Annotated in this window: 52 protein-coding genes (1 of these 52 running past the window's edge); 21 read left to right on the plus strand and 31 right to left on the minus strand. The window is 39.4% G+C overall.

Annotation, left to right across the window (positions count from 1 at the left end):
- The 4 genes from MKL51_RS14045 to MKL51_RS14060 all read right to left on the minus strand — a co-directional run.
- Positions 1-3,586, minus strand: a 3,586-nt coding sequence (locus MKL51_RS14045; RefSeq protein WP_270904340.1) for an Ig-like domain-containing protein, incomplete at its 3' end; no start/stop codon positions are given.
- Between the two features lie 457 nt (positions 3,587-4,043).
- On the minus strand, positions 4,044-5,546 hold the full coding sequence (locus tag MKL51_RS14050) for a cation:proton antiporter (protein ID WP_017482084.1): 1,503 nt from the start codon (positions 5,544-5,546) through the stop codon (positions 4,044-4,046).
- Between the two features lie 240 nt (positions 5,547-5,786).
- Positions 5,787-6,686 (minus strand): KPN_02809 family neutral zinc metallopeptidase, encoded by a 900-nt coding sequence (ypfJ, locus tag MKL51_RS14055; protein WP_014207472.1) that lies wholly within the window; start codon positions 6,684-6,686, stop codon positions 5,787-5,789.
- Between the two features lie 27 nt (positions 6,687-6,713).
- Entirely contained in the window at positions 6,714-7,643 is a 930-nt protein-coding gene (locus tag MKL51_RS14060; protein ID WP_017482085.1) for a DUF808 domain-containing protein, read from the minus strand.
- Positions 7,644-7,851: 208 nt separating this feature from the next.
- On the opposite strand from MKL51_RS14060, the gene trpS reads away from it, so the two are divergent.
- A complete protein-coding gene (gene trpS / locus MKL51_RS14065; RefSeq protein ID WP_017482086.1) occupies positions 7,852-8,865 on the plus strand; it encodes a tryptophan--tRNA ligase in 1,014 nt (337 codons plus the stop codon).
- A 410-nt stretch (positions 8,866-9,275) separates the two neighbouring features.
- On the opposite strand, the gene sucD is transcribed toward trpS, so the two are convergent.
- The 10 genes from sucD to sdhC form a co-directional block, all read right to left on the minus strand.
- The gene (gene sucD / locus MKL51_RS14070) at positions 9,276-10,166 is read right to left on the minus strand and encodes a succinate--CoA ligase subunit alpha (RefSeq protein ID WP_000114637.1); all 891 of its coding nucleotides are present in this window, start codon (positions 10,164-10,166) and stop codon (positions 9,276-9,278) included.
- A gap of 14 nt (positions 10,167-10,180) precedes the next feature.
- Positions 10,181-11,347 (minus strand): ADP-forming succinate--CoA ligase subunit beta, encoded by a 1,167-nt coding sequence (gene sucC / locus MKL51_RS14075; protein ID WP_001048573.1) that lies wholly within the window; start codon positions 11,345-11,347, stop codon positions 10,181-10,183.
- 148 nt (positions 11,348-11,495) lie between these two features.
- Entirely contained in the window at positions 11,496-12,929 is a 1,434-nt protein-coding gene (gene lpdA / locus MKL51_RS14080; RefSeq protein ID WP_002116053.1) for a dihydrolipoyl dehydrogenase, read from the minus strand.
- Between the two features lie 61 nt (positions 12,930-12,990).
- Positions 12,991-14,187, minus strand: coding sequence for a 2-oxoglutarate dehydrogenase complex dihydrolipoyllysine-residue succinyltransferase (gene odhB, locus MKL51_RS14085; RefSeq protein WP_032006544.1), 1,197 nt, complete (start codon positions 14,185-14,187; stop codon positions 12,991-12,993).
- Positions 14,187-17,027 (minus strand): 2-oxoglutarate dehydrogenase E1 component, encoded by a 2,841-nt coding sequence (locus tag MKL51_RS14090; RefSeq protein ID WP_025466613.1) that lies wholly within the window; start codon positions 17,025-17,027, stop codon positions 14,187-14,189. Before MKL51_RS14090 ends, odhB begins: the two co-directional genes overlap by 1 nt.
- 157 nt (positions 17,028-17,184) lie before the next feature.
- The gene (locus tag MKL51_RS14100; protein WP_002116082.1) at positions 17,185-17,313 is read right to left on the minus strand and encodes a hypothetical protein; all 129 of its coding nucleotides are present in this window, start codon (positions 17,311-17,313) and stop codon (positions 17,185-17,187) included.
- 283 nt (positions 17,314-17,596) lie between these two features.
- Complete coding sequence (locus MKL51_RS14105; protein ID WP_002116292.1) at positions 17,597-18,307, minus strand: succinate dehydrogenase iron-sulfur subunit; 711 nt, start codon at positions 18,305-18,307, stop codon at positions 17,597-17,599.
- Between the two features lie 14 nt (positions 18,308-18,321).
- Positions 18,322-20,157: a succinate dehydrogenase flavoprotein subunit gene (gene sdhA, locus MKL51_RS14110; protein ID WP_002116225.1), complete on the minus strand. Its 1,836-nt coding sequence runs from the start codon at positions 20,155-20,157 to the stop codon at positions 18,322-18,324.
- Between the two features lie 12 nt (positions 20,158-20,169).
- Positions 20,170-20,535 carry a succinate dehydrogenase, hydrophobic membrane anchor protein gene (gene sdhD, locus MKL51_RS14115; protein WP_000833672.1) on the minus strand — a complete coding sequence of 122 codons (366 nt, stop codon included), beginning with the start codon at positions 20,533-20,535 and terminating at the stop codon, positions 20,170-20,172.
- Positions 20,535-20,936, minus strand: coding sequence for a succinate dehydrogenase, cytochrome b556 subunit (gene sdhC, locus MKL51_RS14120; protein WP_075384165.1), 402 nt, complete (start codon positions 20,934-20,936; stop codon positions 20,535-20,537). Before sdhC ends, sdhD begins: the two co-directional genes overlap by 1 nt.
- A 474-nt stretch (positions 20,937-21,410) precedes the next feature.
- Between sdhC and MKL51_RS14125 the strand changes: the two genes are divergently transcribed.
- A complete protein-coding gene (locus MKL51_RS14125) occupies positions 21,411-21,536 on the plus strand; it encodes a hypothetical protein (RefSeq protein WP_017400187.1) in 126 nt (41 codons plus the stop codon).
- Between the two features lie 343 nt (positions 21,537-21,879).
- Positions 21,880-23,154 carry a citrate synthase gene (gltA, locus tag MKL51_RS14130; protein ID WP_002116327.1) on the plus strand — a complete coding sequence of 425 codons (1,275 nt, stop codon included), beginning with the start codon at positions 21,880-21,882 and terminating at the stop codon, positions 23,152-23,154.
- Positions 23,155-23,227: 73 nt separating this feature from the next.
- Here the strand turns inward: gltA and MKL51_RS14135 are convergent, their stop codons facing one another.
- Positions 23,228-23,713 (minus strand): DUF1289 domain-containing protein, encoded by a 486-nt coding sequence (locus tag MKL51_RS14135; RefSeq protein WP_005064555.1) that lies wholly within the window; start codon positions 23,711-23,713, stop codon positions 23,228-23,230.
- Positions 23,714-23,824: 111 nt separating this feature from the next.
- Between MKL51_RS14135 and trhO the strand changes: the two genes are divergently transcribed.
- Entirely contained in the window at positions 23,825-24,757 is a 933-nt protein-coding gene (trhO, locus tag MKL51_RS14140; protein WP_216967839.1) for an oxygen-dependent tRNA uridine(34) hydroxylase TrhO, read from the plus strand.
- A 123-nt stretch (positions 24,758-24,880) separates the two neighbouring features.
- Here the strand turns inward: trhO and MKL51_RS14145 are convergent, their stop codons facing one another.
- Together MKL51_RS14145 and MKL51_RS14150 are read right to left on the minus strand one after the other, a co-directional pair.
- A complete protein-coding gene (locus MKL51_RS14145; RefSeq protein WP_002116105.1) occupies positions 24,881-25,405 on the minus strand; it encodes a YecA/YgfB family protein in 525 nt (174 codons plus the stop codon).
- A gap of 74 nt (positions 25,406-25,479) precedes the next feature.
- Positions 25,480-25,686: a PA3496 family putative envelope integrity protein gene (locus MKL51_RS14150; protein ID WP_002116495.1), complete on the minus strand. Its 207-nt coding sequence runs from the start codon at positions 25,684-25,686 to the stop codon at positions 25,480-25,482.
- A gap of 358 nt (positions 25,687-26,044) precedes the next feature.
- Between MKL51_RS14150 and rpoD the strand changes: the two genes are divergently transcribed.
- From rpoD to MKL51_RS14180, 6 genes are all read left to right on the plus strand, one after another.
- Positions 26,045-27,931, plus strand: coding sequence for an RNA polymerase sigma factor RpoD (gene rpoD, locus MKL51_RS14155; RefSeq protein ID WP_002116414.1), 1,887 nt, complete (start codon positions 26,045-26,047; stop codon positions 27,929-27,931).
- Positions 27,932-28,028: 97 nt separating this feature from the next.
- Entirely contained in the window at positions 28,029-28,316 is a 288-nt protein-coding gene (locus MKL51_RS14160; RefSeq protein WP_002116017.1) for a YbeD family protein, read from the plus strand.
- A gap of 203 nt (positions 28,317-28,519) precedes the next feature.
- A complete protein-coding gene (gene lipB / locus MKL51_RS14165) occupies positions 28,520-29,173 on the plus strand; it encodes a lipoyl(octanoyl) transferase LipB (RefSeq protein WP_005064548.1) in 654 nt (217 codons plus the stop codon).
- A gap of 81 nt (positions 29,174-29,254) precedes the next feature.
- Complete coding sequence (locus tag MKL51_RS14170) at positions 29,255-29,788, plus strand: hypothetical protein (protein WP_005072911.1); 534 nt, start codon at positions 29,255-29,257, stop codon at positions 29,786-29,788.
- A gap of 1 nt (position 29,789) precedes the next feature.
- Positions 29,790-30,974 (plus strand): iron-containing alcohol dehydrogenase, encoded by a 1,185-nt coding sequence (locus MKL51_RS14175; protein WP_002116403.1) that lies wholly within the window; start codon positions 29,790-29,792, stop codon positions 30,972-30,974.
- Positions 30,975-31,224: 250 nt separating this feature from the next.
- The gene (locus tag MKL51_RS14180; protein WP_005064540.1) at positions 31,225-32,628 is read left to right on the plus strand and encodes an APC family permease; all 1,404 of its coding nucleotides are present in this window, start codon (positions 31,225-31,227) and stop codon (positions 32,626-32,628) included.
- 47 nt (positions 32,629-32,675) lie between these two features.
- Here MKL51_RS14180 and MKL51_RS14185 read toward each other — a convergent pair whose 3' ends face one another.
- Positions 32,676-33,236, minus strand: a complete 561-nt coding sequence (locus MKL51_RS14185) for a flavodoxin family protein (RefSeq protein WP_005064539.1) — start codon at positions 33,234-33,236, stop codon at positions 32,676-32,678.
- Between the two features lie 117 nt (positions 33,237-33,353).
- Here MKL51_RS14185 and MKL51_RS14190 point away from each other — a divergent pair, with 117 nt between their 5' ends.
- A complete protein-coding gene (locus tag MKL51_RS14190) occupies positions 33,354-33,734 on the plus strand; it encodes a winged helix-turn-helix transcriptional regulator (protein WP_002116344.1) in 381 nt (126 codons plus the stop codon).
- Between the two features lie 43 nt (positions 33,735-33,777).
- Here the strand turns inward: MKL51_RS14190 and MKL51_RS14195 are convergent, their stop codons facing one another.
- The 3 genes from MKL51_RS14195 to MKL51_RS14205 all read right to left on the minus strand — a co-directional run bounded on the left by MKL51_RS14195 (position 33,778) and on the right by MKL51_RS14205 (position 36,512).
- Complete coding sequence (locus tag MKL51_RS14195; protein WP_078224265.1) at positions 33,778-34,410, minus strand: hypothetical protein; 633 nt, start codon at positions 34,408-34,410, stop codon at positions 33,778-33,780.
- Between the two features lie 16 nt (positions 34,411-34,426).
- Complete coding sequence (locus tag MKL51_RS14200; protein WP_017400190.1) at positions 34,427-35,236, minus strand: DUF6502 family protein; 810 nt, start codon at positions 35,234-35,236, stop codon at positions 34,427-34,429.
- 85 nt (positions 35,237-35,321) lie between these two features.
- On the minus strand, positions 35,322-36,512 hold the full coding sequence (locus tag MKL51_RS14205) for a cupin-like domain-containing protein (RefSeq protein ID WP_017400191.1): 1,191 nt from the start codon (positions 36,510-36,512) through the stop codon (positions 35,322-35,324).
- Between the two features lie 101 nt (positions 36,513-36,613).
- Between MKL51_RS14205 and MKL51_RS14210 the strand changes: the two genes are divergently transcribed.
- Positions 36,614-38,203, plus strand: a complete 1,590-nt coding sequence (locus MKL51_RS14210; protein ID WP_032006543.1) for a PT dipeptide repeat lipoprotein — start codon at positions 36,614-36,616, stop codon at positions 38,201-38,203.
- Between the two features lie 60 nt (positions 38,204-38,263).
- Here the strand turns inward: MKL51_RS14210 and MKL51_RS14215 are convergent, their stop codons facing one another.
- The 7 genes from MKL51_RS14215 to rplU all read right to left on the minus strand — a co-directional run bounded on the left by MKL51_RS14215 (position 38,264) and on the right by rplU (position 44,051).
- Positions 38,264-38,737 carry a tRNA (cytidine(34)-2'-O)-methyltransferase gene (locus MKL51_RS14215; protein WP_002116042.1) on the minus strand — a complete coding sequence of 158 codons (474 nt, stop codon included), beginning with the start codon at positions 38,735-38,737 and terminating at the stop codon, positions 38,264-38,266.
- 43 nt (positions 38,738-38,780) lie between these two features.
- Entirely contained in the window at positions 38,781-40,154 is a 1,374-nt protein-coding gene (cysG, locus tag MKL51_RS14220; RefSeq protein ID WP_032042404.1) for a siroheme synthase CysG, read from the minus strand.
- Positions 40,155-40,221: 67 nt separating this feature from the next.
- Positions 40,222-41,493: a serine--tRNA ligase gene (serS, locus tag MKL51_RS14225; protein ID WP_032006541.1), complete on the minus strand. Its 1,272-nt coding sequence runs from the start codon at positions 41,491-41,493 to the stop codon at positions 40,222-40,224.
- 118 nt (positions 41,494-41,611) lie between these two features.
- Positions 41,612-42,412: an RsiV family protein gene (locus tag MKL51_RS14230; RefSeq protein ID WP_032006540.1), complete on the minus strand. Its 801-nt coding sequence runs from the start codon at positions 42,410-42,412 to the stop codon at positions 41,612-41,614.
- Positions 42,413-42,528: 116 nt separating this feature from the next.
- On the minus strand, positions 42,529-43,224 hold the full coding sequence (gene lolA / locus MKL51_RS14235) for an outer membrane lipoprotein chaperone LolA (RefSeq protein ID WP_004789378.1): 696 nt from the start codon (positions 43,222-43,224) through the stop codon (positions 42,529-42,531).
- A gap of 239 nt (positions 43,225-43,463) precedes the next feature.
- Positions 43,464-43,721 carry a 50S ribosomal protein L27 gene (rpmA, locus tag MKL51_RS14240; RefSeq protein ID WP_002116037.1) on the minus strand — a complete coding sequence of 86 codons (258 nt, stop codon included), beginning with the start codon at positions 43,719-43,721 and terminating at the stop codon, positions 43,464-43,466.
- Positions 43,722-43,739: 18 nt separating this feature from the next.
- The gene (gene rplU / locus MKL51_RS14245; RefSeq protein WP_000271409.1) at positions 43,740-44,051 is read right to left on the minus strand and encodes a 50S ribosomal protein L21; all 312 of its coding nucleotides are present in this window, start codon (positions 44,049-44,051) and stop codon (positions 43,740-43,742) included.
- Between the two features lie 441 nt (positions 44,052-44,492).
- Here rplU and sdsA point away from each other — a divergent pair, with 441 nt between their 5' ends.
- The 8 genes from sdsA (at position 44,493) to MKL51_RS14285 (ending at position 55,168) form a co-directional block, all read left to right on the plus strand.
- Entirely contained in the window at positions 44,493-45,470 is a 978-nt protein-coding gene (sdsA, locus tag MKL51_RS14250) for an All-trans-nonaprenyl-diphosphate synthase (protein ID WP_032006539.1), read from the plus strand.
- 14 nt (positions 45,471-45,484) lie between these two features.
- The gene (locus MKL51_RS14255; protein WP_032006537.1) at positions 45,485-47,545 is read left to right on the plus strand and encodes a site-specific recombinase; all 2,061 of its coding nucleotides are present in this window, start codon (positions 45,485-45,487) and stop codon (positions 47,543-47,545) included.
- Positions 47,546-47,728: 183 nt separating this feature from the next.
- The gene (locus MKL51_RS14260; RefSeq protein WP_032006536.1) at positions 47,729-48,355 is read left to right on the plus strand and encodes a phosphatase PAP2 family protein; all 627 of its coding nucleotides are present in this window, start codon (positions 47,729-47,731) and stop codon (positions 48,353-48,355) included.
- 24 nt (positions 48,356-48,379) lie between these two features.
- A complete protein-coding gene (gene adeI, locus MKL51_RS14265) occupies positions 48,380-49,627 on the plus strand; it encodes a multidrug efflux RND transporter periplasmic adaptor subunit AdeI (protein WP_002116482.1) in 1,248 nt (415 codons plus the stop codon).
- Between the two features lie 12 nt (positions 49,628-49,639).
- Positions 49,640-52,816: a multidrug efflux RND transporter permease subunit AdeJ gene (gene adeJ / locus MKL51_RS14270; protein WP_032006535.1), complete on the plus strand. Its 3,177-nt coding sequence runs from the start codon at positions 49,640-49,642 to the stop codon at positions 52,814-52,816.
- Positions 52,816-54,267, plus strand: coding sequence for a multidrug efflux RND transporter outer membrane channel subunit AdeK (gene adeK, locus MKL51_RS14275; RefSeq protein WP_002116015.1), 1,452 nt, complete (start codon positions 52,816-52,818; stop codon positions 54,265-54,267). Before adeJ ends, adeK begins: the two co-directional genes overlap by 1 nt.
- Positions 54,268-54,375: 108 nt before the next feature.
- Positions 54,376-54,726, plus strand: a complete 351-nt coding sequence (locus MKL51_RS14280) for a YbjQ family protein (protein WP_032006534.1) — start codon at positions 54,376-54,378, stop codon at positions 54,724-54,726.
- 7 nt (positions 54,727-54,733) lie between these two features.
- Positions 54,734-55,168: a YbjQ family protein gene (locus MKL51_RS14285; RefSeq protein WP_002116525.1), complete on the plus strand. Its 435-nt coding sequence runs from the start codon at positions 54,734-54,736 to the stop codon at positions 55,166-55,168.
- Here MKL51_RS14285 and MKL51_RS14290 read toward each other — a convergent pair.
- The 3 genes from MKL51_RS14290 to MKL51_RS14300 are packed head-to-tail and all read right to left on the minus strand — an operon-like array spanning position 55,165 to position 57,156.
- Positions 55,165-55,599: a nuclear transport factor 2 family protein gene (locus MKL51_RS14290; RefSeq protein WP_017400200.1), complete on the minus strand. Its 435-nt coding sequence runs from the start codon at positions 55,597-55,599 to the stop codon at positions 55,165-55,167. The two genes, MKL51_RS14285 and MKL51_RS14290, sit on opposite strands and share 4 nt — an antisense overlap.
- A gap of 53 nt (positions 55,600-55,652) precedes the next feature.
- Positions 55,653-56,459 carry an SDR family NAD(P)-dependent oxidoreductase gene (locus tag MKL51_RS14295; RefSeq protein ID WP_005064503.1) on the minus strand — a complete coding sequence of 269 codons (807 nt, stop codon included), beginning with the start codon at positions 56,457-56,459 and terminating at the stop codon, positions 55,653-55,655.
- Between the two features lie 25 nt (positions 56,460-56,484).
- Positions 56,485-57,156, minus strand: coding sequence for a hypothetical protein (locus tag MKL51_RS14300; RefSeq protein ID WP_032006533.1), 672 nt, complete (start codon positions 57,154-57,156; stop codon positions 56,485-56,487).
- A gap of 196 nt (positions 57,157-57,352) precedes the next feature.
- Here MKL51_RS14300 and MKL51_RS14305 point away from each other — a divergent pair, with 196 nt between their 5' ends.
- On the plus strand, positions 57,353-57,671 hold the start of the coding sequence (locus MKL51_RS14305) for a valine--tRNA ligase (protein WP_032006531.1). 2,579 nt of this gene lie beyond the right edge of the window; 319 of the gene's 2,898 nt are visible here — the first part of the coding sequence; the start codon lies at positions 57,353-57,355; its stop codon lies beyond the right edge, outside the window.

Genomic DNA, 57,671 nt, shown 5'->3' on the forward strand with positions numbered 1-57,671 from the left:
CCAGATTGCCCGGGTTTGGTACTGACCAGCTGCCATCTGTGCCTGCCACGACTGTTGCAGTGGTGCCATCAGGATATGTCACAGTCACTGTAGAATCAGGTTCTGCTGTACCGCTCACTGGGTCAGTTGCATTGATTGGATCAAGTACAGGTGCATTTGGTGCTGTGGTATCGACTGTATAAGTTTGTGTATCATTAACAGTGCTGCTATTACCTACTGCATCAGTGAAGGTTACTTTGGCATCAATTGTTTTATCTGCATCCGCTGTTAAACCACTACCAGGCACACTTACTGTCCATGTACCTGCGGCACTGTCTACAGTTGCAGTATAAGTTACCCCATTAATAACAACTGTAACGGCTGTAGTAGCCGCATCTGAAGGAACGTTTGTCAGAACACCAGTAATCGTGACATTACCCGCTGCTTCTGATGCATTAATCACATTGTCAGCTGTTACTGAATCAACTGTGAAGTTAACACCATCGGTATTTGGGCCTACCGCATCAACCACAGCTGTTGCTGGGCCTGATGTATTGCCAGCAGGATCTTCTGTTACTGCTGTTACCGTATCGCCATCATTTAAGCCTGGGTTTGGCACAGTCCAAGTACCATCCGGTCCTGCTACAACACTTGCTGTACTACCGTCTGGATAAGTTACTGTTACTGTTGAACCAGGTTCTGCTGTACCTGTAATTGGGTCTGTCCCGTTAACCGGGTCGATCACTGGTGCTGCTGGAGCAGCTGTATCAACTGTCACAACACCTGTATCTGTACCTGCATTGCCTGCTGCATCTGTTGCAGTCACGGTAATGGTGTGTGGGCCATCAGTTAACACAGGAAGTGTATTGTCGGCAAGCGTCCAGGTGCCGTCTCCATTGTTCACTGCCGGATAGTCAGTACCATCTACATTCACCACCACGGTTGCAGTCGGATCGTTCACTGTACCGGTTAACTCAGGTGTACTGTCATTGGTCAATACATCGTTAAGCGCTACTGTCGGCGCAACCGCATCAACCACAGCTGTTGCTGGGCCTGATGTATTGCCAGCAGGATCTTCTGTTACTGCCGTTACTGTATCGCCATCATTTAAGCCTGGGTTTGGCACAGTCCAACTACCGTCCGGTCCTGCAACAACACTTGCTGTACTACCATCCGGATAAGTCACAGTTACTGTTGAACCAGGTTCTGCTGTACCTGTAATTGGGTCTGTCCCGTTAACCGGGTCAATCGCTGGTGCTGCTGGAGCTGCTGTATCAACTGTCACAACACCTGTATCTGTACCTACGTTACCTGCTGCATCTGTTGCAGTCACGGTAATGGTGTGTGGGCCATCGGTTAATGCAGGAAGTGTATTGTCTGCAAGCGTCCAGGTGCCGTCACCATTGTTCACTGCCGGATAGTCAGTGCCATCTACATTCACCACCACGGTTGCAGTCGGATCGTTCACTGTACCGATTAACGCAGGGGTGCTGTCATTCGTTAATAGATCATTTAGAATAACTACTGGTGCAACTGCATCAACAGTAGCTGTACCTGGTAAAGATGGGTTGCCTGCTGGATCAGTAGCAATTGCCTCAACTTTATCACCATCATTTAAGCCTGGGTTTTGTACAGTCCAAGTACCATCCGGTCCGGCTACAACTGTTGCTGTGTTACCATTAGGATAGGTTACTGTTACTGTTGAACCAGGTTCTGCTGTACCTGTAATTGGGTCTGTCCCGTTAACCGGGTCAATCACTGGCGCTGAAGGAGCAGCTGTATCCAGTGTATAAGTTTGTGTATCGTTAACTGTGCTGCTATTACCTGCTGCATCAGTGAAGGTCACTTTAGCATCAATCGTTTTATCTGTATCAGCAACCAAACCGCTGCCAGGTACACTTACTGTCCATGTACCTGCTGCACTGTCTACAGTTGCAGTATACGTCTGGCCATTGATCACAACAGTGACCACTGTATTTGCTGCATCTGCCGGAACATTTTTCAATACACCTGTAACAGTGACATTGCCTGACGCTTCTGATGCATTAATTACATTATCAGAAGTAACAGAATCAACTGCAAAGTTAACACCAGCTGTATTTGGTGCAGCTGTGTCAACAGTCACAACACCTGTATCAGTACCTTTATTACCTGCTGCATCAGTTGCAGTCACGGTAACAGTGTGTGGACCATCAGTTAACGCAGGAAGTGTATTGTCTGCAAGCGTCCAGGTGCCGTCACCGTTATTTACTGCAGGATAATCAACACCATCAATAGTAACCACAACAGTCGCTGTTGGGTCACTTACAGTACCTGTTAATGCAGGAGTATTATCATTAGTAGAAACATCTTCAAGTACAACCGTTGGTGCAGTTGTATCAAGTGTATAAGTTTGTGTATCGCTAACCGTACTGCTGTTACCTGCTGCATCTGTAAACGTTACAGTAGCATCAATGGTTTTATCTGCATCAGCCTCTAAGCCACTGCCTGGAACATTTACTGTCCATGTTCCTGCTGCACTATCTACAGTTGCAGTATAAGTCACCCCATTCACAACAACTGTTACTACAGTATTGGTTGCATCTGACGGAATATTTTTCAAAACACCTGTAATAGTGACATCACCAGCCGCTTCTGATGCATTAATCACATTGTCAGCTGTTACAGAATCAACCGAAAAATCAACCTCATCCGTATTAGGAGCAGCAGTATCAATCGTATAAGTTTGTGTATCTTTAACAGTACTGCTATTACCTGCCGCATCTGTAAACGTTACAGTCGCATCAATGGTTTTATCTGCATCAGCTGTTAAACCACTACCAGGCACACTTACTGTCCATGTACCCGCTGTTTTGTCTACAGTTGCATTATAAGTTACCCCATTAATAACAACTGTAACGGCCGTATTGGCCGCATCTGCTGGAATGTTTTTCAAAACACCAGTAATCGTGACATTACCTGCTGCTTCTGATGCATTAATTACGTTATCTGAAGTAACAGGGTCAACAGAGAAAGTAACTCCATCTGTATTTGGTGGAGTAGTGTCAGCAGGTGTTGAGTCATCATCATTATCACTATTCGATGCTGCAGCGATAATACCGCCCGCAACTAAAGGAATAGCTGCCCACAACCATGGGTTTACACCTGCATCGTGATAAAGTAATGGTTCAATTGAAGAAATAGGCTGGTAAATAACGTCAGATACCAACTCTTGTGGTGCTTCTGCCGGTAAAGCAGCAGGTAAATCCTCAGCTACCAGAGCTTGTGGTTCAACATCACTGTCTGCGTCAGCGTCCGCATCGGCATCGGCGTCCGCATCATTTTCAGCATCTTTGAATTTTGCCCAAATCAACTGTCCATTTTCATCTTGAAAAACAAGACTGTTATCTTTAGGCTCAGCTGTTCCACTAAAGAAGCCTTCAATAACAATAGTCTCGCCATTTTTCAGGCGAATGACTGCATTGGTACCCTCCCTATTCACTACCAATACATCACTGGCAGCCACTTTTACCAATACGACCGACGCTTCTGAAAGCTTTGCAGAAGTTCCCTTGATTGTTGACAAGGTATCGTGACTATCCTTGGCAATAATTTGTATTTCAGGCATATCTGTATTCCTTTTATATTATTGATTTAAATGATTTTATATATAATTCTTTTTACTTAATCTTTCTAAGTTTTTGACCTACAACTTAAAAACATTAAGTAATGTGATCATTTTTACATTAAACACTTTAAAATAAAAAAAACAAATACTAAAGTACCTAAAGAAAAAATTTTAATTAATAGAAATTATATATAAGTCTTAGTTAAGTTTTTCTTAAGTTAATTTAATGAAAAATCACGTTAAACGTTTTATATATAAAACAAATTTATTATTTTTCTATTTACCATTTGTTGAAAAATCATTTAATTAAAATATTCATATAACAATTATTAATATCTTAATAAAATAAAATATATTATTAATGATATATATAGAAAAAAAAGGCTTTAGGTAATATTTTACTATTACACTAAAACCTCATTTTTAAATATCTTATAAATTTTAAAAATATTTATATTTAGAAATTATCTGGACTCTCAAATCTTTTTACTTCTTGTAACTTATTCGGATCATGCATTGTCGCAATTCCATCCTCAGTTTTTTGGTCTACAAGAATATCTGGATTATAAACGGTGATTGTTTCTCTACCCAGCGCATCCTCCCCCACAATATACTGAAAACCTCTTCGGTTCATCTTATGGCACAACCTTTGATAGAAGCCTTTTAAGCCTTCAGTTTCTTCGTTGGGGTTGTAATAAAAAGCATTCATCACAGCTGGTAAGCCTAAACCGCACACAATACCTGATAACAATACACTAATAAATGTATATCCAATCAGAATACTACTATAGGGACTTAAGGCAGGGATATTGGCTACTGCCAAAATCAATGCAAGTGAAATTCCTCCTCGTACCCCACCCCAAGATAAAATAGTCAAACTACCATTGTAGCTTTTGGTTCTACGCATTGTGGGGAAAAAAGCGAAAGCCATAAAGTTGGCAGCAAAACGAGAAATATGAAGAATAAAGAACGCAATAATACCGCCTAAAATCAGGCTAAAGTTTAGATCAAGAATAAATAACTCTAAGCCAATTAAAGTAAATAAGAATGAGTTAATAATTCCTTCCACTGTATGCCAAAAATGGTTAACCTCATGAATCTCCCGTTCTTCTCGTATTTCTTTCCATTTGTTTCCAACAATTAAGCCACCAATTACACAAGCAATCGGAGCTGATGCATGAGCAAACAAAGCGACTAAATATGTTCCACTTGCGAGTAAAGCTGTTGTTAAAATCAGGGACTCCATTTCGTGTTTACCACGTAATAAACGCAACACTCCTACCCCAAATGCCCAACCAATCCCGACGGCGACAACAATTTCATAAAGTAGAGCTTCTAATGTCGCTACCAATGAAAAATGTTCACCCTGTAAAACATTAAGCAAAGTCATAAACAATGCAATACACATTGCATCATTAAATAATGATTCACCTTCTAGCTTAACAATTAAATGATGTGGTGCTCGAATCGAACTAAGCACACCTTTAATACCAATTGGGTCTGTTGCCCCTAAAGCTGCACCTAAAAGTAACAGCACCAGAATTGGCACATGATATCCAACCAGTAATTGGAATCCGTAGAGTAAACTACCAAACAATACAGCACAAAGTACTAAGGCAATCGTTGCCAAAATACTGATTTGCTTCCAATAACTTTTTAGATCTGAGATTTTAAATTTGAGTGCAGAAGAAGTTAGAATAAAACAAATAACACCATTAATTAAAAAATCATAAAAATCGATATGGCGTACTGCTTCTTCAATATTATGAATGTTAATGGTAATAAACTGGTTACCATTTAGTAGGCTGGCACCCCACTGTAGAATAAAGACAAAAATTGCTGAGACTAGAGGAACACCAATCGCCTGTGGAAAGCCTAAAATACGCTTATTAAAGATCGTGGTTGCAATTGATAGTGCAAAAACCACTGTAAAAGCTTGTAATAGAAAAAAATTACCCATGAATACCCTTCTTCTGGGTCAACGACCAAATAAACAACTTTGCTAGATCGACCAAACTTAATAAAAAGCTGACATAAACAATGCCATAATCATAAAAAACAGAAATTAGGATGCAAGTTTAACGAATTGATTGAACAATCTATCAATCTGTTAAATTTCTTAACATTATTTATAGTCATGATCGAAACAAAAAAGATGAGCTTATTAAATTATGTTTAACAAGACTCATCCTATAGAATTTTAAACTGGATTATTAAAAGTATCGCATTGGTTAATATCACCAGTTTTTAAACCAACCTGAAACCAATGCATGCGCTGTTCACTACTACCATGAGTAAAGCTATCCGGAACGACCTGACCTGTGGAACGCTTTTGTAAATAATCATCTCCAATTTTTTGAGCAGCATCCATCGCCTCTTCAATGTCACCTTGCTCTAAAAATTGAGTTCGCTGTTGATTATGACTCGCCCAAATCCCCGCTAAACAGTCAGCTTGTAATTCTTGACGAACAGATAATTGGTTACCTTCTCTTTGGCTGACTTGTGCACGGGCTTGCTGTACTTGTGACGAAATACCCAGCAAGGTTTGAACATGGTGCCCTACTTCATGTGCAACCACATAAGCTTGTGCGAAATCGCCAGCCTGATCTTCCCTAGAAAGTTCAGTTTGGTTCTGCTCACCAGAAATTCCCATTTGCTGACGCATATCTTTAAAGAATTCTGTATCGATATAAACCTTTTGGTCTGCAGGACAATAAAATGGCCCCATCGCAGATTGGGCAGTACCACATCCTGATTGAGCTATTCCACTAAACAAAACTAATTTAGGTGGCGTATAGCTTTTACCTAACTGTTTAAATATAGGAGTCCAGACGTCCTCTGTATCAGCCAAAACCGTTCCAACAAAATCCGAGGCTTCTTTTTGCTCGGCCGTTAAACTTTCTGGCGCAGTTGCATTTGATTGTTGTGAAGCAGTAACTTGCTGCGTTGCTTGATAAGCCTGTTGTGGATCAACACCAAAGAACTTCCACGCAACAAATGCAACAACTAAACCAATAATACTGATACCGCCAGCTCTAACACCGCCACCACCTCGACGGTCCTCAACATTGCTACTAATTCGTCGACCTTTCCAGCGCATAATTTCCCTCTTCTTTTTAGAATGGCATCATGAACCCGATGCTTTTTTAGGCCACATTTTTTGTATTAAGCTCACAATTAATAGAACAATTGCACCTGCAACAAGTCCTATTCCAAAGTTAATCAATGTTGGTGTTAAAGCACCAATGATGTTACCCACTGCTGGTATTGTTTCCACATGATCCACTGTGTCTTCAGTTAAGTGATGAAGCAATGGAATCGTATGATTAATAATCCCGCCACCCACTAAAAACATTGCAATAGTGCCCACGATTGAAAGTAATTTCATCAAAATAGGAGCAAAAGCTAATAGGCCTCGACCTATAGTTTGTTTAAATGAGGTCGACTGCTCTGTTAAAAATAATCCCAAATCATCAATCTTAACAATCATACCGACCAGGCCATAAACGCCAATCGTCATCACAACTGCAATAACACTTAAAACGCTTACTTTGGTCATTAAAGTAGCCGTAGCAACTGTACCGAGCGTAATCACCACGATCTCAGCCGATAAAATAAAATCAGTTCTTACTGCTCCTTTTATTTTTTCTTTTTCAAAAGTTGCTAAGTCTAATTCTTCAGTTTCAAGCTCTGCTTTTGCTTCCTCTGATGTAGAAGCTTTTTTATGCATAATGGTATGAAGAACTTTCTCTACTCCCTCATAACATAAAAATAAGCCTCCGAGCATTAATAGCGGATTAATAAGCCAAGGTGCAATCACACTAATTAACAATGCTAAAGGAACTAAAATAAGCTTATTAACAAATGAACCTTTGGCCACCTTCCAAACAATAGGTAGTTCACGATCTGCACGCACACCTGTTACTTGCTGAGCATTTAAGGCCAAATCGTCACCTAAAACTCCAGCAGTTTTCTTGGCTGCCATTTTGCTCATTAAAGCAACATCATCTAAAATTGTTGCTATATCATCTAGTAATAAAAGTAAGCCACTCGCCATTTCTTATCCAAGTTTGTATTTATTAAAGCTATTGTAAGGTGATTTTTTTGAATTTCTGTAATTTTACTGAATAAATTCACAATATTATTTTAAGAAAAGTTTCCCCAATCGCTGACGAAAAAAATTTATTTCCCGTACAATAATGCCAATCTTTTATATTACAGGGCTTACTACCCCTGATTAAGCCAATACGATAGTGGAATAAATAATGAGTAATGTTGATCAGCGTCCAATTATTTTGACAGGCGACCGCCCAACCGGACAACTTCATCTTGGGCATTTTGTCGGTTCTTTGCGTTCTCGTGTAGGTTTACAGGATAGCCATCATCAACATCTCTTATTAGCAGATGCACAAGCATTAACAGATAATGCAGATAATCCAGATAAAGTTCGTCGTAATATTCTAGAAGTTGCTCTAGATTATTTAGCTGTAGGTATTGATCCAACAAAAACTACCATTTGTGTTCAATCTTGCCTACCAGCACTCAATGAACTCACAATGCTTTATCTCAACTTCGTGACTGTTGCGCGCTTAGAACGTAACCCGACCATTAAATCTGAAATTCAAATGCGTGGTTTTGAGCGTGACATTCCAGCTGGTTTCCTCTGCTACCCTGTTGCACAAGCGGCTGACATTACTGCTTTCAAAGCATCTGTGGTTCCAGTGGGTGAAGATCAGATTCCAATGATTGAACAAACCAATGAAATTGTACGTCGAGTAAATCGCCAAATCGGTCAAGATCTTTTGCCTGAATGTAAAGCTTTGCTTTCTAATATGGCACGTCTACCTGGTTTTGATGGTAAAGCGAAAATGTCTAAATCATTAGGCAATACCATCGTTTTAAATGCTTCTGATAAAGACATTAAAAAAGCTGTTAATGCGATGTACACCGATCCAAATCACCTTCGTATTGAAGATCCAGGTCAAGTTGAAGGCAATATTGTATTTACTTATTTAGATGCATTTGATCCAAATAAAGAAGAAGTTGAAGAATTAAAAGCTCACTATCGTCGCGGTGGTCTTGGTGACGGTACGGTTAAAAAACGTCTTGAAGGTGTCTTAAAAGAGTTAATTACACCTATTCGTGAACGTCGCGAAGAACTTGCTAAAGATCCTGACTATATTATGGATGTTTTACGTCAAGGTACAGATAAGTGCCGTCTTATTACTCAACAGACTTTAGACGAAGTTAAAGATGGTTTAGGTTTATTTAAATTTTAATCCTTTTTGAAAACTAAAAGCCCTTCGGGGCTTTTTTTATTTATTAGATTCAATAATATTCATTTTTTAGAATTACTAATGTATTGATAGCCATTCACAGGCTTTTACCCTATTAACGTGAAGTAACACTTATTAACGCTAATAGCGATGAAGAATATCTTAACTTTATCTATTATCCTCTATGTAGGTTACATCATATGAGCCTCACGACATTTCTCCTTAAACCGAAACTGTTTTTACAGATTCGTTGTTCTACGCAATGATCACCCCAATCATTGCGTATTTTTTTGCCTAAAAATTTTATTTATGAATTAGCTATACTTATAAAAATTCTGATTTTTCTTTAATAAATAAAAAAACACCGCATCATTTTTCAGATACGGTGCTTTTTAAGATTCAGCGTAAAGCGATTAAGCTAAACCTTTCTCTTTTAAAACTTGCAACATAGTTGAACCAAGCTCAGCTGGGCTACGAGTGTAAGCCATACCTGCTTTTTCAAATGCAGCGAATTTCTCTTCAGCAGTACCTTGACCACCAGAAATGATCGCACCAGCGTGACCCATACGCTTACCTTTAGGAGCAGTTACACCAGCAATGTAACCTACTACAGGCTTAGTCACGTTAGATTTGATGAATTCAGCAGCTTCTTCTTCCGCTGTACCACCGATCTCACCGATCATGATGATTGCATCAGTATCTGGATCGTCTTGGAACAATTGAAGCGCTTCGATTTGGTTCATACCTGGGATTGGGTCACCACCGATACCGATACAAGTAGATTGACCTAAACCAAGCTTAGTTGTTTGAGCAACAGCTTCATAAGTCAATGTACCTGAACGCGAGATGATACCAATACGGCCTGGTTGGTGAATATGACCAGGCATAATACCAATCTTACATTCACCCGGAGTGATCACTCCTGGACAGTTAGGACCAACTAAACGAGTACCGTTACCGTTAGTTTCTAAGTAGCGTTTTGCTTTAAGCATGTCGATTGTTGGAACACCTTCAGTGATCACAACGATTAGGCCAACACCTGAATCAACCGCTTCAACGATTGAGTCTAAAACAAATGGAGCTGGTACATAGATTACAGATGCATCTGCATTTGTTTCACGTACAGCTTCTTTCATTGTGTTGAATACTGGTAGGTCAAGGTGAGTAGTACCGCCTTTACCCGGAGTAACACCACCAACAACTTTTGTACCGTAGTCTAAAGCTTGTGCAGAGTGGAAAGTACCGTTTTTACCAGTAAAACCTTGTACCAATACTTTAGTGTCTTTATTAATTAATACGCTCATGATTGATACTCCCCTTACGCTTTAACTGCAGCTACAACTTTTTCTGCGGCATCAGACAAGCCGTTTGCAGAAATTAATTTCAAACCAGATTCATCAAGTAATTTAGCACCTAACTCAGCGTTGTTACCTTCTAAACGAACAACAACTGGAACAGTTACGTTTACTTCTTGAACCGCTGCAATAATCGCTTCAGCAATCATGTCACAACGTACGATACCACCAAAGATGTTGATTAAAACACCTTGTACAGATGTATCAGCAAGGATGATTTTAAACGCTTCGATTACGCGCTCTTTAGTTGCGCCGCCACCAACGTCAAGGAAGTTTGCAGGCTGACCACCATAAAGTTTAATGATGTCCATAGTTGCCATTGCAAGACCAGCACCGTTAACCATACAACCGATGTTACCTTCTAAAGCAACATAGTTAAGATCAAATTCAGATGCTTTTAATTCACGCTCATTCTCTTGAGATTTGTCACGTAAAGCAGCAACTTTAGGTAAACGGTAAAGCGCGTTAGAGTCGATACCTACTTTCGCGTCTACACATAAAATTTCGCCATTTTCACGAACTGAAAGTGGGTTAATTTCAAATAAAGCAAAATCATTTTCAACAAATGCTTGGTAAGCAGCTGTCATGATTTTTACGAATTGACCGATTTGTTTGTCTTTCAAACCTAAAGCAAACGCAACTTCACGTGCTTGGAATGGTTGTAAGCCAACTAATGGATCAACTTCAACTTTGATAATTTTTTCTGGAGTTTCTTCAGCAACTTTCTCGATTTCTACACCACCTTCTGTAGAAGCCATGAAAGTAATACGACGGCTAGAACGGTCTACAACCGCACCTAAGTAAAGCTCACGCTCAACTGGGTATACGTCTTCAGCAACAATAATGCTGTTTACTGGTTGACCATTTGCATCTGTTTGATACGTTACAAGACGAGTACCAATGATATTGTTTGCAAATTCGATAACGTCTTCTTTAGATTTTGCAACTTTAACGCCACCAGCCTTACCACGACCACCAGCATGAACTTGCGCTTTCATTACCGCGAATTTACCACCAAGCTGTTCAAATGCAGCAACTGCTTCGTCTGCATTGGTAGCCAAGATACCTTCTTGTACTGGCATACCATATTCTTTCAATAACGCTTTAGCTTGATACTCATGTAAGTTCATTTAGTTACCTACTTAACTTTGTTTGTTGTCTTCAATTTGCGCAACATTCTCATGTTACATATGCAAATTGCTGTCTACGTCTTTCATCTTGATGCTTTTTTAATCACACCATCGAATGTGAAAAAGAGCGGAGAACCCGCTCTTTATTTTATTTACGCTTACGTTGAATCGCGTGAATTGCACGACCATCTACAGCAAGTGCAGCTTCATGAACAACTTCAGAGAATGTTGGGTGACCAAAAGTCATCAACTGAAGATCTTCAACTGAAGATACAAATTCAAGAGCGATCATACCTTGGTGTACGATATCAGATGCTGCAGGTCCAATAACATGCATACCTAATAAACGGTCAGTTTTTGCATCAGCAACAAACTTAACAAAACCAGCACCTTCACCCGCCGCTAAAGCACGACCATTTACAGCAAAACCGAATTGACCAGTTTTAACTTCATGACCTTTTTCTTTAGCTTGTTCTTCAGTTAAACCAACCCATGCCGCTTCCGGATGTGTATAGATAACAGAAATGATTGTGTCATAGTTCACTTGAGCTGCATGACCATGAATACGTTCAACAGCCATTACACCTTCTTCCATTGCTTTATGAGCAAGCATTGGACCACGAACTAAGTCACCAATCGCGTATACACCTTCTACAGAAGTTGCACAGTGATCATTTACTTCAACTAGACCGCGTTCAGTCAATTTAATGCCTGAATCATCTGCCAATAAACCTTCTGCATAAGCTTTACGGCCTACACAAACGATTAATTTGTCAAAAGTCTGAGTTTTTTCTTCGCCGCCTTGAGTGTATTTAACAGTCACTTCACGACCATTAATTTCAGTACCAGAAACTTTAGCACCGATACGAATATCAAGACCTTGCTTAGTTAAAAGTTTTTGGTAGTCTTTTGCCAAAGCTTTATCAGCCATTGGTAAGAATGCATCCATTGCTTCAAAAACAACAACTTCAGCACCAAGACGACGCCAAACAGAACCAAGCTCTAAACCGATTACACCTGCACCAATTACACCTAAACGCTTAGGTACTTCTGGGAAGTTCAATGCACCAGTTGAATCAACAATAATATCTTGATCTACAGGAGCTACTGGAATATTTACAGGCACAGAACCAGACGCAAGAATAACGTATTTAGGTTCTAAAACTTGAGTTTCGCCTTCATGAGAAACGAACTCAACTTTTTTACCAGCAAGTAATTTACCAGTACCTTTTAACCATTCAATGCCATTGCCTTTAAGCAATTGATCGATACCACCAGTTAATTGGTCAACAATTTTGTCTTTACGAGCAAGAAGCTTAGCAAGATCAAAATTCACTTCACCTGTAGTGATACCGTGATCAGCTAAGTGATGTACTGTATCTTCGTAACGGTGAGAAGAGTCAAGTAATGCTTTAGAAGGAATACAACCTACGTTTAAGCATGTACCACCCAAAGATGGCTTACCGTTGTGAATACGTTTTTCGATACAAGCGACTTTAAAACCTAGTTGAGCAGCGCGAATTGCAGCTTCATAACCACCAGGACCACCGCCAATAACAACAAGATCAAATTGTTGAGACATTGTTTATCTCCATGGTCCGAGATAGAGGATCACTCTACCTCGGTAATATTATTCGAAGAAATTAAAGATCAAGGATGAGTTTAGCTGGCTCTTCTAACAACTCTTTGATTGCTACCAAGAAACCTACAGCTTCTTTACCATCGATCATACGGTGGTCATAAGAAAGTGCTAAATACATCATTGGCAAGATTTCAACTTGACCATTTACAGCCATAGGACGCTCTTGGATTTTGTGCATACCCAAGATACCAGTTTGTGGCTGATTCAAAATTGGAGTTGAAAGTAATGAACCGAAAGTACCACCGTTAGTGATTGTGAAAGTACCACCAGTCATTTCTTCGATAGATAATTTACCATCACGTGCTTTAGCAGCATATACACCAATACCAGATTCAACTTCTGCATAGCTCATACGATCAGTATCACGTAATACTGGTACAACAAGACCACGATCAGAAGATACTGCAACACCGATGTCGTAGTAACCGTGATAAACGATATCGTCGCCATCAATTGAAGCGTTTACAGCTGGGTAGCGTTTAAGCGCTTCAGTTGCTGCTTTAACGAAGAATGACATGAAGCCTAAACGAGCGCCATGACGTTTTTCAAAAGCATCTTTATATTGCTTACGCAATTCCATGATTGGCTTCATGTTAACTTCGTTGAATGTAGTTAACATTGCTGTTTCTTGAGTTGCAGCAAGAAGACGCTCAGCTACACGCTTACGTAAACGAGTCATTGGAACGCGTTTTTCGATACGCTCACCAACAGCCACACTTAACGGAGTAACGTTAGCAGCTGGTTTAGCTTGATGGTTTGCAACATCTTCTTTAGTGATACGACCACCACGACCAGTACCTTGTACGTCAGCAGCAGCAATACCAGATTCAGTTAATGCTTTACGAACTGCAGGAGCTTGATCAGATACAGTTTCTGTACGCTCAACAACAGGCGCTGCACCAGCTTGAGTTTGAGCAACTGCTTGCTCTACTGCTGCAGGAGCAGCCGCTGCTGCACCAGCACCAGCTTCAAATTGAGCAATAACTTCGTCAGAAAGAACTGTATCGCCTTCATCTTTAATGATTGCAACTAAGCTACCATCAGCAGGAGCAACAACTTCTAAAACAACTTTGTCGGTTTCAATATCACAGATTACTTCATCACGTGATACAGGTTCACCCACCTTTTTATGCCAAGTTGCGATGGTGCCATCTGCAACAGACTCTGGGAATACCGGTGCTTTAATTTCGGTTGCCATTATTGAGAATCTCCTGATTGTTCAGCTTCGATTGCCAATGCATCATTAATTAGCTGAGCTTGTTGTTTTGCATGCAAGTACGGTGAGCCACAAGCTGGTGCAGCAGAAGCTTCACGACCTGCAAAACTGATACGGATTTGTTTGCCAGATTTTAAGATATCGTCATATAAACGCGGTGCAATAAATAACCATGCGCCTTGGTTCTTCGGCTCTTCTTGTGCCCAAACGAGTTCTTTCACATTTGGATAAGCAGCCAAGATTTCCGCAAGACGTTGCTCTGGGTATGGATACAACTGTTCAATACGTACGATTGCAACATTAGTTAAGTTTTGTTCACGACGTTTTTCAAGTAAGTCGTAATAAACTTTACCGCCACAAAGTACAAGACGAGTTACATCTGACTTGTTAATTTGATCGATTTCATCAATTACAGTTTGGAATGAACCATTTGCAAGCTCTTCTAAAGTAGAAGTCGCAAGTTTATGACGAAGTAAAGATTTCGGTGACATTACAATCAATGGCTTACGAATTGGGCGTACAGCTTGACGACGTAATGCATGGAAAATCTGTGCAGGTGTCGTTGGAGTGATCACTTGCATGTTGTCTTCAGCACATAACTGTAAGAAACGTTCTAAACGAGCTGATGAGTGTTCTGGGCCTTGACCTTCGAAACCGTGTGGTAACAACATTGTTAAACCACAAACACGTTCCCACTTAGTCTCACCAGAAGCAATAAACTGGTCAATCACAACTTGAGCACAGTTTACGAAGTCACCAAATTGTGCTTCCCAAATAATCAAGCTCTTAGGAATTGTAGTTGCGTAACCATATTCGAATGCAAGAACTGCTTCTTCAGATAAAAGAGAGTCATAAATCGCAAAACGTGGTTGGTTCTCTTTCACATGACAAAGTGGAATGTAAGTTGAACCATCAGCTTGGTTATGCAATTTCGCATGACGGTGTGAGAAGGTACCACGACCCACGTCTTCACCAGTAATACGAACTAGATAATCTTCATCTAATAAAGTTGCATAAGCTAAAGTTTCTGCTGCACCCCAGTTTAATGGAGTTTCACCAGTTTGCATTTTTACGCGGTCTTCAATTACTTTTTGAACCTGACGCTGCATTACAAACCCTTCAGGAAGTTTGCTCATGCCCTCGCCTAATTCTTTTAAGCGATTTAAGTCAAATGAAGTATCCCAATCGTCTGTGTAGTCATGGCCCAAATATGGAGTCCAGTCAACAAACATTTTGGTATTTGGTTCAAGAATCAATGCATTTGCTACATGATTGCCCGCTTCTAGATCAGAACGGTAATCTTCAACCATTTGGTCTGCTTCAGCACGATCAAGTACTTTCTCTTGAACAAGTTGATCAGCATAAAGTGTACGAGTAGTCGCTTTCTTCGCAATTACTTGATACATCAATGGCTGTGTACCAGATGGCTCATCTGCTTCGTTATGGCCACGACGACGATAACAGAACAAATCGATAACAACATCTTTACGGAATTCGTGACGGAAATCATGTGCTAATTGAGTAGCAAAGATAACAGCTTCAGGATCATCGCCATTTACATGGAAAATTGGCGCCTGAATCATTTTAGCAACGTCTGTACAGTATTCTGTAGAACGTGCGTCACGAGGATCAGAAGTTGTGAAACCTACTTGGTTGTTCACAATAATATGAACTGTACCGCCAACCGTATAGCCACGAGTTTGTGACATCTGGAAGGTTTCCATGTTCACGCCCTGACCTGCAAATGCCGCATCACCATGAACAATAACTGGTAAAACGTCATCACCGCCAATGTCTCTACGACGTACTTGACGTGCACGTACAGAACCTTCAACTACAGGACCAACAATTTCCAAGTGAGATGGGTTAAATGCTAATGCCAAGTGAACTTCGCCACCTGGAGTCATTACATTACTTGAGAAACCTTGGTGGTATTTAACGTCGCCAGAACCTTTTTTATGAATTGATTTACCTTCGAACTCACCAAATAAGTCCGCAGGGTTTTTACCCATAATATTCACAAGAAGGTTTAAACGGCCACGGTGTGGCATACCAATAACAACTTCTTTACAACCTACAGCACCAGCACGCTGAATAATCTCGTTTACCATAGGAATAAAAGATTCGCCGCCCTCAACACCAAAGCGTTTAGCACCGACGTATTTATTACCAAGATATTTTTCAAGACCTTCAGCAGCAGTTAAACGCTCTAAGAAGCCTTTCTTTTGATCATTTGTGTAATTGAATTTACCACGGGCACTTTCAAGACGTTGTTGAATCCAACGTTTTTCTTTTGTGTCCACGATATGCATGTATTCAACACCAATCGAACCACAATAGATTGATTCCATTGCTTCAATCATTTCAGCAAGCGTTGCTTCGCTTTTGCCGATTTCAAGATTGCCGGTATTGAATACAGTGTCTAAATCTGATTTGGTTAAACCGTGAGCTGAAAGATCTAAATCTGGAATCTCTTCACGCTTAGCAAGACCTAATGGATCTAATTTAGCTTTTTGATGTCCGCGATTACGATAAGCAGCAATAAGTTGTAAAACGCCAATTTGACGACGCTCATGCTCAGTACTTACAGTACTTTGTACAACAGGTTGAACACGATTAGCATTACGTCCTAGTAATAGGAATTGCTCACGCACAGCGCTGTGTGGTTGGTCACCCTTTGGATATTTATCGAAATATTGGCGCCAGTCCTCAGCTACAGAGGTTGGGGAAGTCAGGTACTGCTCGTAAAGTTCTTCAATATACGCTGCACTATCAGCGGAAAGTTCAGTGTCAAGACGCAATGCGTCAGCAACTTCTTGCATTTGTGGACCCATTTCCTATTGCAAAAAATATTACAGGCTGCCTTTTAAGCACACCCATGATGCATAATGCCAAATTGGTAAAAAAGGCATTACTTACCCAACAGGTCTCTAAGACCATGGGGCGTCATACTACCTAGAGAGAAAACTCCATAGGTAATTAATGAATCACAACGCCCTCAATGGCATCATCACTCACCTTATACTCGATTAAAACCGAGCAATTTTTTGCAAATCTTTTTAGAAAAATTAACTTTAAAATTAACTTTTCTAAAATGACTTTAACCATAAAAATTAAGCACAGATCTAAGATCGTGCTACTTAAATTAATTTCACTAGTATACGCTTTTTTCACCTATAACTTTGTGGCAAATCGTATCATGTTCTTAAACAACGATTGATTTTTTTGACACATACCACCTATAAATTGGCGAAATACATAAGCGATTTTATCTTTTAATATATGGTGCAATATATAAAATCCTCGCTCTTTTCGACCAAAGTCTAAAGTTTACATTATAAAATTAAAAAAAAACGCACATCAAGGATGCGCGTTTTCTATTTGTGCAGAATTAACCCGCTTGATCTAATAGCATGTTACGGATGTGACCGATTGCTTTAGTAGGGTTTAGACCTTTAGGACATACTGACACACAGTTCATAATACCTTTACAACGGAACAAACTGAATGGATCGTCAAGACGAGCCAAACGGTCTGCAGTAGCAGTATCACGAGAGTCGATGATAAAACGGTATGCATTTAACAATGCTGAAGGACCCAAGAATTTATCAGGGTTCCACCAGAATGATGGGCATGAAGTTGAACAACACGCACAAAGAATACATTCATACAAACCATTTAAGTGTTCACGCTCTTCAGGAGACTGTAAACGCTCTTTAGGTGGAGCTGGTTGGTTATTGATCAAGAATGGCTGAATTTTGTCATATTGATCATAGAATTGGTTCATATCAACAACCAAATCTTTAACAACCGGCAAACCTGGTAATGGACGAATTACAATTTTCTCAGGCAGGTCATTTAAATTCCATAAACAAGCCAAACCATTTTTACCATTAATGTTTACACCATCCGAACCACAAATACCTTCACGGCATGAACGACGGAACGTTAATGATTCATCTTGAACCTTCAAAGCAAGTAATGCATCAAGCAACATACGGTGCTTATCAGTCAATTCAAGCTTGAAAGTTTGCATGTACGGCGCTTTATCCTTATCAGGATCATAGCGGTAGATTTCGAATGTACGAGTACCTCTACTCATCTTTATACTCCCGATTAGAATGTACGTGGTGCTGGTGGAATTGCATCAACAGTCAACGGTTTGAAGCGCACAGGCTTATATTCCAAACGATTGTCTGATGAATACCATAAAGTATGCTTCATCCACTCATCATCACGGCGACCGTATGAATAAGTTGGGTGATCAGCTGGCAATTCATAGTCAACTACAGTATGCGCACCACGACACTCTTTACGCGCAGCAGCTGAAATTAATGTAGCTTTTGCAACTTCATATAAGTTTTCAACTTCAAGCGCTTCAACACGTGCAGTGTTAAATACTTTAGATTTATCTTTCAAATGAATGTTGCGCACACGTGGCTCAAGAGCAAGAATCTCTTTAACACCTTTATCAAGCAAAGCTTGAGTACGGAATACACCAGCGTGGTCTTGAACGATATCACGAATCGCATCAGCAACTTCTTGTGCATTTTCGCCAGAAGTTGATTCATCCAATTTACGTACGCGATCTAAAGTTTGCTCTAATACGTTTGTTGGAAGTGGTGCATATTCATCACCATGATGCTTAGTTACGTAGTCGATAATGTGCTCACCAGCAGCTTTACCAAATACAACCAAGTCAAGAAGTGAGTTAGTACCTAAACGGTTTGCACCATGTACTGATACACAAGAACATTCACCAATTGCATAGAAACCTTTTACAGGTTTAGTGTAATTGTCTGTACCTGCTTCAGGTAAGCACACTTGACCATGCATATTTGTAGGAATACCACCCATTTGATAATGGATTGTTGGTACTACAGGAATTGGTTCTTTAGTAATGTCAACGTTCGCGAATTTTTTACCAATCTCAAATACAGATGGTAAACGCTTCATGATTGTGTCAGCGCCCAAGTGAGTCATATCTAGTAAGATATAATCACCTTTTGGACCACAACCACGACCCTCTTTAATTTCTTGGTCCATAGAACGTGATACGAAGTCACGTGGAGCCAAGTCTTTTAAAGTTGGTGCGTAACGTTCCATGAACGGTTCGCCGTCTTTGTTACGAAGGATTGCACCTTCACCACGACAACCTTCAGTTAACAATACGCCTGCGCCCGCAACACCCGTAGGGTGGAATTGCCAGAATTCCATATCTTGTAATGGAATACCAGCACGAGCAGCCATACCAAGACCGTCACCAGTATTGATATAAGCATTTGTTGATGCACGGTAAACACGACCAGCACCACCGGTCGCAAATAATGTCGCTTTTGCTTGGAATACTGCGATATTACCAGTTTCTTGGTCAATAGCTGTTACACCAAGAACATCACCTGCTTCGTTACGGATCAAATCAAGCGCGATCCATTCAACGAAGAACTGAGTACCCATTTTCACGTTGCTTTGATAAAGCGTGTGTAATAATGCGTGACCAGTACGGTCAGCAGCAGCACAAGCACGTGGAACTGGTTTATCACCATAGTTCGCAGAGTGGCCACCGAACGGACGCTGGTAAATTGTACCATCAGCGTTACGGTCAAACGGCATACCCATGTGTTCAAGTTCATACACAACTTTTGGTGCTTCACGACACATAAATTCAATTGCGTCTTGGTCACCTAACCAGTCAGAACCTTTTACCGTATCGTAAAAGTGGAAATGCCAGTTATCTTCTTGCATGTTACCTAACGACGCACCGATACCGCCCTGAGCAGCAACTGTATGTGAACGTGTTGGGAAAACTTTAGTAAGTACTGCAACTTTCAAACCTGCTTGAGCAAGTTGGTAAGAAGCACGCATACCAGAACCACCACCACCAACGATAACTGCATCGAAAGTGAGGTTTTGAATATTTGAATAATCTTCTTTAGGGGTTATCGCGCCCATGATATCTTCCTATCAATTCGCCCAGAAAATCTGGATACCCCAGATTGCGTACACAAACACTGCAATAATGACAGCCGTCGTCAGTACAAGGCGTAAACCTTTCGCTGAAGGACCCATTTGACGAGTAGTGACATAGTCAGTGAAAACTTGCCACATACCAATCCATGCGTGTGCGATAAGCGATAAAATTGCCAATAAAGAAAAAATCTTCATTGGTAATGTCATCATGAAGCCAGCCCACTGTTGATAGTCAAATCCACCTTTGCAGAGAATCCAACCAAAAAGAACAACAGTATAAGCTGCTAATACAACCGCACTTACACGCTGGATAAACCAATCACGAGAACCTGAACCAGTTAAACCTGTAGCACTTTTCATTAGAACATAATCCATACAAAGGCTGCGATAATGGCTACCACAGATAAGATCAATGAAATTGTCGCTGCAATACGACCACTTTGCAGTTCTTCAGCAAAACCTAAATCTGCAAGTAAGTGCTTAACTCCAGCAATAAAGTGGAATATCAAGCCGGCTGCAAATACCCAAACAACGAAACGTACAAGGATATTTCCAAAAACGACATTTTTAACGTAGTCAAATCCTTCTGGTGAAGATAATGATTTATCTAGAATCCATAAGAGAACTGGTACTAATAAGAAAACGATGACACCTGATAAACGGTGTAAAATTGATGCAATAGCCACGGGTGAGCGTAAATTTACCGCTAACACCTGACCCATGGACAAATTGACAGGTCTGTTGCTTTTCACAGCGGGCATCCTGTAGGTAGAAACTCCGACCGGAGTTTGTTGAATTAATTCCAAGGAAAGCTGGCATTGTTAGGCAAGCACAGCTCATGCCTAACCTATAAACGACACTGAATTATAAAACGCGAAGTATCAAAATACAAACAATCCACTTTGCCATTTCAGCAAAAAACCATTAAATAAGAATCATTCAAAACAATATTACATTATTAGGTCAATAAAAAAACTATACCTATACACACCATGTCCTTGTTTAAAATAACTTTTTATTTAATTTCATTTTTTCTGAAATTTCTTTTAAATAAGCCGATTTTAGACTAAAGATAAAGTTATAAATTCCTCATATCAATAGAAAAATGATCGCAATACCCTCCTATTTTCAATGTGAGCCATATTTTAAATAAGTGAAGAGACTTATATTTCACATAGATATTAAGCGATCTACACTAATTTTTCGAAAGTGAATTTCATTAAAAAACAGTTCTTATGATTTTAAACTCGTCTGATAAGCTATTTTTTATACAATTAAACTTAAAAAAAGAACAATATTCTTTGTTACAACTAAATAAAAATACAATTTTTTTTGAGTATAAATTTGAAATTACACCATGAGTTTTATGATTTTTTTAAGCAGATTGGCATTTTCTACCGCCTTATTATTCTAAATTGCAATTTATAAATTTGCTTACAATTGTACTCATCCTTCATTTTTTTTCTGCACGTTCTTGTTGAATTGACTTATTATACCATCCCGATGCAGTGATTTTACTGACTTTTTTGCTCGGGTCTTGATGACTAACTCTCTGTGGGAACGTCATTTTTTATCCATAAGTATAATTGACAAAATTTCAGTACTCACTAATCTTATAGCAAATTTTGACACCGTCTGATTCGCACATGAGAACATTAGGATTTCGAGTCAGATCAACATTCACCAGGACAGGAGATCTATTGAATGTCTGAAGCAAATGGCAAAAAAGCCGTATTACATCTTGATGGCAAAGAAATTGGTTTACCAATCTACAGTGGCACTTTAGGTCCAGATGTAATTGATGTCAGCAGCATACTGAAAGAAGGTCATTTTACTTTCGATCCTGGTTTTATGGCGACAGCCGCATGCGAATCTAAAATTACTTTCATTGATGGTGACAAAGGTATTTTATTACACCGCGGTTACCCAATTGACCAGTTAGCAACTCAAGCAGACTATCTTGAAACTTGTTATTTATTATTAAATGGCGAGCTCCCAACTGCTGAGCAAAAAGTTGAGTTTGATACGAAAGTTCGTGCTCACACTATGGTTCATGATCAAGTTAGCCGTTTCTTCAATGGTTTCCGTCGTGACGCTCACCCAATGGCAATCATGGTTGGTGTTGTAGGTGCATTATCTGCGTTCTATCATAACAACCTAGATATTGAAGACATCAATCACCGTGAAATCACTGCAATTCGCTTAATTGCAAAAATTCCAACGCTTGCTGCTTGGAGTTACAAATATACAGTAGGTCAACCATTCATCTATCCACGTAACGATTTAAGTTATGCGGAAAACTTCTTGCACATGATGTTTGCTACTCCTGCTGACCGAGATTACAAGGTTAATCCTGTTCTTGCTCGCGCAATGGATCGTATTTTCACGCTTCATGCTGACCATGAACAAAACGCGTCTACATCTACAGTACGTCTTGCTGGCTCTACTGGTGCAAACCCGTATGCATGTATCTCTGCTGGTATCTCTGCACTTTGGGGCCCTGCTCACGGTGGTGCAAACGAAGCAGTTCTTAAGATGCTTGATGAAATCGGTAGCGTTGAAAACGTTGCAGAGTTCATGGAAAAAGTTAAACGCAAAGAAGTTAAGCTTATGGGCTTCGGTCACCGCGTTTACAAAAACTTCGACCCACGTGCTAAAGTAATGAAGCAAACTTGTGACGAAGTTCTTGAAGCTTTAGGTATCAACGATCCTCAATTAGCACTTGCTATGGAACTTGAGCGTATCGCATTGAACGACCCGTACTTCGTTGAGCGTAAACTTTACCCTAACGTAGACTTCTACTCAGGTATCATCCTTAAAGCGATTGGTATCCCAACAGAAATGTTTACTGTAATCTTCGCTCTTGCTCGTACAGTTGGTTGGATCAGCCACTGGTTAGAAATGCACAGCGGCCCTTACAAAATCGGTCGTCCTCGTCAGCTTTATACTGGTGAAACTCAACGCGACATCAAACGTTAATATTCGAAAGAAAATTAATAAAAAAAAGCTGCCTTCTGGCAGCTTTTTTATTTCCGTCTTTTCTACTCTAGACTTATTCTTCTTCATACATAGTTAACAAGTGATGGCTAATTCCATCTGCTCGCAACCAAGCCAACTCATAGCTCGCTTTAGCCAACGCTAAAACACGTCTTTCAAACTCAACCCATATTGTTTTGACTTGAGACTCCGAAATACCCAAACCACTCTCGTGTGCTAGATGTTTATTCTTTTCACATATTTTTAAGGCATGGTAAAGCTTACGACCCTGGCTCGCCCCTTCCATTAACCGAACACGCTTACTTAAAATAAAGCCCTCAACATGCTGTAAGTCCGCATGAGGCAGCATCGGCACTAAGATTTGATTCAATTGATCATCTAAACGCTTCCATACAGCTAAACGCTGCTCTGCCGTATAAGTGTTCCATTGAATCACCTCGTGGTTAAAACGGCGACAACCACGACAAACCTGATCACCAAAAACTGTTGAACAACGCCCTGCACATGGGGTGAGAGAGAGCGTTCGATGATCATTACTCAAAACAAACTCCTTAAATAAACCATATACTTTTTATGGTTTTCTCGCTTATTACTAATTTTCGCGCTAAAATATGCGCCTTAAATTTCTATCTTAATACATTTGGAGTTTTCCATGAACGCTACTGTAGAACAGCTTGCACCTGTAGAACAGCAAGCGACCGCAGGTTGGGTTGTTGCAGCACTATATCAATTTAAAGAAGTTCAAGATCCTGCCGATCTTCAACAACGTTTATTAGACTTAGTGAAAACAATTAACCTCTGTGGAACTCTGATTGTAGCAGGTGAAGGAATTAATGGTACTGTTGCTGGTGATCGCGTAGCAATTGATACACTACATCAGTTTTTGCTCAATGAAGGCTTTGGCGCTATGGAATACAAAGAATCCCATAGTTCTGACAAACCTTTCCGCAAAATGAAAATTAAACTTAAAGAAGAAATTGTGACTTTAGGTGTTGAGGTTAAACCTCGTGACTTAGTCGGTCACTACCTTGATCCTAAAGAGTGGAATGATTTAATCGCACGTGATGATGTAATTTTAATCGACACACGTAACGATTACGAATATAAAGCGGGTACATTTAAGGGCGCAATTGACCCTAAAACTGAAACATTCCGTGAGTTTCCAAAATACGTCAAGAAAGAATTAGAGCAACATAAAGACAAAAAAATTGCGATGTTCTGTACTGGTGGTATTCGCTGTGAAAAATCAACTTCTTTACTTCTTCAAGAAGGATTTAAAGAGGTTTACCATCTTAAAGGCGGTATCCTTAAGTACCTAGAAGAAACCCCTGCTGATGAAAGCTTATGGGAAGGTGAATGTTTCGTATTTGACGGACGCACTGCTGTAACTCATGGGGTAGAGGAAGGCGTGAATATTAAATGTCATGCTTGTGGTTGGCCTTTAACTCCTGAAGAGTCTGCTCTACCAAGTTATGAACACGGTGTTTCTTGCGTTTATTGCATCGACAAGACCACAGAAAAGCAAAAAGCTGGTTTCCGTATGCGCCAATCACAAATTGCTGCTGCAAAGCGTAAACGCCTATAAAACTATAATATAGTTTTTAAAGGGCATTTAGATTTCTAACTGCCCTTTTTTATTTATTCCACTAATTTTTTTACAATAAAAAACGCCCTAGAAAGGACGTTATTTATTATTTCTTCTAATAAATTAATTTGGCGTATGATACATCAAGTATAATTCATTCAAATTATCTGGGATTTCTTCTGCCAGTTCATCCATTAACTGTCCATTACGACGGAAAGATTCCATCTGTGGATCTTCTTCATCAATTCCACTAAATACCATCATTGGTAAAGTTAAATCAATTAATTGTTCTTCATATTCAGGTGCAAACCATGCATCTTCATTTAAGAACATCGCATCAACAAATCCAACACTCCAGTCGCCTAAGCTAGACTCAACATCCGCTTCCTCAATTTCAAACGGAAATTCAATTCCATTTTCATTTGCTAAGTCTTGTCGAATTGACTCTAACCACGCTTTGATCTGCTGAATAATTTCGGCAGGAACTTTTTTATGGTTATTATCAAACAATTCATCTAACCAACGATCGAACTGAGGGCCTACTGCAATTGCACACAGAAAACCATGAGTTGCAGCGAAATCCAGACCATACTCATTGTGGTCTCCATCTAGATATTCACTTAATTGGTCTAAATCTAACGCACTCATTGTGTTACCTGACTATAAAAAAGAAATCTACGATAGCATAGCATCTAAGCTGACGATGCCCTATTCAGATTTGATTAGTCTTCATCATCAAGATCATCATCGTCTAAATCGTAATCAAAATCTTTTAACTCACGCTCTAAACGGCGTTGAGCCAATAGATCATCAATTAATCTACGTTTTTCTAATGATTCTTTCGCAGTGATTTTGCCTGATGACTCATCAAAACCGACATCATCATCATCACCGTAGTTATCATCTAATTCAAAATCTGTAGAAGACACTAAAACTACCTCTAATGAAAAAATGTGAATGGGTCTAGCCGCTATTTATCTTGGTTATTAAATCGTGTCAAGTTTTATTTATATTTTTTTCATTAAACTGCATATTTGTACTTTTTTTCGCCCAAAAAATTGTGTATTTATAAAGCTGAACTATTTTTTTGATCAAAAAAAAATTCTATGATTTTTTCGATGATTTAAGCTTGAAAAAAATGATTTTATCCCAATATTCAAAAAACAGACGTGAATTCAAAGATATTTTTTATTTAACGGTTACTGATCAAAGCCAAAACATTTCAAGCAAATTGTGCTATCATGCACGGTTTTTCACTGCCACAGATTCAACAAAGAGTAAGCAAAGATGAGCGATATGCATTCCCCTACTTCTCAAGTAGCGGCTCTGATTAGCCGAGGCAAAGAACAAGGTTACTTAACTTACGCTGAGGTTAACGATCATCTGCCGGACTCGATTACTGAAAGCGAACAGATTGAAGACATTATTCAAATGCTTCAAGACGTTGGTATTCCTGTACACGAGCGTGCACCTGAATCTGACGATACCATGTTCGGTGAGTCGGCTGACGCAACTGATGAGGTTGCTGAAGAAGAAGCTGCTGCCGTACTTGCATCGGTTGAAAATGAGCCTGGACGTACGACAGACCCTGTACGTATGTACATGCGTGAAATGGGTACAGTTGAACTATTAACCCGTGAAGGTGAAATCAGCATTGCCAAACGTATTGAAGAAGGTATCCGTGATGTCCTTAATTCAATTGCTTACTGGCCAAATGCTGTTGAAGTTGTATTAAAAGAATATAATGATTTTTTAACTGGCGAACGCCGTCTTGCAGATATTTTATCAGGCTACCTCGATCCTGAAACCGATGAAGATATTCCAGAAGTTTTAGAAGAAGTTGAAGAACTTGAAGAAGAAGACGAATCATCTTCAAAATCAACGAAAGAAGTTAAGCTTGATGATGACGATGAAGAAGAAGAGTCTGAAGGTGATGATGACTCTGAAGGCGATTCAGGTCCAGACCCTGAGGTTGCAAAAGTTCGTTTTACTGAACTAGAAGCTGCTTGGGCTAAAACAAAAGCTGTTGTTGAAAAACATGGTCGTAACAGTCCAGAGGCTGAAGAAGCTTTAGAAGCTTTAGCTACTGTGTTCATGATGTTTAAATTTACACCACGTTTATTTGACATCATCTCTGAAATGATTCGTGGTACACATGAGCAAATTCGTGCCAATGAACGTGAAATCATGCGTTATGCAGTACGTCGTGGCCGTATGGATCGTACTCAATTCCGTACATCTTTCCCTAAACAGGAATCTAATCCAGCTTGGTTAGATGAACAAATTGCTAAAGCACCTGCTGAAATCAAGGCACATTTAGAAAAAGTTCGTCCAGATGTTTTAGCATTCCAACAAAAGATTGCAGATATTGAGAAAGAGCTTAGTTTAAGCGTTGCTGAAATTAAAGATATCTCTAAACGTATGGCGATTGGCGAAGCGAAAGCACGTCGCGCTAAGAAAGAAATGGTAGAAGCCAACCTCCGTTTGGTAATTTCAATTGCGAAGAAATATACCAACCGTGGTTTACAGTTCCTTGACTTGATTCAAGAAGGGAACATTGGTTTGATGAAAGCTGTAGACAAGTTTGAATACCGTCGTGGTTATAAATTCTCGACTTATGCAACTTGGTGGATTCGTCAGGCGATTACTCGTTCGATTGCCGATCAGGCTCGTACAATTCGTATTCCAGTACACATGATTGAAACAATTAACAAGATCAACCGTGTATCTCGTCAATTGTTACAAGAAATGGGCCGTGAACCAACACCTGAAGAATTAGGTGAACGTTTAGAAATGGATGAAGTTAAGGTTCGTAAAGTACTTAAAATTGCTAAAGAACCGATTTCGATGGAAACACCTATTGGTGATGATGAAGATTCACATCTTGGGGATTTCATTGAAGATCAAAACATCACTTCTCCAATTGATGCTGCGACTTCAGAAGGTTTAAAAGAAGCAACTCGTGAAGTATTGGAAAACTTAACTGAACGTGAAGCAAAAGTATTGAAGATGCGTTTTGGTATTGATATGCCAACCGATCACACACTTGAAGAAGTTGGCAAACAATTTGATGTAACGCGTGAACGTATCCGTCAGATTGAAGCGAAAGCATTGCGTAAATTACGCCACCCTTCTCGTTCTGAACATTTACGTTCTTTCTTGGAAAATGACTAAGTTTTGAAAGCTTGAAATTTCAAAACCAAGCCCCATTTAATAGAAAGAGCTATAAACGCCTGCGATAATGCAGGCGTTTCAAATCATGAGGTAACTTATGTTAGACCGCACTCCATCTCGCGAACTACAAGAACATCTTTGGGTATTTCCGATGGATTATCCAATTAAACTTATTGGCGATGCGGGTGAAGAATTACGTGTTGCTGTAGTCGATATTTTGGTAAAACATTTTCCAGACTTCGACCACTCAACATTAAAAGTTCAAGAATCTCGCACCGGCAAGTATCATTCTTTAACAGCACAATTGCGCTTTGAAGAATTGGAACAAGTTCATGCACTTTATGCTGACTTGGCTGCTTGTCCGCAGATTAGAACTGCGCTTTAATTTTAAGTTCTTCAATCAATACCACAGTCAGGCATTCTTACTGTGGTATTTTTTTTGGAAATTTTAAAAACTTCCTACCACGAAAAACCTTACAAATATTTAGAATTCCTTTTATAAAATCCTTTAAAATTACAAGATTTTCGGCTTTTATCTAGTAGATATTAACTGGGCGCCGCATAAACTAATTATAGGAAGAGATTGTGATGAGCCTTGATAAACCTAACTTAATCATTCGGCAATGGAACGATTTACAAGATTATCAAAGCAAGTTTGAAACCATGAAACTCTTAACAAATGAGCGAGATCAAGATACGCCTGATGAGTTATGGTTACTTCAACATCATAATGTTTTAACTCAAGGTCAAGCTGGTAAACCTGAACACATCCTAATTTCATCAGATATTCCTGTAGTGCAAACTGACCGTGGTGGACAAGTGACTTGGCATGGACCTGGTCAACTTGTTGCTTACTTCATGTTTGATCTTAATCGTCTAAAATGGAACGTACGAACATTGGTCAGTTTTGCTGAACAATTCATGATAGATGTTTTAAAAAAATACGGAATTGAAGCGTATGCTAAGCCTGATGCTCCAGGAGTATATGTCGATGGCCGTAAGATTGGTTCCTTAGGTTTTAAAATTCGTCGTGGTCGTAGCTACCATGGGTTAGCGCTAAATCTGGACTGTGCCCTAGATGGGTTCCAGACGATCAATCCTTGTGGCTACGCTGGTTTAGAAATGGTGCGTATACAAGATTTGGTGACTCCTTATCCATCATTCACTCAACTTTGCCAAGACTTTATTGAGTATATTAAGAACACTGGATACTTTAATGACCCAGAAGTCAAAACTGAATAAATCGCTTTGCGATGAAATAAAAATGGATTAGAGTAATTACTCTAAATTTGCTTTTGCATAATTTTAACAAGGGATACGCGAGTGATTTCGACAAAAGCTGTAAAGCCTACTCTGCAACTTGCCTACGTTAAGCTCATGATGGATGTTGTTGGTCGTGGCTTAGTCATGGCAAGTCAAGTGGACACTGAAATACAAGAGGAAGTATCTAAATTTCCTGTTCACTTTGTACTTTCAATGAATGTTTTCCCAAATGGACCAGCATTTTTTGCTCGAGTCACAGAAGACAAACAGTTAGAGCTACTCAAAAGAGCTGAAAGAAAGCCAGACTTAACTATTACATTCAAACATGTAACTCATGCCTTTTTAGTATTTTCTTTTCAAGAAAGTACTGCCCAAGCATTTGCTAATGACCGAATGATTGCTGATGGCGATGTATCTGCTGCCATTCGCTTAGTACGCTGTCTAAATAAAATGGAATCTCTCATTTTACCTAAATTGGTTGCGTCTCTTGCAGTCAAAGAATACCCAACCGAACTCACCCTAAAAGAAAAATTCAACGAAGCTGCAAATATTTACTTAAAAGTAGCTAAGTCCTATTTCAAGCGGAGCGCATAACATGGCTAAACCATATTACGAATTCTTTTGTCCTGTAAAAGTCATTGCCGGTAATGCTGCGTTAGAACATATTCCGTTTGAACTTGCGACTTTAGGTGCAAAACGTCCGCTCATCATTACAGATAAAGGTGTGCGCGCAAATGGCCTACTCAACCCGATTGAAGCTGCGTTCAGTACGACTGATGCTGTCATTGGTCATGTGTTTGATGATGTTCCACCAGACTCAAGTTTAGAAGTCGTTCGTCTTGCCGCAGAAGCTTATCGCAAGAATAAATGCGATGCGATTATTGCTGTAGGCGGTGGTTCAGTTATCGATACTTCTAAAGCAACTAACATTTTAGTGTCTGAAGGTGGAGATGACTTACTTCAATATTCTGGTGCACACAACCTACCAAAACCATTAAAACCATTTTTCGTAATTCCGACTACATCAGGTACGGGATCTGAAGTGACTATGGTTGCCGTGGTTTCAGATACGCAAAAGAATGTTAAATTGGCATTTGCCTCTTATTACTTAATGCCACATGCAGCGATTTTAGATCCGCGCATGACACTTACATTGCCACCTCATTTAACTGCAATGACAGGTATGGATGCCTTAACACATTGTGTTGAAGCCTATACATGTATGGCTGCCAATCCACTTAGCGATGCTTATGCAAGTGCTGGAATTAAAAAGATTAGTGAAAACCTATTTAATGTCCTAGAAAACCCAAATGACTCACAAGGTCGTTTAGAACTAGCACAAGCCTCTACAATGGCAGGTATTGCATTCTCTAACTCAATGGTAGGCCTTGTACATTCTTTAGGTCATGCTTTAGGTGCTGTTGCTCACCTGCCTCACGGTTTATGTATGAATTTATTCTTACCATATGTCCTTGAATATAATAAGCAGGTAAATGGCCAGAAAATTGGTGAATTACTATTGCCATTAGCTGGTGCTGATATCTATGCACAAACTCCAGCAACTCAACGTGCAGACAGAGCGATTGCAACAATTTTAGCGATGCGTGATCGTTTATTTACCTTAACCAAGTTACCACGTACTTTACGTGAAACTGGCAAAGTAACTGAAGCACAGCTCGATGAAGTTGCAGAAAAAGCACTAAATGACGGCTCAATTATTTACAATCCTAAAGAAGCAAGCCTAAAAGATATCCGCGATATTTTACAAAAGGCATGGTAATAAGATAAGTTAAATCAAAAATCCCCCATAAGGTCCTGATTTTTATATAAAATCAGGACCTTTTTTATAGATGTGAATCTATATTCATCATTTTATTTGTAAATATGGCAAAAAATTTGCTAAAAAATCGATGAAAGTACTGACAATTTGCATCAATTTAGGATAGATTGGCGCACTTTATCTTTTTCTGTAGGGGGGATCGTTCGTCTCAAACGATCCTTAACACCAAGCTGATCCTTGATCAACGATTATGAGGATAACGCCGTTGACAACTATCTCTGGGACTCCGTCTGTAGTTAAGCTACGAAAAACGCTAGGTCTTTGGCATATTATTATTATTGGTTTAGCCTATATTCAGCCAATGACATTATTTGACACATTCGGTCTAGTTTCCGAAGAAAGTCATTACCATGTTCCAACTTCGTACATTTTTGCATTAATTGCCATTTTGCTAACATCGATTAGTTATGGACATATGATTAAGCGCTATCCATCTTCAGGTTCAGCTTATACCTATGCACAAAAATCAATTCACCCTAATGTTGGTTTTATGGTGGGTTGGTCATCTTGGTTAGATTATTTGCTTTCACCAATGGTCAATATTATTTTGGCTGGTATTTATCTTGATGCATTATTTCCTACAGTCAATCATTGGGTATGGGTAATTGTATTAACCGCTTTCATGACTGGTATTAACTTACGTGGCGCACGCTTTGTTGCTAATTTTAATAGCCTGATTGTATTTGTACAATTACTCGTGATCGGCATATTTACTTATCTAGTCTATAGCAAATTACAAATGGGCTATAATGCAGAAGGTCCAATTACAGAAGCAACCCGTTATCAGTTATGGAGCTTAGAGCCTTTCTGGAATGAGTTGACATCCGTAGGGGCATTAGTCACTGGTGCAACATTACTTTGCTTCTCGTTTACTGGATTCGACTCTTTAAGTTCTTTAGCAGAAGAAACAAAAGACACTGAGAAAACATTACCTAAAGCGATTTTCTTAACAGCACTTATCGCTGGTGTAATCTTTGTCATCAGTACTTACTTCATGCAAATTTACTTCCCACATGATCCTAAAAACTACTTTGAAGATGTTGCAGCAACACAGCCAGACATTTTATTACTTGTAGGTGGTTCATTATTTCAATCATACGTTCTTGCTTTTGCAATTATTACTGTCATGGCATCTGGTATTTCAGCTCATGCAGGTGTATCGCGCTTAATGTATGCAATGGGACGTGATGGTGTAATCAATAAAAAAATCTTTGGTCATGTTAGTCCAAAGAACTATACGCCTTCATACAATATTCTTATTGTTGGTGTTGTAGCACTAGCAGCAGGTTTCATGAGCTTAGATATTGTCATTTCAATGATTAGCTTTGGTGCGTTAACTGCATTCACATTTGTTAATTTATCAGTGATTTCACGCTATGCTTTACGTGATGGCCGCACAAAGAATTTCAAAGATATTTTTAACTTTGTAATTATTCCACTTCTTGGCTTCTTCAGTATTTTCGCTCTATGGCTTGAGATTGAAGAGACAGCCTTGAAATATGGATTATGGTGGGCAATGTTCGGTATTTTATACCTAGGTTATAAAACTAAAGGTTTTAAATATCAAGCACCTCAACATAATGAACATGAATAACCATCCCTCATAAAAAAGGCGCTTAAAGCGCCTTTTTTATGGTCAAATTAACCAAAAATTTTGTTCACAATATTTTGTACACGTTGAGCATAGAGTTTCGCTGTTTCAAGGTCTCCAGCAGGGACTTCCTCTACACTTGCATCAGAAGGTGATTGAACTAAAAGTCCAACTGAACCACCTAAGTTATTTACATCTTCACGTGTTGCATCTTTTGTATTCGCTGGTAATAAACCAAGGCTCACCCAAATTCCACCATGTTGCGATGCTAAAGTCTGTAATTGAATAAGCGTAACCTGCTTATCCCCATTTAAGCTCGCGCTGTTTGTAAAGCCTGCAAATACTTTATCTTGCCAACCACGTGTAAACCAAACTTTTGAAGTTGCATCAGCAAACTTTTTAAACTGCCATGGTGCTGTACCCATATAAGTCGGAGCACCAAAAACAATCCCCTTCGCATCATTTAATGTCTGCCAATCTTGCTCAGTAATATTACCTTCTTGATCAATTTGGATGAGCTGAGCATTAATTTCGTTTGCAAACGTTTCAGCCACTACTTTGGTATGGCCATAACCAGAGAAATATACAACCGCGATATTAGAGTTAGACATGGGAGCAAACCTTTGTTTTATTAAATTCCACTTTATGATATATTTTAGAAACTAGGTGTCAATTAGTTACTAACTGGTAACTATGGTAATTTTTTAAGAAATTAGTAGGTAAATAGTATGAATGAATGTCTAAAATATAATGTTTTTCAACAACATTGCCCTGCTCGTTTATTTTTTGAAAAAATTGCAGATAAGTGGGTTTTATTAATTTTAAATGTGCTTGAAGAGGAAACTCAGCACTTCAACTTGCTCAAAAAGAATATTCAAGGTATTTCGCCTAAAGTCTTATCACAGAAGTTAAAAATGCTGGAAAGAGATGGTTTTATTGAGCGTAAAATTCAGAATACGTCTCCTATTCGTGTTGATTACTCACTAACTTCACTGGGACAAAATGTCGCTTCAATGGCGTTCCAATTAAAGGAATGGGCCGAAACCAATATTGAACAGGTTTTAGCAGCCCAAATGACTTATGATGAAAAAGTGCTAGAGCAAGCTTAACTCATACTTCCTTTAAAATTTTATCGCTCATGAGTGGCTCAACTTAATTAATTTTAATCGGCTCAGGTGGTGCACTTATTTTAAATTGGATAGTTAAAGGTTCACATTGCTTTAACTCTTGATCATTCTTCAAATAGTTGCTTTCTAGACCATATTTCCAAGTACCATTCATGACGTCAAATGCTGGATAATTGACAATAAAAGTTTTGGTTTCACCTGGCAGATATTCGTAAGTTTGAGTCTCTTTACACTCATTTTCTGGATAAGAGCGCTTCATGTTTCCAAGTAAATAGAGTTCTAAAGGTACATAACATGCAGGTTGTTTTTCTTGTATTTTCTCTAATCCCTTATTAGTTTGAGTAATCTGCAAAGCCAGAGTACCGTTTAGAGTTAACTGCTGTGCATATTTAAAAACAGTTTCTTTTTCTATGGGTTCCCGCGTTACATTATTGAGAAACTGTAGTTTGCGATGTAAGCCATTACAGCCATCTTCAACGGGTGCAGGCAACCAAATTTCATTATCTTTTGAGTCGCCTTTCTCTCCATCGGCCGGTGTTTCAAAATCACCCGGTTTACCAGGTTTAGTCGGATATCCTGATCCCCCTAAACTTGCACCACCTGCGAATAAATCCTCTCCACAAGCGGTTAAAAGACCACCTGTCAAAATGAAGCTCATGGATATTATTAATTTTTTATAAGTTGTTTTCGTCATATTGATAAGCTCCGAAACGGAAAGTTTTTGTTGCACCCTCTTTTCCTTCATCGAGTGCACAACGTTCAATAGCTAATTTAAGTACTTGTAGTGATAAATCTTCCCATAAACGTAAACTTGCTTCTTTAAGTATAGTGATCGATTCATCTGTTAGTTCATCAGCAAAAATTGCTTGTTCTAAATAGGGTTCTTTTTCGGGCTGAAATAAATTATGAACTCCTGCAGCTAAATGTGCTTCTAAGTTATTTGTTAATAATTTTCGAACCTCGAATTGCTCAACATCAGGCATAAAACTACGCTGCTGCAACATCACAAGGCCATCTTCTTCTTTCACAATATTTAGGCGTTCGAGTTCATTCAAAATAGATCTTGGATGCTTTTCAGTTGAGAATTTCTTTACTAAATTTTCAAAACTAACCTGATCATTACTTACAAATGGAATTTTTTCTGCCAATCCCTCTGCAAGCCACAAACCAATCACCCGAGCAGGAACACTTACTGGCTCTGCTACTTTGGCCTCTGTTAAAGGCTGTCCAGCCTGCATTGCCTTTTTAAATGCATTTACGTCTTTGCGATGTAACCCTGAAAGTAAACTGACTGCTGAATCAGTTGGCTTTTGCTCTATACGCTCTAGCTCACTTAAAGCCTGTTGATAGAAAACAGGTTTTAAAGCAGTTACAAAGTCGTTATATCCCACTCCTGAACGAATTAACCATTGCGTCAGGTATTCCATTAACATTAATACCTGCTTTTGATTAAGTTCTGCATTGTTCGTTTGGAGTGTGGTCATAGAGTAACAATTTTCCTTCATATTTGAAAAACAGTATGGGCCGAGCAATTGTCACACTGAACGGTTTAAGATGCAATTTTCATTCTTAGACCTCTTTGGGAAACCGATCTACATAATGATTTGGTGCATTAAAATGGGTAAAAGAAATACTAATTGAGACATCCAAACTTTCTACGCTATGCCACCAACCAATCGGGATGAATAGAGCTTCCCCTGCATTCAAAATACATTCAACAGGAGTAATTGATTTTGCTAAAGGATATTTTTCAAAATCAATTTTATTTGTATCACTCAACTCACTAAATACCCAATGATCGTTATATAGATGAGGAACTTGCAATGCAGGAATTAAAGTTACTTTTTTGCTCCCATAAATTTGAACTAACATATTATTCGTTAAATCATGATGTAAAGGTGTAAATGTTCCTTTAGGTCCAAACCATAAAAAACTACGGTCATCCTTTAAAGCCAAATCACAGTAACCATCTGCAAAATCATCTATATCTGAAAATAATTCTTGAAGCATCTGATGACTATTTGATGCATTATTTGCAGTCATATAAAAATCGTTACTAGCATCAACTGACATAACTTTTGATACAAACTCTGCCATCTTCATTTTTTGTTTTAATGATGGAGAATGTCTTTCAAACTGTTCATCTAAATTTCTATTCATCTGAACCTCAACTAAATGATGGCCAAATTTAGAAGCAAAATATTGCGGAGACCATTTGTGCAAAGCTGGCCAATGTTCTATTCCTTTTTTTAAAATCACAGGGCGATGTTGACTATAGTAATCCTTTATAAAACCAGAGAACCGTGGAGCAGTAATTGAAGGAATTTCTTTACTATAGTCAGAGTTTAGCTGTGCTAATTGATCTACAGTTTCTATTAACCATTCACGTTTTTTAAGTTGATGATGCTTTTTCTTCAAAATTTTATATAACTTATTATTTTCTAAATTATTTAAATATTCTTTTACTTTTAAACCATCATGCCCCTGCTCTATTAATATTTTTATAATTTCCGAAGACGTTACCTCATTTAAAACTTGTTCAATTATCCACTCTTGATCATGATCCAATAAAGTCTGAAATTTCAAATCATTCATTTCAAACTTTGGTTCAAATCCATTTGCTTTTAATACATCGACTAATTGTTCAACTCCACACCCTTTTTCTAAGTTTTCTTCAAGCCAGTTTTTCCACTCTAATGGCAACTGGTCAAACCATTTTTGGCTTTGTTCGAATATTTCAATTTGATTATAAGCTGCCATGTTGAACCTTTTTTCAAATTTGATCTTTACAACTGCATTATAATTGATCTATTTTAAAAATGTTAAATTTTCACATTTTTAATAAAAAAAGGGTTCATGTGATGAATAACATACTAAAAGGAAGCAGCATTGCTTTGATTTTTATAGCTTTAAGTGGTTGCGGATCTGATGATAACGATTCGGAACCGACACCGACACCGACACCGACACCGACACCAACACCGACACCAACACCAACACCAACACCAACACCAACACCAACACCAACACCAACACCAACACCAACACCAACACCAACACCAACACCAACACCAACACCAACAAGTGTAGCGGATCGCTTTGTTGGAAGTTGGTTAGCAGGCAAAGGAGGTTGTATTAACGGTTCTGCTCTAAAAATGAATGTCATTAAGGTTTCTGATAACAGCGTGCGATTTGCCAGTGAAACAGTACGTTATGAGAATGAATCGAACTGTACAGGTAACATTGTTGCAAGTTACCGCCAAGCTGAAGATTTTAGTCTGGTTTCAAATATTGGAGCACCTCAGACAGTACAAACCTCAAGCTATAACAAAGTAGATTGGCAGCTTGTAGTAGCAGGAAAGCTAACGCAGAAACAGCCAGCTATTTTAGGGTTTAAAAATGCAAACCAATTCTGTCTAGTTCCTACAGATGAACCAAATGCGATACATAATTATTTGCAGCAAGCAAACTTTGATCTCACAAATACCTGCTTCACAAAAACAACTCCACCAGCAAGCATGCAAAAGCCAACTCAAGTATTGGCAACAGCAAGTTTTAGACTAGGAGATAATAAGGAATCTTGGGCAGACGTATTAAGTCAACTTAATGATCAAGGACGCCAAGGCTACGCTCTTCTCACGCCATCTGTAAGATTAGATAATCCGGATGGAAGCTTTGCGCTGTATAAAAATTTATATGTTAAAAACAATAAATCCACTGACACATACACCTATAAAACAGTTGATGTTAAAACTAATTCAGTAGCAAACCGTTATTTACTATGGGTGAATGAGTTAAATAAACAAGGTAGCTTAGGCTATATATATAAGCTTTCATTTGGCGAGGTTACATCTGATACAGATAAATATTTATTTGTGAAAAATGATAAGAAACCTGCAACCTATTCGTATTCTAATCGCTTCTTAACCAACACTTCTCGCACAAGTATTCTAAATGCCTTCAATGAACTTGGTGCACAAGGTTGTAAGCTAATTTACGCAAACTCAGAATTCACTAATAATGGCACAACGAATGGAACCTTCTATGTACCTACTTGCGTAAATAGCAGTACCCATAACGGAACCTATGCATATCGTTATTTTGAAGTTCCACAACATATTCCTTTCAACAAGGATGATGCAATTAAACTTGAAAAACTTCTTAAAGAACAGGCAGCTGAAGGTTACAGATTAGTCGACGCGAACAATAACCTAGGCTTCTTTAATATTGATGGTTATCTATTTGAGCGCGACAGTGAAAATACAGGACCTATTGAATATAAAGTATTTATTGAAGATGCTGCATCCGAAACAGATGAGCCTTATATTTTTGAAAATCGGATTCAAGACCAAGGTACATTAGGCTGGTTCTTTGCAGTTCGACTTGGATCGGTCTATACCAACTCACCAACAAATTATGATTTAGCAAGTGGTGTTGTTTTCCCCAAATAAGACATCTAAAAACAAATAAGGCCACAACTGTGGCCTTATTTTTATTTAAAAACTATTAACTTATCCTAAGTTTTTAAAACCCTGCTGACGCCATGCTTCATAAACAATCACAGCCGTTGCATTAGATAAATTTAAACTTCTTGAGTTTTCAGCCATTGGCAAACGAATCCACTGTTCTTGTGGAAACATCAAGCGAACATGCTCAGGCAAACCGCGTGTTTCTGGTCCCATCAGTAAAGCCACAGGTCGATTCAAATCAACTGTATGCGGAGTTGCAGAACCTTTAGTGGTGAGTGGAAAAACATGCTCGACACCTTTAGCTTTCAAGTCGGCAAGGCAAAGTTCTATGTTGTCCCAAATTTGCATACGTGCCCATTCATGATAATCAAGGCCTGCCCGTTTGAGCTTTTTATCATCCAATTCAAAACCTAAAGGCTTGACTAAATGTAGCTGTGCACCAGTATTAGCACATAAACGAATGATATTGCCTGTATTGGCAGGAATTTCAGGCTCGTATAGGACAACATGAATCACAAATTTTCTCGACTTTAATAACCAGCAATAAACTCAAATGAACTTATTGCCATTTTAACTGTTCACGTAAATTCACCACTTCACCAATAATGGTTAAAGTCGGTGCTACGATATGATGTTCAGACACTTTTGTTGCGATATCAGCTAATGTTCCAACCACAACTTTCTGGTCTGGTGTGGTTCCTTTAGAGATTAAAGCTACCGGCATATCAGCACGTTGGCCATGAGCAATAAGTTGTTCACAAATACGCTCCAAACCAACTAGCCCCATATATAAAACTAAAGTTTGATTTTCATAAACTAGCTCATTCCAAGGAAGTTCAGGTGAACCTTCCTTTAAATGCCCAGTCAAGAAACGAACACTTTGTGCATAATCACGATGTGTTAATGGAATGCCCGCATAAGCTGAACAGCCTGATGCTGCTGTTATACCTGGTACAACTTGGAAAGTGACATTCGCCTCAACGAGCTCTTGAATCTCTTCACCACCACGTCCAAAGATAAATGGATCACCACCCTTTAAACGACAAACACGCTTTCCTTTTTGAGCATATTCAACCAGTAAAGCATTAATACCATCTTGGGGAACGGAGTGATTTGAACGGGCTTTACCGACATAAATTTTAGTCGCATCACGACGGCAAAGCTCTAAAATGGGCGCAGAAACAAGACGATCATAAATCACAACATCAGCTTGCTGCATAAGACGTAATGCTTTTAGTGTCAGTAACTCCGGATCACCCGGTCCAGCGCCTACCAAATAAACTTCACCTTTAGGTGCAGTCCATTCTGTTAAGGCTTGCTGAATCAAACCATTTGCAACTTCTAAATTGTCATTGAAAACTTGTTCTTTCAATGGGCTAGCATAGAGGTTTTCCCAAAAAATCCGACGCTCATCTGGATTGGGAATTTTTTCTTTTACCTGCTTACGCCACTGACCAGAAAACTCAGCCAACTTACCCATGCCATGCGGAACAATTGTTTCTATTTGAGTACGAAGTTGTCTTGATAAAACTGGTGATGCACCATTTGAAGCGACAGAAATAATTAACGGAGAACGATCAATAATAGCTGGAACCATAAAGCGACAATGTGGAATATCATCAACACTATTGACCAATAAATTACGCGCTTCACATTGTTCAAAAACAGCTTTATTCACTTGCGCATCATTAGTTGCAGCAATCACCAATCGATATGGTGTATTTAATATTTTTTCAGCAAAGGACTCGGCAAAATACTCTCCGCCTGTCGTTTTGACTAAATGTAAAAGCTGCTCTTCAATTGCAGGAGCAATAATATCGATTACTGCTCCCGCTTTGGCTAAAAGATTTGCTTTGCGCAATGCAATATGCCCACCACCCACAATCAGACAATGTTGCTGTTGCAACTTTAAAGAGATTGGAAAAATATCCACCTTAAACCTCTACATTAATCATCTGATTTGGGTTAAGCAAAAACCGTGCACAATTTAGATGCAAAGCTTAGTCAATAAACGTTGCACCACCCATATATGGGCGTAATACTTCTGGAATCTCGATAGAACCGTCTTGACGTTGGTAATTTTCCATTACAGCAAGCAAAGTACGTCCAACTGCCAGACCTGAACCATTTAGTGTATGCACCAATTCGGTCTTCTTTTGATCCATTCTGTAGCGTGCTTTCATGCGGCGTGCCTGGAAATCACCCATATTAGAGCAACTAGAGATTTCCCGATAAGTATTTTGGCTTGGAACCCAAACTTCTAAGTCGTAAGTTTTGGTAGCACCAAAGCCCATATCCCCACCACAGAGCAAAATTTTGCGATATGGCAAACCTAGTGCCTGCAAAATGCCCTCAGCATGTGCAGTAAGCTCTTCAAGTGCTTGCATAGATGTTTCAGGTTTAACGATTTGCACCATCTCAACTTTATCAAATTGATGCTGACGAATTAAACCACGGGTATCACGACCATAAGAACCAGCTTCACTACGGAAACATGGCGTATGCGCTGCATATTTTAAAGGCAAACGTTCGGTATCAATAATCTCATCGCGAACGAAGTTAGTAACTGGAACTTCTGCTGTAGGGATGAGGTAATATTCTTTTTCACCTTGAAGTTTGAATAAATCTTCTTCAAATTTTGGCAACTGACCTGTACCACGAAGTGAATCAGCATTTACCAAATAAGGCACGTAAGCTTCTGTATAGCCATTCTTTAAAGTATGGGTATCAAGCATGAACTGTGTTAACGCACGTTGTAGACGCGCTAAAGAACCTTTCAGTACGCTAAAACGTGAACCAGTCAATTTAGTAGCAGTTTCAAACTCTAAACCACCCATCCACTCACCTAAGTCAGTATGATCTTTGATTTCAAAATCAAACTGACGAGGCGTACCCCATTTTGAGATTTCAACGTTATCATCTTCATCTTTACCAGCAGGAACAGACTCATCTGGTAAGTTAGGAATACTCAACGCTTTTTGTTCAATCTCGTTTTGTAACTCTGACAAAGCAACTTCAGCAGCTTTGATTTCGTCGCCAATGGCTTGCATACGCGCCATGATCTCAGAAGCATCACCACCGGATTTTTTAATCTGACCCACTTGTTTTGCACCGGCATTACGTTCTGCCTGCAATTTTTCAGTTTTTGATTGCAAATCTTTACGGCGAGTTTCTAAAGAAGCCCATTCTTGAACATCTAATTGAACACCGCGTTTTGCCAAAGCCGCATTAACGGCTTCAATATTATTTCTGAGTAACTTAGGGTCGATCATAATCAATCATAATATGGGTAAAAAACTGGCTATAGTGTAAGGCCTTAACACTAAAAAATATAGTGATCATATTCATAACGAATAGCTTTCACACAATTCTTAGAATAGATCACTTATTTTAAAAGTTATAGTTTGGCACACTTGGCAAATACTCAGGTTTAATGAACTTACCCGCTTCAAAATATGGCAGCGTTAATTCAGACATTCCCTCTGCATATGAAGCCAGCTCATAAATTGGATAGACAAATACAATGCCATTAGCACCATAGTAGAAATTATCGCTTAGCTGAAGTTTTTCACGGCTAATATTGTGTGCTTGAAGCCAATTTGTATTTGCTTCAAAAAGAGCATCAACCAACTGTTTTTCAACATCTGGCTGAATAAGTTCAGCAACAGTAATGTGCTTTTTATTTAATAAGTCAAAATTTACAAATTCTTGATGAGACATGCCGTGTGCAGCACCAGCTGAGTACGAATAAGTCTGTAATGCAAAGGTGGCAAGATTATAGTTTTGCCCTAAATAGCGAACATAAATTGCACTCTGACTTGAACTTGGTTCACCTTCAGGTACTTCAACTGGTTGATCGGCTAAATTTGCAAAAGCATTCGGATCTGCTTTCTTTATACGATTGGTGAAGTAATCATTAATCCATTTTTGATTGGTCTGTACTGTTTGAAAATCATACTCAGTACAACCATCTTCTAAGCAAACTTTTGATTTTGACAATTTTACTGGGATTACTTTTGCTTGAATTACAGGAACACCAGCCTCTTTCGTTTCTTTAACTTTTGCAGTCGAAGCAGCCTGCTCTTCTTTGGCTGCTGACTTTGGTTGACAACCAGTCACAATTGCCATTGCAGCCATTAATGGAAGAATACAAATAATTTTCTTATCGTAAAGTCGCATAATAATCCCCATGAATTTACCTCTAACACTATACAAAGCGTAAGAATAAGACGGGGTTAAAAAATGTATCTGTCTCTCTTATATAAAAAAAGCTACCTTTTACGGTAGCTTTTTTGAAGAGGCTTTAATTATTGGTCAATAACATCTGTACCTTTTGGCGGCGTAAAGTTAAAGACTGATGCCGGAATTGAAGCATTTACTTTAACATTCTTAAAGCGTACATAGGTGGTTTGACCTAATGAGTCTTGTAATACCATAAGTGTAGGCGCTTTATTTGCTCCGAAGCTAATTGTTAAGCTTTGGAATGCCCCATCTTCTTTTTTAGGGAATAAGGTGAAATAAAGTTTAGATTTATCGGGTTGTGTTACACGATAAGACTTCATGATTTGGTTGGTATTACCAGAGAGTAATAATGCTGGTGTATCTGCAACCTGATCATCTAAGCTTTGGCGGACCGCTTGTTGTAAATCCGGATCATAGATCCAAACTGTTTTTCCACTCGTTACAATAGTTTGTTTAGCAGGACTTACTGTTTCCCAATAAAATTTCCCCGGACGCTCAACTTTCATTGAGCCTTTAAATGTCTGGTTCATATGCTGTGCACTTAAACTCTTTTTCTGTGCCACAGTTTTTGTATTGGCTTTAGTTGTTTGTTCAAAGTCGGCAGTCAAACGCTGTAAACCTGATAACTGATTAACCAGGTTCCCAATTGCCTGTTGCTCCGGTGCTGCTACAGGCGCAGCAAACACTGTAGTACTCATTACAGGAGCAAGCACTGACGCGCTAAGTGTAATAGCACACATAGTTTTACGAAGCATATTCATGTCATCACCTTTTTAGTTGCTGTAAGACAACTTACTCTCTTTCATAGTTATGAAACTGAGTAAGCTCTTAATTCAAGACTCATATTAACCGACAAACTCTGTGCTAATCATTGAGAAAATAAGATATTTTGTTATGTTATTCATGTTGTTTGTAGAATTTCATTCATCATGATGAAGATGAATAAAAATAAATGCCATAAAAAAAGCCCACAAAATGTGGGCTTTTTTCGAGCTAAAACTTATACAGTTTCAACTTTTACGTAGCGACGGCCAAATTGACCTTTCACTTCGAATTTTACTACGCCGTCAGCAGTAGCAAATAAAGTATGGTCACGGCCCATACCAACATTTGCACCAGCGTGGAACTCTGTACCACGTTGACGAACGATGATGTTACCAGCAGTTACAGCTTGACCGCCGTAAACTTTAACACCTAACATTTTTGGGTTTGAATCACGACCGTTCTTCGTCGATCCACCGGCTTTTTTAGTTGCCATGTCTCTTACTCCTCGTGATTAGCCTGAAATACCAGTAATTTTCAACTCAGTGAACCATTGACGGTGACCTTGTTGTTTACGGTAGTGTTTACGACGACGCATTTTGATGATGCGGATTTTGTCGTGACGACCATGACCAATCACTTCTGCAGTTACTTTAGCGCCAGCTACAACTGGAGCACCGATTTGAATGTTGTCACCGTTTACAACCATTAATACATCATCAAATGTAATAGTCGCACCAGATTCAGCTTTCAATAATTCAACTTTAAGGGTTTCGCCCTCAACTACACGGTGCTGTTTACCACCGCTTTGGATTACTGCGTACATAATGTACTCCAATCAGCCCGTGTCGTCGTGTCGATAAAGGGATATATCGATCTTAAAACGATCGCCACTGGGGTTATACAAGGCGACAGATTTTAAGTGAAATTTGATCAAACGACAAGTATTTTCTATCTATCAGTAAAGCATGATCCCCTATTCTTACAAAATCAAACAGCTTGGACTGGAATTTAGCAGTTTTCATTGATTCTGAATGAAAATTAAAATACAGTTCCAAACACAAATTGCGTCAAGAACAAGTTGTATTAATGCTGATGTCATTAAATTTATTGTTTTGCCGAAAACATCGTATTTTGCTTAAATAAAGAACAAAAAACGCTTAAAAACAATAGAAATGATTAATATCAGCCACTTGTTAACCTGTGCAACACATCTTTAATTGATACACTAACGCCACTTATCTACCAATACGGGGTTTTTCTTCATATGGTCATCGATTTCAAGCAAGACATTCTTGCGCCTGTTGCTTCAGACTTCGCTGCGATGGATCACTTGATTAATGAAGGAATTAGCTCAAAAGTCGGTTTAGTCATGTCTGTCAGCAAACACGTCGTTGAAGCTGGCGGAAAGCGTATGCGTCCAATCATGTGTTTGCTTGCAGCACGTGCTTGTGGTTTAGATAACATGGCAAATGCACAGCGTTTAGCTGCAATCATTGAAATGTTACATACCGCGACACTGGTCCATGATGATGTGGTAGATGAATCTGGCCTTCGTCGTGGTCGCCCTACAGCAAATGCTACATGGAACAATCAGACAGCTGTTTTAGTCGGTGACTTCCTGATCGCCCGTGCTTTCGATTTACTGGTCGATTTAAACAAAATGACTTTATTGAAAGACTTTTCAACAGGTACATGTGAAATTGCTGAAGGTGAAGTATTACAACTTCAATCACAGCATCAACCAGATACAACTGAAGAAACTTATTTAAAAATTATTCATGGTAAAACGTCTCGCCTGTTTGAGCTGGCTACAGAAGGTGCTGCTATTTTGGCGGGGCAAGAAGCGTATCGTGAGCCATTAAGATTGTTTGCCGGTCATTTTGGTAATGCATTCCAAATTATTGATGATATTTTAGACTACACCTCTGATGCTGAAACATTAGGTAAAAATATTGGTGATGATTTAATGGAAGGTAAGCCAACTTTACCGTTAATTTCTGCATTAGCACGCTCAACAGGTGAAGAGCATGCGATTATTCGTCGCAGTATCGCAACCGGTGGAGTAGACCAACTATCTCAGGTCATCGAAATTGTACAGAAGTCTGGTGCTTTAGATTATTGCAACCAACGTGCCCAAGAAGAAACAGAAGCAGCACTGCAAGCTTTATCAAACCTACCCGATACACCGTATCGTCAGGCTTTGATTAACTTAACTCAGCTTGCGTTACATCGAATACAATAGATATTATTTTGCCTATGCATATAAATTTTTCAGATCTTTTTTTAAAAATAGAGAAGCAGCTTGAGGATCCTCAAGCTGTCATTGATGAAAATCTACTGATTGAACTCGTCAATGTCATCCGACCATCCAACCCACAAGATACGGATGAAATTAAGAAAAAAATACAGGCTTTTATTGAAAGTCTTTTGCGCACACCTACAGCGCCCTTCTTACTACAAACTTTTTTATTACGTTTAATTAATCGCTATAAGCAAGTTAGTTTATATGCTGATAGTGGAATTTTGTCTTTAGATGGTTTCTGGAACCAGCTTGGGCAAAGACTCGGAGCACATTTTTTACCTTTAATAGAAGATGCGAGCCAACTCAAAATATTAATTGGAAAAATTTTCTATTTAGAAAGTGACAAAATCTGGCTCAATAATATTGATGATGAAGATTGGGCAAATTTATTTAGTCTTATTGGGCAAAGCCAAAGTAATGTCGATGAGAAGTTAGTCATTCAAAGTGAAATGATTAAAGCCATTACAGTCTTATCTTATCGAATTAGTGGAATTGGTCTTTATCCCGAATTTATTAACGCTCAGCCAGAATTAACAGAATATGAGTCGCCGTTTTTAGTTCAGAACCGTGAAATTATTGAGTTTATTGAAAAGTATAAAAAACAAGAAATTTCTGAACATGAAATTGCAGTTATTTCCCCGCCCGATGCATCACAAGCATTTGTTATGTTGGAACAGTGCCGAGATGTCGTTTTAAAGATTCGTCGTGCGACCAAAAGAATTGGTGTCAGCTTAAGTTTGACTTACTTACTGTCATTACTTGAGCAATGTCTTGATCGAATTGAGTTATTACTTTATCTGGTCGTAGATAACACTAAAGGAAAATATGTTTCTTTAGGACATCTGATTTCCGATTTAACCAAGGCACATTACAGCGAAAAAAGTGTTCGCTCATTACTCAGTACGACTAGTGAACTCATTGCCTTTCAAGTTACAGAAAATGCCAGCCGAACAGGTGAACATTACGTAAGTACGGATACCAAAGGCTTTTGGGGAATGTATAAAGCTGCCGCTGGTGCAGGTGTCATTATTGCCTTTATGGCATCTTTAAAAATTCTTGCTGCAAGAATGACAATGGCCCCGCTCATGCAAGCTTTTACTTTCAGTATGAATTATTCCCTAGGTTTCATTCTGATTCATGTTCTGCATTTTACAGTTGCGACTAAGCAGCCCGCTATGACGGCGGCGGCTCTTGCTGCAACAGTACAGCAACGTAAAGGCTCTAAAACGGCTCAAATTGCAGAGTTAGCGGCGCTTATTATTAATATTATCCGAACGCAATTTATTGCTATTTTGGGCAATATTTCAATTGCGATTCCTACTGCGGCACTCATCACTTTTGCATGGCAATTTTATCTTGATGAACCGTTATTAACCCATACTAAAGCCACTTATCTTCTACACAGTCTAAATCCATTCACTTCACTAGCAGTTCCACATGCAGCAATTGCTGGAGTCTGTTTGTTTTTGTCAGGTCTCATTGCAGGATACTTTGACAACATGGCTGTTTACCGAAAAGTCGGCCCGCGCCTAAGAGCACATCGCCGTTTAGCTAGCTGGTTTGGGCAAGATCGCCTTAACCGTTTTGCTGAATATATTGAACGTAATTTAGGTGCGTTAGCCGGTAACTTCTTATTCGGTATTATGCTAGGAAGTATGGGGACCATAGGCTTTATCCTAGGTCTACCTTTAGATATTCGCCATATTGCCTTTGCATCCGCTAACTTTATTCAAGGTTTAATGACTATTAACGGCAGCCCAGATATCGGACTGATTATCGTGTCCTTTCTTGGTGTACTATGCATTGGTCTCACTAACTTATTTGTGAGTTTCACCTTAACGATTATTGTGGCATTACGAGCGCGTCGAGTCCGCTTTGAACAATGGAAACCTTTAGCCAAATTGGTCATGACCCATTTTTTAACTCGCCCAAGCGATTTTTTCTGGCCACCAAAACAACCATTAGAACTTGAAGAAAACACCTCAACAAATAACGGGAAAAAAGCAGACCACTAAGAATTTTGCTTTGTACACAAAATGTGATTTTCGTCAATTTTGTTGTGATTGTTTTTCCAAATGTTAAAAAATTTTCAAAATGAATTTACGATGATCTATCAGGCTTGAAAAAAAGTGTACTGGCAAGTACACTTTTAACGGCTTTCAGTAGTAGACACTGCTTGAACAAGCAAAGGTATATACATGCCCTATTTATTGCTTTTTATTGGTTGTATTTTTTTAGGATTAGGTGTTCTTGGTCTTTTTGTACCAAGACTTCAATCTTTGGATCTTCTCACCGTTCAAATATTGAGTGAAAATCGATCAGATTATCTTAACTCTATTACGACCTTTCTAGCACGTGTAGGTGGTATGCCTTTTGTATGTTTTTTATCCTTATTGGTGTGTATATATCAAGCATGGTATAAAAAATATATTACTGTTATTTTCATTAGCGTGGGTGTTCTTGGCAGTATCATCACGGGTTGGCTGCTCAAGTGGTGTGTTGACCGTCCAAGACCTCCACAGGCATATCATATTGTCGAAAGTTATGGTGCATCGTTCCCAAGTGCACATAGTGTTTATGCATCAACACTGGCTTGTATGGCAATCATAATGTTATGCCATAAGCCCAACACTAACTCTCCTTATATCATTTTGATTTCCTGTCTTTGGTTTATCTGCATGGGGCTTTCAAGAATATATGCTGGAGTTCATTTTCCAACAGATGTACTCGCCGGTTGGGGCATAGGTTTTATTTGGATTGCACTGCTTTGGCTCTGGTTATTACAAACACAAAGTAGGTTAAGTAGAAAACAAATATATTTTTAGATTTTATCTAAACGAGGTGGAACAATGATGTCGGCTAAGCTTTGGGCTCCTGCCCTTACTGCTTGCGCATTAGCAACAAGTATCGCACTTGTTGGTTGTAGCAAAGGCTCCGATGAGAAACAGCAAGCTGCTGCTGCTCAGAAAATGCCGCCTGCAGAAGTAGGTGTTATTGTTGCTCAACCACAAAGTGTTGAACAAAGCGTTGAACTCTCCGGCCGTACTTCAGCATATCAAATTTCTGAAGTTCGCCCTCAAACAAGTGGTGTGATTTTAAAACGCTTGTTTGCTGAAGGAAGTTACGTTCGTGAAGGACAGGCTCTATATGAACTGGATTCTCGAACTAACCGTGCAACGCTTGAAAATGCAAAGGCTACCCTTTTACAACAACAGGCAAATCTAGCTTCACTACGTACTAAGTTAAACCGTTATAAGCAACTTGTTTCAAGTAACGCTGTATCTAAACAAGAATATGACGACTTACTTGGTCAGGTTAATGTTGCCGAAGCACAAGTTTCTGCTGCAAAAGCGCAAGTAACGAATGCAAATGTAGATCTTGGCTACTCTACAATTCGCTCACCAATTTCTGGTCAGTCTGGACGTTCTTCTGTAACAGCTGGTGCTTTAGTGACTGCCAACCAAACTGATCCGTTAGTGACGATTCAACAGTTAGACCCAATCTATGTTGACATTAACCAGTCTAGTGCCGAGTTATTACGTTTACGTCAACAACTTAGCAAAGGTAGTTTGAACAATAGTAACAACACGAAAGTGAAATTGAAGCTCGAAGATGGTTCAACCTATCCAATCGAAGGACAACTTGCTTTCTCTGATGCTTCTGTAAATCAGGATACAGGAACGATTACTTTACGTGCCGTATTCTCGAACCCGAATCATCTGTTACTTCCAGGCATGTATACCACTGCACAGATTGTTCAAGGTGTAGTTCCTAATGCTTACCTGATTCCTCAAGCTGCAATTACACGTTTACCTACAGGTCAAGCTGTAGCAATGCTTGTTAATGCCAAAGGTGCTGTTGAGAGTCGTCCTGTTGAAACCTCTGGTGTTCAAGGACAAAACTGGATTGTAACTAACGGTCTTAAAGCTGGTGATAAAGTGATTGTTGACGGTGTTGCCAAAGTTAAAGAAGGGCAAGAAGTTTCAGCAAAACCTTACCAAGCTCAACCAGCGAATCCACAAGGTGCAGCTCCAAATGCGACAAAACCGGCTCAATCAGGTAAACCTCAAGCAGAACAGAAAGCATCTAATGCATAAGGGGTAGATTGAATGGCACAATTTTTTATTCATCGCCCCATTTTTGCGTGGGTGATTGCATTAGTCATTATGTTGGCGGGTATTCTCACGCTAACGAAAATGCCTATTGCACAGTATCCGACGATTGCACCACCGACAGTTACAATTGCTGCAACTTATCCTGGTGCATCTGCTGAGACTGTTGAAAACACTGTAACCCAGATCATTGAACAACAAATGAATGGTCTAGATGGTTTACGCTACATTTCATCTAACAGTGCTGGTAACGGTCAGGCTTCTATTCAATTAAACTTTGAACAAGGTATTGATCCAGATATTGCACAGGTTCAGGTTCAAAACAAACTGCAATCTGCAACTGCGCTTTTACCTGAAGATGTACAGCGTCAAGGTGTAACAGTAACTAAATCTGGCGCAAGCTTCTTGCAAGTTATTGCATTTTACTCACCAGATAACAGCCTTTCTGACTCGGACATTAAAGACTACGTAAACTCATCAATTAAAGAACCACTTAGCCGTGTTGCTGGTGTGGGTGAGGTACAAGTCTTTGGTGGTTCATACGCAATGCGTATTTGGCTTGATCCAGCTAAGTTAACCAGTTATCAACTTACTCCTAGTGATATTGCAACAGCTTTACAAGCGCAAAACTCACAAGTAGCAGTAGGTCAATTAGGTGGTGCGCCAGCTGTACAAGGTCAAGTGCTTAACGCAACAGTGAATGCACAAAGTTTGCTGCAAACACCTGAACAGTTTAAAAATATCTTCTTGAAGAACACAGCATCTGGTGCTGAAGTTCGTTTAAAAGATGTTGCGCGTGTAGAGTTAGGCTCTGATAACTATCAGTTTGACTCGAAGTTTAACGGTAAACCTGCTGGTGGTCTTGCAATTAAAATTGCAACTGGTGCCAACGCACTTGATACCGCAGAAGCTGTTGAACATCGTTTATCTGAATTACGTAAGAACTATCCAACAGGTCTTGCAGATAAACTAGCTTATGACACGACTCCATTTATTCGTCTTTCAATTGAAAGTGTTGTACACACATTAATTGAAGCGGTAGTTTTAGTATTCATTGTGATGTTCTTGTTCTTACAGAACTGGCGCGCAACGATTATTCCAACACTTGCTGTACCTGTTGTTGTGTTAGGTACATTCGCTGTTATTAATATCTTTGGCTTCTCAATTAACACCTTAACCATGTTCGCCATGGTATTGGCAATTGGTCTTCTGGTCGATGACGCCATCGTTGTGGTCGAAAACGTCGAACGTGTTATGAGTGAAGAGCATACCGATCCAGTCACGGCGACGTCACGATCAATGCAACAGATTTCTGGTGCGTTAATTGGTATCACAAGCGTATTAACAGCGGTATTCGTACCAATGGCATTCTTTGGTGGTACAACTGGTGTAATTTACCGTCAGTTCTCGATTACCCTTGTAACAGCAATGGTTCTATCGTTAATTGTAGCGTTAACATTTACACCAGCACTTTGTGCAACCATTTTAAAACAGCATGATCCTAACAAAACACCAAGCAATAATATTTTTGCTCGTTTCTTTAGAGGCTTTAACAATGGTTTTGACCGCATGTCGCATAGCTACCAAAATGGTGTTAACCGCATGCTTAAGGGCAAAATCTTCTCTGGCGTGCTTTACGCTGTAGTTATTGCTTTACTAGTGTTCTTGTTCCAAAAACTCCCATCTTCATTCTTACCGGAAGAAGATCAGGGTGTGGTAATGACACTTGTTCAATTACCGCCAAATGCAACGCTTGACCGTACAGGTAAAGTGATTGACACCATGACAAACTTCTTTATGAATGAAAAAGATACAGTGGAATCGATTTTCACCGTTTCGGGCTTCTCATTCACAGGTGTTGGTCAAAATGCTGGTATCGGCTTCGTTAAATTGAAAGACTGGAGTGAACGTACTTCACCAGAAACTCAAATTGGCGCATTGATTCAGCGTGGTATGGCATTGAATATGATCGTTAAAGACGCATCTTACATCATGCCTTTACAGCTTCCAGCAATGCCTGAACTCGGTGTAACAGCCGGATTCAACTTGCAACTTAAAGATTCAAGTGGTCAAGGCCATGAGAAACTTATTGCCGCACGTAATACGATCTTAGGTTTGGCTGCACAAGATAAACGTCTTGTGGGTGTTCGCCCTAATGGTCAAGAAGATACACCTCAGTATCAAATTAATGTAGACCAAGCTCAAGCTGGTGCCATGGGTGTGAGTATTGCCGAAATTAACAATACAATGCGTATTGCATGGGGTGGCTCATACATTAACGACTTCGTTGACCGTGGACGTGTGAAGAAAGTTTATGTTCAAGGTGATGCGGGCAGCCGTATGATGCCTGAAGACTTAAACAAGTGGTATGTACGTAATAACAAAGGCGAAATGGTACCGTTCTCTGCATTTGCTACTGGCGAATGGACATATGGTTCTCCACGTCTTGAACGTTATAACGGCGTGTCATCGGTTAACATTCAAGGTACACCTGCACCTGGCGTGAGCTCTGGTGACTCGATGAAAGCAATGGAAGAAATTATTGCTAAGTTACCATCTATGGGCTTACAAGGTTTCGACTATGAATGGACAGGTTTATCACTTGAAGAACGTGAGTCTGGTGCTCAAGCTCCATTCTTATATGCGCTTTCATTGTTAATCGTTTTCCTTTGCTTGGCTGCATTGTATGAAAGCTGGTCTATTCCGTTCTCGGTTTTACTTGTTGTACCACTCGGTATTATTGGTGCAATCGTATTAACTTACTTGGGTATGATTATTAAAGGAGATCCAAATCTCTCAAATAACATTTACTTCCAGGTAGCGATGATCGCGGTAATCGGTCTTTCTGCAAAAAATGCGATCTTGATTGTTGAGTTCGCAAAAGAGCTGCAGGAAAAAGGTGAAGACCTAATTGAAGCAACTTTACATGCTGCAAAAATGCGTTTACGTCCAATCATCATGACTACCCTTGCCTTCGGTTTCGGTGTACTTCCGCTTGCCCTTTCAACAGGCGCAGGTGCAGGAAGTCAGCACTCTGTTGGTTACGGTGTACTCGGTGGCGTACTCAGTGCAACGTTCTTAGGTATCTTCTTTATCCCTGTATTCTATGTGTGGATTCGTAGTATCTTTAAGTACAAACCAAAAACCATAAACACTCAGGAGCATAAATCGTGATGCAAAACGTATGGTCTATTTCAGGTCGTAGCATTGCGGTATCTGCACTTGCGCTTGCTTTGGCAGCTTGTCAAAGCATGCGCGGCCCAGAACCAGTCGTGAAAACCGATATTCCACAAAGCTATGCATATAGCGCTTCTGGTACGTCTATTGCTGAACAGGGTTACAAACAGTTCTTTGCTGACCCTCGTTTGCTCGGAGTGATTGATTTGGCACTTGCCAACAACCGCGACTTACGTACAGCAACGCTCAATATCGAACGTGCTCAACAGCAATATCGAATTACACAGAACAATCAGCTTCCAACAATCGGAGCAAGTGGTAGTGCAATTCGTCAGGTTTCTCAAAGCCGTGATCCGAATAACCCCTACTCTACTTATCAAGTAGGTCTGGGTGTAACTGCCTATGAGCTTGATTTTTGGGGCCGCGTACGTAGCTTAAAAGATGCTGCGTTAGATAGTTATCTTTCAACGCAAAGCGCACGTGATTCGACTCAAATCAGTCTAATCAGTCAAGTGGCTCAAGCGTGGTTGAACTATTCTTTCGCAACTGCCAACTTAAGACTTGCAGAGCAAACGCTTAAAGCACAGCAAGATTCTTACAATCTCAACAAAAAACGTTTTGATGTGGGCATCGACAGTGAAGTTCCACTACGTCAGGCACAGATTTCTGTAGAAACTGCGCGTAATGATGTAGCGAACTACAAAACACAGATTGCTCAAGCACAAAACTTGTTGAACTTGTTAGTTGGTCAATCAGTTCCACAAAACTTGTTGCCAACCCAACCTGTAAAACGCATTACTCAACAAAATGTATTTACAGCGGGTTTACCAAGTGACTTACTTAACAACCGTCCAGATGTAAAAGCTGCTGAATATAACTTAAGCGCTGCTGGTGCGAATATCGGTGCTGCAAAAGCACGTTTATTCCCAACCATTAGCTTAACGGGTTCTGCAGGTTATGCATCAACTGACTTAAGTGATCTATTTAAGTCTGGTGGTTTTGTATGGTCAATTGGACCAAGCTTAGACTTACCAATCTTTGACTGGGGCACTCGTCGTGCCAATGTGAAAATTTCTGAAACTGATCAGAAAATTGCATTGTCTGATTATGAAAAATCAGTTCAGTCTGCGTTCCGCGAAGTTAATGACGCGCTTGCAACTCGTGCCAACATTGGTGAGCGTTTAACAGCTCAACAACGTCTAGTAGAAGCAACTAACCGCAACTACACACTTTCAAATGCCCGCTTCCGTGCCGGTATTGATAGTTACTTGACGGTTCTTGATGCACAGCGCTCATCTTATTCAGCAGAACAAGGTTTGTTATTGCTTCAACAAGCAAACTTAAACAACCAAATCGAGTTATACAAAACTCTAGGTGGTGGTTTAAAAGCAAATACCTCAGATACAGTGGTTAATCAACCATCTAGTGCTGAACTTAAAAAGCAATAAGTTTTAAATAACTTATTCACAAAAGCTCACTTCGGTGGGCTTTTTTATTGCAACTCATCTGAATATTTTTTATCTTGAAACCTTAAGAATTCAGATTGATAAAAAACAATGTTATTGAGTAATTTAGAAAGTGTTCCAGGCCACCAGATTGTAAAGCAGCTGGATGTTGTTTACGGAAGTACCGTTCGTAGTAAGCATGTTGGCCGTGACCTGATGGCGAGTTTAAAAAATATCGTGGGTGGTGAACTTACGGGTTATACCGAATTATTAGAAGAATCTCGCCAAGAAGCCATGCAGCGTATGATTGTAAAAGCCCAGCAACTTGGTGCGAATGCAATTGTGGGTATTCGTTTTTCAACTTCCAATATTGCACAAGGCGCTTCTGAGTTATTCGTATATGGCACAGCAGTGGTTGTGCAGCCTCAAGCATCTCATCTACCCGATCCATTTAATGCATAGGTAGAAAATGGACAATCTTATTTTTCAGCTTGTTATTTTTCTCATTCTTTTCAGCATTGGTTGGGCTTTTGGCCGCCATATTGAACGAAAACATTTGAATGAACTTCTAGAAAAAGAGCAACAATTTGCCCATATCAGAATTGATACCAATCGTTTTGCAACAAGTGATCAGCTAGGCCACTTTATTAGCAGTAATGTTGTGATTTCTCATGATTACTTTAAATATGTATTGGCATCTATAAAAAATGTTTTGGGCGGAAGACTGACCAGTTATGAAAGTATTGTTGAGCGTGCTCGCCGAGAGGCAATTGTACGTTTAAAACAACAAGCTCAAAGTGTCGGTGCTACTCATATTATGGGAGTTCGGTTGAGTACAACCGAACTTGGTATGCAAGGCGGAATGGTCGAAGTTTTTGCTTATGGAACAGCAGTTAAAGATTAATACTGCCCAACCTCAGAAAAATGAATACGTGGATTGCCAATATTTTTAGTTAAATGTTGGCAAATTCGGGTAATTTTCCAACGGTCTTGTTGTTTCGCCAAAGTAAAATAATAACGACCAAAAGAATGAAAATAATCATTTTCTGAAAAACGATAAATTTGATAATTACATTCTAGCCATGCTTGATCTTGTTCAATTCGAACCAGAGGATTGCTCAAATTGTGCTGTAGTCGTAAATGGGATAAAGCTTGTTGCCGAGAACCTTTATATTCATGACATGACACCATACATAAAGGTTCTCCTCTAAATTGGAAATAGTCCACCTCAAGTTGATCTGCCAACAACTCATCAAAAGCATCCCAATTTTTCTGGTCAAAGACCAATTGAAAACGCGTGACGACTTCTAAAATACGGTGATAATCCTGATCCATGGTGAACCTTCTATGCGGGTTTTTCACCAATTTAGCACGGCGAAATCACTTTTTTATTTTACTTTTGTTTTCCGAATCATTTTATAAAGAAGTTTTGGTGACATCCGAGAAACCATCACCCCTAGTTTTTCTTTGGCCCCACCCACAACAATATATTCTTGACCCTGTACTAAAGCTTTTACAGCCTGCTCTGCAAAAACATCTGCCTCTAAACCATTTTCAATTGCTTCGTCTTGATGGCCCTGAGGTTCCCCTGCACCATTGAGCGCATTAAAAGAAACATTAGTTTTTACGAAACCAGGGAAAATAACTGAAACTTCGACACCTTGATCTGAGACCTCAGCACGTAAACTATTTGCCCACATGTGAATTGCCGCTTTAGCAGCCGAGTAACTTGCACGGTACTGAGTGCCTAATAAACCCGCTACACTCGACACAAATACAACTCGGCCAGACTTTTGTTTTAGCATGGTCGGTAATACTGTTTTAGTTAACGCGACTTGTGAAAAATAATCGACTTCCATAATGGCGCGTTCGGTTGCCATTGTCGTATCTTTAATTAAAGCGCGTTGGCTTAAACCTGCATTATTGATGAGCCAGTCAATACGGCCTTTCGCCTTTAAAATCTGCTTGTAAGCCTCTTGAACCTGCTTTTCATCAGTAATATCTGCGACCACAGACAAATGATGATCGGGATTTAATAAACCAACCCGAACTTCTTCTAATTCTTCAAAACGACGTGAGGTCAAAATCAACTTTGCCCCTTGTAAAGCCAACTCTCCTGCTAAAGCCTTACCCAAACCAGAAGATGCGCCCGTAATCCATACCACTTTATTTTGCAAAGTATCAAGTTTGGCCATGTGATGTTCCTATTATCTTTTTAAATTATGCTGCTTGATGCATGAAGGCCAAAAAGTGATTGATATAATGAGTTGCTGTGGTCTGATCGACCTGTGTCCCTAACTTTTCCAAACGTTTATAGCCCAAATGCGTCGTCATGTTGATGACTCCGTTAAGAGTTTTATCGACAACCAAATTAAATTTTAAACGCTTTTTAGGCTCACGTACTAGGCTTGTTACGCCTAAATCCACAATTTCTATAAGCGTTTCAAATGCAGCCGTAATACTTTGCATATTACCGTCACGAATTCGCTGTGTAAGGGTTTCAGCTTGTTGCACCAGTTGAAGTGTAACTGGATAGGTAATATAAACTTGCTGCCCTTGCTCTTTCATGAGTGATGTCATGTAGTCAACTAAGGGTAAAAGACGTTCATTTCCAAAGAATGAAACCGACCAAGGCATGTATTTTCGAAAAGTCTCTAAAACTTGCTGAATAACTTTTTCAGACTCAGCTTGTTGTTTTGGAGACATGCTTGCATTTCCTGACTGTAAAAGCACAGAAAAAACCTGCTCAATAATTTCACAAGAAAGGTCAGACAAGACATCCCCCAAAACTTTTGCCTGACTTTGACTTACTCCATCATGTAGTTTTTGCCGAATAGCCTCGAATTGGGTATAAGTCGAATCGGAAATTTTCAAAAAAACTTCATAACTCATCAGCAGCATCCTTTTTCAATTCTTTTGTAATTTTTGTGCCGTGTCGCCACACGATTAAATTGTGATCCATCTTTCATAAATCTACCGTTTTTTGAAAAAAATACAAAACCGTTTATCTGTTTTCAGCACATTAATTTCGAGGCATTTTTTTGCTACAATAGATGCAATTTTTTATGCATATTCGATCTAAGCTACTATGACTGACGCTCAAACCGCTCAAAATATTGCAACCACATACGATCCAACCGAGATCGAAAAGAAGTGGTACAAAACGTGGGAAGAACAAGGTTACTTTAAACCTTCTGGTCACGGTGAATCATTCTGTATCATGATTCCGCCACCAAACGTCACTGGTAGTTTGCACATGGGCCATGGTTTTAACAATGCCATTATGGATGCCCTCACCCGTTATAACCGCATGATGGGTAAAAACACTTTGTGGCAACCAGGTACAGACCATGCTGGTATTGCAACTCAAATGGTTGTTGAGCGTCAACTTGGCCTACAAGGCGTAA

Origin of the sequence: Acinetobacter sp. AOR18_HL (genome assembly GCF_027855145.1) — a bacterium.
GTDB lineage: Bacteria > Pseudomonadota > Gammaproteobacteria > Pseudomonadales > Moraxellaceae > Acinetobacter > Acinetobacter pittii.

What these genes read in the sequence shown, in the direction of transcription:
- trhO (WP_216967839.1), top strand. Translation starts at nt 23,825, where the DNA reads ATGAACGCTACTGTAGAACAGCTTGCACCTGTAGAACAGCAAGCGACC.
- MKL51_RS14190 (WP_002116344.1), top strand. Translation starts at nt 33,354, where the DNA reads ATGAATGAATGTCTAAAATATAATGTTTTTCAACAACATTGCCCTGCT.
- adeJ (WP_032006535.1), top strand. Translation starts at nt 49,640, where the DNA reads ATGGCACAATTTTTTATTCATCGCCCCATTTTTGCGTGGGTGATTGCA.
- MKL51_RS14230 (WP_032006540.1), bottom strand. Translation starts at nt 42,412, where the DNA reads ATGGGGATTATTATGCGACTTTACGATAAGAAAATTATTTGTATTCTT.
- sdsA (WP_032006539.1), top strand. Translation starts at nt 44,493, where the DNA reads ATGGTCATCGATTTCAAGCAAGACATTCTTGCGCCTGTTGCTTCAGAC.
- MKL51_RS14060 (WP_017482085.1), bottom strand. Translation starts at nt 7,643, where the DNA reads ATGGCGAGTGGCTTACTTTTATTACTAGATGATATAGCAACAATTTTA.
- MKL51_RS14260 (WP_032006536.1), top strand. Translation starts at nt 47,729, where the DNA reads ATGCCCTATTTATTGCTTTTTATTGGTTGTATTTTTTTAGGATTAGGT.
- MKL51_RS14175 (WP_002116403.1), top strand. Translation starts at nt 29,790, where the DNA reads ATGGCTAAACCATATTACGAATTCTTTTGTCCTGTAAAAGTCATTGCC.
- MKL51_RS14295 (WP_005064503.1), bottom strand. Translation starts at nt 56,459, where the DNA reads ATGGCCAAACTTGATACTTTGCAAAATAAAGTGGTATGGATTACGGGC.
- MKL51_RS14280 (WP_032006534.1), top strand. Translation starts at nt 54,376, where the DNA reads ATGTTATTGAGTAATTTAGAAAGTGTTCCAGGCCACCAGATTGTAAAG.
- MKL51_RS14300 (WP_032006533.1), bottom strand. Translation starts at nt 57,156, where the DNA reads ATGAGTTATGAAGTTTTTTTGAAAATTTCCGATTCGACTTATACCCAA.
- MKL51_RS14100 (WP_002116082.1), bottom strand. Translation starts at nt 17,313, where the DNA reads ATGGTTAAAGTCATTTTAGAAAAGTTAATTTTAAAGTTAATTTTTCTA.
- MKL51_RS14050 (WP_017482084.1), bottom strand. Translation starts at nt 5,546, where the DNA reads ATGGGTAATTTTTTTCTATTACAAGCTTTTACAGTGGTTTTTGCACTA.
- MKL51_RS14125 (WP_017400187.1), top strand. Translation starts at nt 21,411, where the DNA reads ATGATTTTAAACTCGTCTGATAAGCTATTTTTTATACAATTAAACTTA.
- adeI (WP_002116482.1), top strand. Translation starts at nt 48,380, where the DNA reads ATGATGTCGGCTAAGCTTTGGGCTCCTGCCCTTACTGCTTGCGCATTA.
- MKL51_RS14200 (WP_017400190.1), bottom strand. Translation starts at nt 35,236, where the DNA reads ATGACCACACTCCAAACGAACAATGCAGAACTTAATCAAAAGCAGGTA.
- MKL51_RS14205 (WP_017400191.1), bottom strand. Translation starts at nt 36,512, where the DNA reads ATGGCAGCTTATAATCAAATTGAAATATTCGAACAAAGCCAAAAATGG.
- lipB (WP_005064548.1), top strand. Translation starts at nt 28,520, where the DNA reads ATGAGCCTTGATAAACCTAACTTAATCATTCGGCAATGGAACGATTTA.
- MKL51_RS14290 (WP_017400200.1), bottom strand. Translation starts at nt 55,599, where the DNA reads ATGGATCAGGATTATCACCGTATTTTAGAAGTCGTCACGCGTTTTCAA.
- MKL51_RS14090 (WP_025466613.1), bottom strand. Translation starts at nt 17,027, where the DNA reads ATGCAAGAAGTTGCTGACGCATTGCGTCTTGACACTGAACTTTCCGCT.
- adeK (WP_002116015.1), top strand. Translation starts at nt 52,816, where the DNA reads ATGCAAAACGTATGGTCTATTTCAGGTCGTAGCATTGCGGTATCTGCA.
- MKL51_RS14145 (WP_002116105.1), bottom strand. Translation starts at nt 25,405, where the DNA reads ATGAGTGCGTTAGATTTAGACCAATTAAGTGAATATCTAGATGGAGAC.
- MKL51_RS14285 (WP_002116525.1), top strand. Translation starts at nt 54,734, where the DNA reads ATGGACAATCTTATTTTTCAGCTTGTTATTTTTCTCATTCTTTTCAGC.
- MKL51_RS14255 (WP_032006537.1), top strand. Translation starts at nt 45,485, where the DNA reads ATGCATATAAATTTTTCAGATCTTTTTTTAAAAATAGAGAAGCAGCTT.
- lpdA (WP_002116053.1), bottom strand. Translation starts at nt 12,929, where the DNA reads ATGTCTCAACAATTTGATCTTGTTGTTATTGGCGGTGGTCCTGGTGGT.
- rpmA (WP_002116037.1), bottom strand. Translation starts at nt 43,721, where the DNA reads ATGGCAACTAAAAAAGCCGGTGGATCGACGAAGAACGGTCGTGATTCA.
- sucC (WP_001048573.1), bottom strand. Translation starts at nt 11,347, where the DNA reads ATGAACTTACATGAGTATCAAGCTAAAGCGTTATTGAAAGAATATGGT.
- gltA (WP_002116327.1), top strand. Translation starts at nt 21,880, where the DNA reads ATGTCTGAAGCAAATGGCAAAAAAGCCGTATTACATCTTGATGGCAAA.
- MKL51_RS14160 (WP_002116017.1), top strand. Translation starts at nt 28,029, where the DNA reads ATGTTAGACCGCACTCCATCTCGCGAACTACAAGAACATCTTTGGGTA.
- sdhC (WP_075384165.1), bottom strand. Translation starts at nt 20,936, where the DNA reads ATGCCCGCTGTGAAAAGCAACAGACCTGTCAATTTGTCCATGGGTCAG.
- lolA (WP_004789378.1), bottom strand. Translation starts at nt 43,224, where the DNA reads ATGAATATGCTTCGTAAAACTATGTGTGCTATTACACTTAGCGCGTCA.
- ypfJ (WP_014207472.1), bottom strand. Translation starts at nt 6,686, where the DNA reads ATGCGCTGGAAAGGTCGACGAATTAGTAGCAATGTTGAGGACCGTCGA.
- trpS (WP_017482086.1), top strand. Translation starts at nt 7,852, where the DNA reads ATGAGTAATGTTGATCAGCGTCCAATTATTTTGACAGGCGACCGCCCA.
- sdhD (WP_000833672.1), bottom strand. Translation starts at nt 20,535, where the DNA reads ATGAAAAGTGCTACAGGTTTAACTGGTTCAGGTTCTCGTGATTGGTTT.
- MKL51_RS14105 (WP_002116292.1), bottom strand. Translation starts at nt 18,307, where the DNA reads ATGAGTAGAGGTACTCGTACATTCGAAATCTACCGCTATGATCCTGAT.
- MKL51_RS14210 (WP_032006543.1), top strand. Translation starts at nt 36,614, where the DNA reads ATGAATAACATACTAAAAGGAAGCAGCATTGCTTTGATTTTTATAGCT.
- rpoD (WP_002116414.1), top strand. Translation starts at nt 26,045, where the DNA reads ATGAGCGATATGCATTCCCCTACTTCTCAAGTAGCGGCTCTGATTAGC.
- rplU (WP_000271409.1), bottom strand. Translation starts at nt 44,051, where the DNA reads ATGTACGCAGTAATCCAAAGCGGTGGTAAACAGCACCGTGTAGTTGAG.
- sucD (WP_000114637.1), bottom strand. Translation starts at nt 10,166, where the DNA reads ATGAGCGTATTAATTAATAAAGACACTAAAGTATTGGTACAAGGTTTT.
- serS (WP_032006541.1), bottom strand. Translation starts at nt 41,493, where the DNA reads ATGATCGACCCTAAGTTACTCAGAAATAATATTGAAGCCGTTAATGCG.
- sdhA (WP_002116225.1), bottom strand. Translation starts at nt 20,157, where the DNA reads ATGGGCGCGATAACCCCTAAAGAAGATTATTCAAATATTCAAAACCTC.
- odhB (WP_032006544.1), bottom strand. Translation starts at nt 14,187, where the DNA reads ATGGCAACCGAAATTAAAGCACCGGTATTCCCAGAGTCTGTTGCAGAT.
- MKL51_RS14185 (WP_005064539.1), bottom strand. Translation starts at nt 33,236, where the DNA reads ATGTCTAACTCTAATATCGCGGTTGTATATTTCTCTGGTTATGGCCAT.
- MKL51_RS14195 (WP_078224265.1), bottom strand. Translation starts at nt 34,410, where the DNA reads ATGAGCTTCATTTTGACAGGTGGTCTTTTAACCGCTTGTGGAGAGGAT.
- MKL51_RS14180 (WP_005064540.1), top strand. Translation starts at nt 31,225, where the DNA reads ATGAGGATAACGCCGTTGACAACTATCTCTGGGACTCCGTCTGTAGTT.